Annotated in this window: 46 protein-coding genes (1 of these 46 running past the window's edge); 10 read left to right on the forward strand and 36 right to left on the reverse strand. The window is 42.1% G+C overall.

The window, feature by feature from the left end:
* Positions 1-184 precede the first annotated feature (184 nt).
* A complete protein-coding gene (locus tag BFP75_RS17275; protein ID WP_099546597.1) occupies positions 185-877 on the reverse strand; it encodes an NUDIX hydrolase in 693 nt (230 codons plus the stop codon).
* 452 nt (positions 878-1,329) lie between these two features.
* On the opposite strand from BFP75_RS17275, the gene BFP75_RS17280 reads away from it, so the two are divergent.
* Both BFP75_RS17280 and BFP75_RS17285 read left to right on the forward strand, forming a co-directional pair.
* On the forward strand, positions 1,330-2,478 hold the full coding sequence (locus tag BFP75_RS17280; protein WP_099546598.1) for an alpha-hydroxy acid oxidase: 1,149 nt from the start codon (positions 1,330-1,332) through the stop codon (positions 2,476-2,478).
* 313 nt (positions 2,479-2,791) lie between these two features.
* Positions 2,792-4,426 carry a carboxylesterase/lipase family protein gene (locus BFP75_RS17285; protein WP_099546599.1) on the forward strand — a complete coding sequence of 545 codons (1,635 nt, stop codon included), beginning with the start codon at positions 2,792-2,794 and terminating at the stop codon, positions 4,424-4,426.
* Between the two features lie 16 nt (positions 4,427-4,442).
* On the opposite strand, the gene BFP75_RS17290 is transcribed toward BFP75_RS17285, so the two are convergent.
* A complete protein-coding gene (locus BFP75_RS17290) occupies positions 4,443-6,599 on the reverse strand; it encodes an alpha-glucuronidase family glycosyl hydrolase (RefSeq protein WP_099546600.1) in 2,157 nt (718 codons plus the stop codon).
* Between the two features lie 343 nt (positions 6,600-6,942).
* Between BFP75_RS17290 and BFP75_RS17295 the strand changes: the two genes are divergently transcribed.
* The 3 genes from BFP75_RS17295 (at position 6,943) to BFP75_RS17305 (ending at position 9,011) form a co-directional block, all read left to right on the forward strand.
* Complete coding sequence (locus BFP75_RS17295) at positions 6,943-7,434, forward strand: vancomycin high temperature exclusion protein (protein WP_317044543.1); 492 nt, start codon at positions 6,943-6,945, stop codon at positions 7,432-7,434.
* Between the two features lie 39 nt (positions 7,435-7,473).
* Positions 7,474-8,724: an NRAMP family divalent metal transporter gene (locus tag BFP75_RS17300; protein ID WP_099546601.1), complete on the forward strand. Its 1,251-nt coding sequence runs from the start codon at positions 7,474-7,476 to the stop codon at positions 8,722-8,724.
* A gap of 95 nt (positions 8,725-8,819) precedes the next feature.
* The gene (locus BFP75_RS17305; RefSeq protein WP_099546602.1) at positions 8,820-9,011 is read left to right on the forward strand and encodes a hypothetical protein; all 192 of its coding nucleotides are present in this window, start codon (positions 8,820-8,822) and stop codon (positions 9,009-9,011) included.
* 3 nt (positions 9,012-9,014) lie between these two features.
* On the opposite strand, the gene BFP75_RS17310 is transcribed toward BFP75_RS17305, so the two are convergent.
* From BFP75_RS17310 to BFP75_RS17340, 7 genes are all read right to left on the reverse strand, one after another.
* On the reverse strand, positions 9,015-10,931 hold the full coding sequence (locus tag BFP75_RS17310) for an OmpA family protein (RefSeq protein WP_099546649.1): 1,917 nt from the start codon (positions 10,929-10,931) through the stop codon (positions 9,015-9,017).
* 10 nt (positions 10,932-10,941) lie between these two features.
* On the reverse strand, positions 10,942-11,928 hold the full coding sequence (locus BFP75_RS17315; RefSeq protein ID WP_099546603.1) for a type IX secretion system membrane protein PorP/SprF: 987 nt from the start codon (positions 11,926-11,928) through the stop codon (positions 10,942-10,944).
* Positions 11,929-11,934: 6 nt separating this feature from the next.
* Positions 11,935-16,386, reverse strand: coding sequence for a Calx-beta domain-containing protein (locus BFP75_RS17320; protein WP_099546604.1), 4,452 nt, complete (start codon positions 16,384-16,386; stop codon positions 11,935-11,937).
* 153 nt (positions 16,387-16,539) lie between these two features.
* Entirely contained in the window at positions 16,540-17,424 is an 885-nt protein-coding gene (fabD, locus tag BFP75_RS17325) for an ACP S-malonyltransferase (protein WP_099546605.1), read from the reverse strand.
* 68 nt (positions 17,425-17,492) lie between these two features.
* Complete coding sequence (locus BFP75_RS17330; RefSeq protein ID WP_099546606.1) at positions 17,493-18,011, reverse strand: gamma carbonic anhydrase family protein; 519 nt, start codon at positions 18,009-18,011, stop codon at positions 17,493-17,495.
* Positions 18,012-18,022: 11 nt separating this feature from the next.
* A complete protein-coding gene (locus tag BFP75_RS17335; RefSeq protein WP_099546607.1) occupies positions 18,023-18,754 on the reverse strand; it encodes a LytR/AlgR family response regulator transcription factor in 732 nt (243 codons plus the stop codon).
* On the reverse strand, positions 18,751-20,952 hold the full coding sequence (locus BFP75_RS17340) for a histidine kinase (RefSeq protein ID WP_099546608.1): 2,202 nt from the start codon (positions 20,950-20,952) through the stop codon (positions 18,751-18,753). The genes BFP75_RS17335 and BFP75_RS17340 overlap by 4 nt, the downstream gene beginning before the upstream one ends.
* 308 nt (positions 20,953-21,260) lie before the next feature.
* On the opposite strand from BFP75_RS17340, the gene BFP75_RS17345 reads away from it, so the two are divergent.
* A complete protein-coding gene (locus BFP75_RS17345) occupies positions 21,261-22,436 on the forward strand; it encodes a vWA domain-containing protein (protein ID WP_099546609.1) in 1,176 nt (391 codons plus the stop codon).
* A gap of 53 nt (positions 22,437-22,489) precedes the next feature.
* Here the strand turns inward: BFP75_RS17345 and BFP75_RS17350 are convergent, their stop codons facing one another.
* Positions 22,490-23,518 carry a type IX secretion system membrane protein PorP/SprF gene (locus tag BFP75_RS17350; protein ID WP_099546610.1) on the reverse strand — a complete coding sequence of 343 codons (1,029 nt, stop codon included), beginning with the start codon at positions 23,516-23,518 and terminating at the stop codon, positions 22,490-22,492.
* Positions 23,519-23,641: 123 nt separating this feature from the next.
* Here BFP75_RS17350 and BFP75_RS17355 point away from each other — a divergent pair, with 123 nt between their 5' ends.
* The 3 genes from BFP75_RS17355 (at position 23,642) to BFP75_RS17365 (ending at position 25,959) form a co-directional block, all read left to right on the forward strand.
* Positions 23,642-24,550 (forward strand): NifU family protein, encoded by a 909-nt coding sequence (locus BFP75_RS17355; protein ID WP_099546611.1) that lies wholly within the window; start codon positions 23,642-23,644, stop codon positions 24,548-24,550.
* A 72-nt stretch (positions 24,551-24,622) separates the two neighbouring features.
* Positions 24,623-24,823, forward strand: a complete 201-nt coding sequence (locus BFP75_RS17360) for a dodecin family protein (RefSeq protein ID WP_099546612.1) — start codon at positions 24,623-24,625, stop codon at positions 24,821-24,823.
* A 302-nt stretch (positions 24,824-25,125) separates the two neighbouring features.
* Positions 25,126-25,959, forward strand: coding sequence for a mechanosensitive ion channel family protein (locus tag BFP75_RS17365; protein ID WP_099546613.1), 834 nt, complete (start codon positions 25,126-25,128; stop codon positions 25,957-25,959).
* A 42-nt stretch (positions 25,960-26,001) separates the two neighbouring features.
* Here BFP75_RS17365 and tsaB read toward each other — a convergent pair whose 3' ends face one another.
* The 26 genes from tsaB to ruvB form a co-directional block, all read right to left on the reverse strand.
* Positions 26,002-26,676 carry a tRNA (adenosine(37)-N6)-threonylcarbamoyltransferase complex dimerization subunit type 1 TsaB gene (gene tsaB, locus BFP75_RS17370; protein WP_099546614.1) on the reverse strand — a complete coding sequence of 225 codons (675 nt, stop codon included), beginning with the start codon at positions 26,674-26,676 and terminating at the stop codon, positions 26,002-26,004.
* Positions 26,677-26,751: 75 nt separating this feature from the next.
* Positions 26,752-28,119 (reverse strand): TolC family protein, encoded by a 1,368-nt coding sequence (locus BFP75_RS17375; protein WP_099546615.1) that lies wholly within the window; start codon positions 28,117-28,119, stop codon positions 26,752-26,754.
* A 30-nt stretch (positions 28,120-28,149) separates the two neighbouring features.
* Complete coding sequence (locus BFP75_RS17380; RefSeq protein ID WP_099546616.1) at positions 28,150-29,286, reverse strand: efflux RND transporter periplasmic adaptor subunit; 1,137 nt, start codon at positions 29,284-29,286, stop codon at positions 28,150-28,152.
* Positions 29,287-29,326: 40 nt separating this feature from the next.
* Positions 29,327-30,589 carry an ABC transporter permease gene (locus BFP75_RS17385; protein ID WP_099546617.1) on the reverse strand — a complete coding sequence of 421 codons (1,263 nt, stop codon included), beginning with the start codon at positions 30,587-30,589 and terminating at the stop codon, positions 29,327-29,329.
* 1 nt (position 30,590) lies between these two features.
* Entirely contained in the window at positions 30,591-31,826 is a 1,236-nt protein-coding gene (locus BFP75_RS17390) for an ABC transporter permease (RefSeq protein ID WP_099546618.1), read from the reverse strand.
* Positions 31,819-32,520, reverse strand: a complete 702-nt coding sequence (locus tag BFP75_RS17395) for an ABC transporter ATP-binding protein (RefSeq protein WP_099546619.1) — start codon at positions 32,518-32,520, stop codon at positions 31,819-31,821. The genes BFP75_RS17390 and BFP75_RS17395 overlap by 8 nt, the downstream gene beginning before the upstream one ends.
* Positions 32,521-32,619: 99 nt before the next feature.
* The gene (locus BFP75_RS17400; RefSeq protein ID WP_099546620.1) at positions 32,620-33,735 is read right to left on the reverse strand and encodes an efflux RND transporter periplasmic adaptor subunit; all 1,116 of its coding nucleotides are present in this window, start codon (positions 33,733-33,735) and stop codon (positions 32,620-32,622) included.
* 42 nt (positions 33,736-33,777) lie between these two features.
* Positions 33,778-35,034 carry an ABC transporter permease gene (locus BFP75_RS17405; protein WP_099546621.1) on the reverse strand — a complete coding sequence of 419 codons (1,257 nt, stop codon included), beginning with the start codon at positions 35,032-35,034 and terminating at the stop codon, positions 33,778-33,780.
* A gap of 38 nt (positions 35,035-35,072) precedes the next feature.
* A complete protein-coding gene (locus BFP75_RS17410) occupies positions 35,073-36,323 on the reverse strand; it encodes an ABC transporter permease (protein WP_099546650.1) in 1,251 nt (416 codons plus the stop codon).
* Between the two features lie 117 nt (positions 36,324-36,440).
* On the reverse strand, positions 36,441-36,629 hold the full coding sequence (locus BFP75_RS17415; RefSeq protein ID WP_099546651.1) for a hypothetical protein: 189 nt from the start codon (positions 36,627-36,629) through the stop codon (positions 36,441-36,443).
* An 82-nt stretch (positions 36,630-36,711) separates the two neighbouring features.
* Positions 36,712-37,248 carry a DUF420 domain-containing protein gene (locus tag BFP75_RS17420; protein WP_099546622.1) on the reverse strand — a complete coding sequence of 179 codons (537 nt, stop codon included), beginning with the start codon at positions 37,246-37,248 and terminating at the stop codon, positions 36,712-36,714.
* A gap of 1 nt (position 37,249) precedes the next feature.
* Positions 37,250-37,975, reverse strand: coding sequence for an SCO family protein (locus BFP75_RS17425; protein WP_099546623.1), 726 nt, complete (start codon positions 37,973-37,975; stop codon positions 37,250-37,252).
* Entirely contained in the window at positions 37,972-38,607 is a 636-nt protein-coding gene (locus BFP75_RS17430) for a hypothetical protein (protein WP_099546624.1), read from the reverse strand. The genes BFP75_RS17425 and BFP75_RS17430 overlap by 4 nt, the downstream gene beginning before the upstream one ends.
* A 130-nt stretch (positions 38,608-38,737) precedes the next feature.
* Complete coding sequence (locus tag BFP75_RS17435; RefSeq protein ID WP_099546625.1) at positions 38,738-39,121, reverse strand: cytochrome C oxidase subunit IV family protein; 384 nt, start codon at positions 39,119-39,121, stop codon at positions 38,738-38,740.
* A gap of 33 nt (positions 39,122-39,154) precedes the next feature.
* Complete coding sequence (locus BFP75_RS17440; protein WP_099546626.1) at positions 39,155-40,129, reverse strand: cytochrome c oxidase subunit 3; 975 nt, start codon at positions 40,127-40,129, stop codon at positions 39,155-39,157.
* 98 nt (positions 40,130-40,227) lie between these two features.
* Positions 40,228-40,809: a heme-copper oxidase subunit III gene (locus tag BFP75_RS17445; RefSeq protein ID WP_099546627.1), complete on the reverse strand. Its 582-nt coding sequence runs from the start codon at positions 40,807-40,809 to the stop codon at positions 40,228-40,230.
* Positions 40,810-40,815: 6 nt separating this feature from the next.
* A complete protein-coding gene (cyoE, locus tag BFP75_RS17450; RefSeq protein WP_099546628.1) occupies positions 40,816-41,715 on the reverse strand; it encodes a heme o synthase in 900 nt (299 codons plus the stop codon).
* Positions 41,716-41,889: 174 nt separating this feature from the next.
* On the reverse strand, positions 41,890-42,594 hold the full coding sequence (locus BFP75_RS17455) for an energy transducer TonB (RefSeq protein WP_099546629.1): 705 nt from the start codon (positions 42,592-42,594) through the stop codon (positions 41,890-41,892).
* Positions 42,595-42,656: 62 nt separating this feature from the next.
* Entirely contained in the window at positions 42,657-43,055 is a 399-nt protein-coding gene (locus BFP75_RS17460) for a VanZ family protein (RefSeq protein WP_123803502.1), read from the reverse strand.
* On the reverse strand, positions 43,048-43,428 hold the full coding sequence (gcvH, locus tag BFP75_RS17465; protein ID WP_099546631.1) for a glycine cleavage system protein GcvH: 381 nt from the start codon (positions 43,426-43,428) through the stop codon (positions 43,048-43,050). The genes BFP75_RS17460 and gcvH overlap by 8 nt, the downstream gene beginning before the upstream one ends.
* 88 nt (positions 43,429-43,516) lie before the next feature.
* Positions 43,517-50,734, reverse strand: a complete 7,218-nt coding sequence (gene sprA / locus BFP75_RS17470; RefSeq protein WP_099546632.1) for a cell surface protein SprA — start codon at positions 50,732-50,734, stop codon at positions 43,517-43,519.
* A 5-nt stretch (positions 50,735-50,739) separates the two neighbouring features.
* Positions 50,740-51,321: a Holliday junction branch migration protein RuvA gene (gene ruvA, locus BFP75_RS17475; RefSeq protein WP_099546633.1), complete on the reverse strand. Its 582-nt coding sequence runs from the start codon at positions 51,319-51,321 to the stop codon at positions 50,740-50,742.
* Between the two features lie 51 nt (positions 51,322-51,372).
* Positions 51,373-53,667, reverse strand: coding sequence for an NADP-dependent malic enzyme (locus BFP75_RS17480; RefSeq protein ID WP_099546634.1), 2,295 nt, complete (start codon positions 53,665-53,667; stop codon positions 51,373-51,375).
* A gap of 103 nt (positions 53,668-53,770) precedes the next feature.
* Complete coding sequence (locus tag BFP75_RS17485; protein ID WP_099546652.1) at positions 53,771-55,090, reverse strand: MFS transporter; 1,320 nt, start codon at positions 55,088-55,090, stop codon at positions 53,771-53,773.
* A 172-nt stretch (positions 55,091-55,262) separates the two neighbouring features.
* Positions 55,263-56,165, reverse strand: coding sequence for a tRNA epoxyqueuosine(34) reductase QueG (gene queG, locus BFP75_RS17490; protein ID WP_410504097.1), 903 nt, complete (start codon positions 56,163-56,165; stop codon positions 55,263-55,265).
* A gap of 29 nt (positions 56,166-56,194) precedes the next feature.
* Positions 56,195-57,217, reverse strand: coding sequence for a Holliday junction branch migration DNA helicase RuvB (gene ruvB / locus BFP75_RS17495; protein WP_099546635.1), 1,023 nt, complete (start codon positions 57,215-57,217; stop codon positions 56,195-56,197).
* A 94-nt stretch (positions 57,218-57,311) separates the two neighbouring features.
* Between ruvB and BFP75_RS17500 the strand changes: the two genes are divergently transcribed.
* Positions 57,312-57,671, forward strand: partial view of an acyl-CoA dehydrogenase gene (locus BFP75_RS17500; RefSeq protein ID WP_099546654.1) — the 5' end (the start) only. The gene runs 1,905 nt beyond the window's last position; 360 of the gene's 2,265 nt are visible here — the first part of the coding sequence; its start codon is at positions 57,312-57,314; the stop codon falls past the right edge of the window.

Genomic DNA, 57,671 nt, shown 5'->3' on the forward strand with positions numbered 1-57,671 from the left:
CGGCCGTGGCATTCATAAAGGAACATATGAGAAAAAGGATAGAGACCTCGATAAGCCGGATCTGCGCCCTGATGCCAAGGCACATAAACGCTGTGACGGCGGACGGGTTCGTCATCAAACTGATCCTGTTCGTAATGGCATTTCAATTTGAAAAAACAATATTATAATAGGAAACTCGAGTTATTTATTTAAAACTATACAGGTATGGCGCCTTGTGGGCCTTTCCCTGGAATAGTTTTTCATGCCTCACCAAAATGTCCATGGAAAGCATTTTTCTTTGGAATGTTGTACGCCGGAGTTCTTCCCCCAGTATCGCTTCATATACCTGCTGTAATTGCTTCATCGTAAATTTAACGGGCAAGAGATTCATGCCTACCAGCTTTCTTTCCAAATTGTTCCGCAGGACTTCCAAGGCCCTTTCCACCATTTCCCTGTGGTCCATCATCAAGGGCGGAAGTTCATCAATAGAATACCAATTGATACTATCAGAAAGTTCGTCAGGTTTCAAACTGACCTCTTCGTAATTGATAAGGGCATAATACCCAATGGATAGAAACCTTCCCAGCATCCATCCATATTGCTCCAAATCCAGGTTGTTTTCGGTAAGAATTTTTTCCATGATTTTTGGATCAGATCGTTCCAGACTTCCAAAGGTGTAGAACTGCTCCAGATAAATATCCTGTAAACCGGTTCGTTGGCTGACCCCATTCTTAACGGCATCATCCAGACTTTCGTTCATTTTGACAAATCCACCGGGAAGGGCAAAATATCCGGTATTGTGATACTCCAAAACCAATATCTTAAGCTGACTTCCATTAAACCCAAATATGACGGAATCATATGATACATTCTGAATAAAATCCCGATTTTCTGTCATACTTTTCAATTTCAATAGCTTAAAAATCCCAAAGCATCAAATAACGAACAAAACAAACAGAAAACAAAGTATTATTGTAACAAAACGAGACAATAGTTTTGGGTTTCTGCGACCTCATTTTTCCATATTTCAAAAATTCCATTCCTTTATTACACACCCAATTATAAAAAAAGAAAAATACCCCATATACTTTTTGACTTCAAAAACAAAATTCATGATCAGTTCCAGTGGTGTTTAAGCGCGAAAAATCAACTCAAAGAAGCGAATTTATCAATAGGCACAACGGACTAAACGGACCGGTAGATAGAAAATAACTATTGGAAAACAGACTGCTTCCAAGGACAGGCTCAAGGGCAAAGCCCCAGTTATCCTGTCCAAAAAATACATTCTTAGCCCATGAAGAAAAGTTCTATTTAAAAAAACACGTACCTTTTATTCCCAAATAAAAAATTATGGCCAGAAATTTTGACTCCAACTATCCCTCCGTAGACGATTTAAGAAACAAGGCCAAGTCAAGAATTCCACGGTTCGCCTTCGAATATCTGGACGGAGGCTGTAACGAAGATGTGAGTTTGGCACGAAATACGAGTGATATCAGGAAGGTACAGTTAGAACCGAGATACCTTCAAAACTACGGCACAAGTTCCATTAAAACAAAGGTCCTGGGCATGGAATTTGATGCTCCCTTTGGTATTGCCCCTGTTGGATTGCAAGGGTTAATGTGGCCCAACTCCCCCGCAATACTTGCAAAAGCGGCATTTAAAAATAATATCCCCTTTATTTTAAGCACGGTCACCACCATGAATATTGAAAAGGCGAGTGAACTGACCGAAGGGAATGCCTGGTTTCAATTGTACAATCCGGTTGATGACGGCATCAGGGACGATATCATAAACAGGGCACAAGCTGCGGGATGTCCCGTTTTGGTGCTACTTTGTGATGTTCCTACATTTGGGTTCAGACCGCGGGATTTTAAGAACGGATTGGCCCTGCCCCCAAAAATGTCCGTAGCCAACATCCTTCAGATTTTGGGCAAGCCTACTTGGGCATTCAATACTTTAAAATATGGCCAACCTACGTTTGAAAACTTAAAAGCTTACACCCCCGAAGGACTGAACCTAAAGCAACTGGGGGCCTTTATGGACAAGACATTTTCGGGCCGCCTGTATGCCGAGCGAATTAAACCGATCCGGGACAAATGGAAAGGAAAACTGGTGTTGAAGGGTGTGGCCTCCGAGCAGGACACACAAGATGCCATTAAAATGGGGTTTGACGGCATCATCCTTTCCAATCACGGCGGAAGACAATTGGATGCCGCCCAATCCACTATCGGCACCTTACAGACCATTGCCGGTAAATACTGCGACCAAATAGAAATTATGTTGGATAGCGGGTTACGTTCTGGACCTGACATTGCCAGGGTTATGGCCAGTGGAGCCAAATTCACCTTTATGGGACGTTCCTTTATGTACGGTGTTGGTGCCCTTGGAGCCAAAGGAGGAGACCATACCATTGGCATGCTAAAAACCCAATTTCAACAGGTAATGGACCAACTCTGCTGCGAAAGGGTGGAGGATTTACCAAGGCACTTAATAAGATAAAGTATACATCCCATCCTATAAATAACCGGGTTCAGACTAAACCTTCATGTTAGGCGAAGTCGAGACCTTACTTTAAAATTAATATGGTTCCGTATCCCCTGCCTATGATGGGGGTGATGGTAGTCGGCTAGAACTAAAAAATCAGGTCATTAATTCTTATAAAAACAAGTTTACATGCTGGCATCTCATCATTTTAAACATATCTATGCTATTAAAAAACATCCTTTTAAACCGATATTTTTCAGGAATATCCTATGAGTTTAAGAGAATCGATGTATTATTGTAACAAATTGAGACAATAAAAACACTGAAAATGAAATTACATATCTTTCTACTTTTGACGGTAGTGACATCCATGCATCTGATTATGGCCCAAGAAACAAACTCTTTTCCTGTACAAGCAAGGATAGAAAACGGAATCATTGAGGGTAATTACGACACCCATACCGGAATTCAGCGGTTTTTTGGAATACCCTTTGCCAAACCTCCCGTGGGGGAATTGCGCTGGAAGGCTCCCCAACCCTTAGATAATTGGGATGGTATCAAAGAAACAAAGGCCTTTGGCCCTCGACCCTTGCAAACTATGGTCTTTGGGGATATGAAATCCAGATCCAGCGGCGTAAGCGAGGATTGTCTATACTTGAATGTTTGGACACCGGCCAAAAGGAACACCAAAGACCTTCCGGTACTGGTATATTTCTTTGGTGGCGGTAATGTAGCCGGGGATGCATCAGAACCAAGATATGACGGAGAGAGCATGGCAAAAAAAGGGATCGTGGTGGTCACTACAAATTATCGCTTGAATGTTTTTGGATTCCTGGCCCATCCTGAACTTAGTGCCGAAGCAGATTATATGGCCTCAGGAAATTATGGCCTTTTAGACCAAAACGCCGCATTAAAATGGGTACGGAAAAACATAGCGGCCTTTGGTGGAGACCCTAATCAAGTTACCATTGCTGGGGAATCTGCAGGTTCCATAGGGGTAAGCCAGCAAATGGCCTCTCCCCTATCCAAGGATTTGATTGCCGGTGCCATTGGTGAAAGCGGGGCTGGAATACACCCTACTATGGCCCCTGTCCCTTTGGAGGAAGCAGAAAAAATAGGTGCTGAATTTGCCGAAAAAATAGGTTACGCCACCTTGGCGGAATTAAGAAATCTAAGTACCCGAGAGGTTTATGAGTTATACAATGAAAGCCAAAGATTTGGTTTTCCGGCGGTACTTGATGGATATTTCCTTCCCAAAACACTGCCTGAGATATTCGAAAACAAAGAACAGGCCATGGTTCCCCTTCTGCTGGGTTGGAACTCCGCAGAGATTCCCGGAATGGCATTTACACAAGGGCCTTACACATCAGAAAACTATGCCAACAAAGTAAAGGAGGCGTATCCTAATGAACATAAAAAAGTAATGGAACTTTATCCTAGCGGTTCGGAAAAGGAAATCGAACTTTCTGCCACGGCTTTGGCTTCGGACCGATTTATTGCCTATAGCACCTGGAAGTGGTTCGATTTACATAGAAAAAATAGCGACCAACCTGTGTATCGCTATCTATACAGCAAGCTTAGACCTCCCTTGAAGGACAACACTCGAGCCAGTGGCTTGGCGGGCGGTACCATAGAAAAAAACGAGGATGCCCCTCCGGCCCCAAAACCTGTTGGAGCACCCCACGCCTGTGAAATTGAATATTGCATGGGCAATCTTCATTTGGTGGATGACTATGCTTGGACTGCAGATGATTATAAGGTTTCCGCCGATATGCAGAATTACTTCGCCAATTTTATAAAGACGGGCAATCCCAATGCAGAAGGTCTGCCACAATGGGATTCCGCCCGTGGAAAGGACAATACGCCACCGGTAATGGTCATTGATACGGAAAGTACATTGAAACAGGCTACCAACGAGGCACGTTACGAATTTTTGGATAAGGCCTACGGTAACAAAAGATAAGTAGATTCATAAATTTCTAATCCCATTGCGGCCGAATACCTGGAGCAAAAGGGAATTTTAAGGATTTATAATACTCCAGTTTCTTCTTGGGTCTGGGAACACCTTCCGGTATTTCCGTTCCAGAAAAGGTCTGAAAATATAATAGGGAGGCATCGCGCCACCATTGTGCCTCCTTTAACTGAATATCCATCAACATCTTCACTTCCTGATATTGGTCAGGGGTTATAAAGGGACGCGCCCTTTCCCAAGTGTTGATCATTTCAGAGACCTCGTCCACGCCTTCTTGGTATTTCAATGCAAGGCCATCCCAAAGTGAATTTCCATTGTTAAGGCTATAATCCCAAGGTAGATGATGGAACCAAAGCAAATAAGCCTCAGGACATGTTTTAAGGTTCCCAAATATGTCCGAAACTTCTTTGGAATATTGCTCAAGGGCATTACTGCCCGTTTTTGTTCTATCGAATCCAATGCCATTTTCATCCGCATTGTGATAATAGGTAGGGTTCCAATCCGGCCTACCCAGATTGTCCACCCAAGGCCCCGGTCCATAATGATGGCCGGTATCGAATAAATGATGTAGGCCCAATGGGTTCATATAGTTGACGACGGCTTCCCTGGACGTTATCATCATCGGTCTTAACAAGGAAACCAGTTCGCTATTATTGGAATACGTAAGCTTGATCCATTCTTCGGCAATATCAGTGGCCCTGGTTTCCGGGTTCCATGCCAAACGACCAAAACCAAACCAATTTGCCTGTGCAAAGGGATGACCGGTCCAATTCAAGTCAGTCCCTATATTGGAAACGCCCGCCATACCCGATAATTTTTTACGGTGCAAAGAACCATCCACGACCTTGGCAACGGTGGAGCCTTTTCCTTTCACATAGGTATCCGATTGTAGTACCTCTTCAAATAATTTTGGTAAAAAGACCAAATGGGAACTAAAGCCCAAATATTCCTGGGTAATCTGAAACTCCATCATCAAGGGTGTCTGGGGCATGGCACCGAACATGGGATGAAAGGGTTCCCGAGGTTGAAAATCTATAGGACCATTTTTGACCTGTACCAATACATTGTCCATAAATCGACCATCATAAGGAACAAATTCCGAATAGGCCTGTTTGGCCCTATCCGTTTCATCATCTTCGGAATATACAAAGGCCCTCCATATCACAACGCCCCCATGGGGCTGAACCGCTTCCGCCAGCATATTGGCACCATCCACATGGGTACGTCCATAATTCTGAGGACCGGGTTGGCCTTCAGAATTTGCCTTTACCAAAAATCCTCCAAAATCAGGGATGTAATCATATATCTCCCGGGTTTTCTGAGCCCACCAATTTCGAACCTCGGCATTCAATGGATCCGCAGTTTCAAGCTCACCGATTTCCATAGGTGCAGAAAACCTGGCAGTTAGATATACCTTGATACCATATTTTCTAAAAACATTGGCCAGGGCGGCCACTTTTTCCAGATACATGGGCGTAAGCACCAAAGCGTTTGCATTTACGTTTGTAAGTGCCGTTCCATTGATCCCAATGGAGGCATTGGCCCTTGCATAGTCAATATATCGTTGATCGATATATTCCGGTAATTTCTGCCAGTTCCATAAGGAGAATCCTGCATAGCCCCGCTCCACGGTCCTATCTAGATTGTCCCAATGGTTGAGCATTCGCAAGTCAACGGATGGCGCATCCACAAGGCTTAAACCCTCCAAATCTTGACCCGATTGAATCGTTTGCAACAATCTGAAAACACCGTATAACAGACCTATATCCGTATTTGCGGTAACCAAAATACCGCCATCGCTATTTCTGATATAAAAACCTTCATTGCCAAGCCTTTCAGAAGAAACATCCATGCTTTGTGACCAACTTCCCTTTAAACTGGAAACCTTGGAAACCACTAGGGAATTATCATTCTCCATCGTATCAGAAAAATTCAATTTTTCATTTAACAAACCGGAAAGGCCGATTTCAATTTCATTTTGAACCGATTTAAGAATATCACTACCCGCTTCCATGTAAATGGATTTTGCCAGGAACTTGAGATTTTTTCTGCTTTGGGAATTACTCCCGGCATAATCCATCCACAAATTATAGCCCTGTTGTGCATGCAGGACGTTCGCAAGACTATATAAAACGAATAAGGTAAAAAGTATCTTTTTTGACATCTGATGGTATATTGCTGGTATCCAAATAAAAATACATGCTTTAGTGTTGAATTTTGAACTTCTTCGAGTAAAATAGACATTTCTAACAATTTTAACCCAAAAGATTTAAATATGAAATCCTGCTTATACTAGCCCCGTTAAAAGATTGACTATTTTTGAACACAGGGAAGTCAATCGGTTTTCAACTAAAAATAGCAGGGTGGGCATAAAATTTTTAAAGTTCTTCATTGTAACACTTAGCTTGATTCTAATATTGCTACTAATAAGTAATGCAGTCATAAACTCATTTGCTACCGATAAAACATTTTCCTCCCTCTCAGAAATTCCAAATAATAAAGTGGGCATGATTTTAGGTACCGCCAAGAATATACGAGGTGGTGGTTCCAACCCCTATTACGAATACAGATTAAATGCGGTCGTATCTCTTTTCAAGGCGGGGAAAATTGAATTTATCTTGGTTAGCGGGGACAATGGAAGTATCTATTATAACGAGCCTACCACCATACAAAATGATTTGGTGGACGCAGGGGTACCGGCCGATAAAATATTCCTCGACTATGCGGGCTTTCGCACTTTGGATTCCATGGTAAGGGCCAAGGAGGTTTTTGGCCTTGAGCAAGTTACCGTAGTCTCACAAAAATTCCATAATGAACGGGCCATTTATTTGGCCCATAAAAACGGATTAAATGCCATTGGCTTCAATGCAGAAGACGTTTCCCTGGAATCTGGGTTCAAAATCCAAATAAGGGAATACTTTGCCCGGGTAAAGGTCTTTATCGATCTGGCCCTTAACACCCGACCTAAATTTTCCGGTGATAAAATTAAAATCGAATGATTACATTAGTCTCCAAATAATTTTGGTTTTAGTTCACCAATGGGCACATTAAGAGTATTGATCAAGAATCTTGGGCCAGGCTTGCTTTTTGCCAGCATGGCCATAGGCACCTCACATTTGGTACTTTCCACAAAGGCCGGGGCCCAATATGGTTGGGTCATGATTATCCCCATCGTTTTGGCGAACGTGCTCAAATATCCCTTCTTTGAGTTTGGCGTACGCTATACCAGCATTACCAACAAGACCCTTATAGAAGGGTATTTGAACCGCGGCAAGGGGTATTTATGGTTTTACGCGTTCATTACGCTCTTCTCCACATTTACCATATTGGCAGCACTTTATACGGTAACCGCGGGCCTTTTTATAAATCTTTTTAAAACACAGGGTGTTTCCATTAGCATGGTGGCCCTGGGCCTGTTTGTATTTATAAGTACGCTATTGATAGTGGGCAAATACAAATTTTTGGAAATAAGCCTGAAATTTGTGGTCAGTATTCTTTTTGTGGCCCTTATCGCTACCACGGCATTGGTGTTATTTAATGGAAGGACCGAAACCATCGATGGCTTTGAACCCACTCCTATTTTTAATGAAGTAGGGATTTTATTTTTAATAGGCCTGATGGGATGGATGCCTACCACGGTTGAAGCCTCAAGTTGGGTGAGCCTATGGAGTATCGAAAAATGGAAGACCCAAGAAAAACCGAGTCTAAAGGAATCGCTCCAAGAATTCAATCTCGGATATTTTTTCACGGGCCTGCTCGCAATTTTTTTTATGCTCATTGGTTGGTTCACCTTGTACGGTACAAATACTCTATTAAGTGACAATTCAGTACAATTTGCTGACCAAGTCGTCCAATTGTTCACCACCCATATTGGCCCTTGGGCCTATATTTTCATCGCCGTCTCCGCATTTGCCACGATGTTCAGTACGTGTATGACGGCCCATGATGCCGTAAGCCGTGTTAGTTTGGACATATTGGACCTGTTGTTTCCAAAGGAAACCACCCGCCAGACCAAACTGAATTTTGCGATAACGGTACTTGTCCTTGCCGTTGTAAATTATATGGTGATTTCGGTATTTTCGGCGAATATGGGGAATTTGGTGGCGCTTGCCACTTTTGTGTCCTTCGTGGTAGCTCCGATCATTGGGTATATGAATTTAAAAAATGTAATGAGCGAGGATATCGATTCCCATTTGAGACCTGGTCAAGCTTTGCGCTTTCTTACCTACATGGGCATCATATTTCTTTCGCTCTTTTCGCTTTTTTATTTCTGGGTGATAATTTTTTAAACCTTCTCAAGCCCTTTAACCACGGGCACTCCAAGCTTATTTGCGATTGGCCATTGATTTTTAGACCTTTGTAACCGATAAATGCATAAGAAATCATGAAGCTAATTTCCATCAGACGGAGAACAAAAAAAGAAAGAAGGTACACTAAAAAAATGGGTGTACTGTATACGGATGTAACTTACATCAAAAAATATGCCCTTGGGTTTCCCTTTAAGACCCTGCACAAATACAGAGGTACCTATTACGGTAAAATAAAGGGATGTGAGGATTGTGTACTGGCAAATTAGGCCTTAATTTATTACCACCTCGATTAATGTACGTTCGTTCTGTTTGTGAAGAAAATCCAAGCAATAAACCCCATTGGTACAATTGTTCTTGATGTTTTCCTCCCCATAACCAACGGATTCCAGAATAGCTTCTGAGGGTACGCCCTTGCTTACCAAATAATCACGTATAGCGTCCGATCTTTGCTGGGACAGTTTTTGATTACTCGCATTGCTTCCCCTACTGTCCGTATGGGTCTCTATACGTAGCTTTACATCTGGAAAGTTTTGGACCGCTTCCACCACTTTGTTCAATTCCATGGTAATCTCTGAGGTCAAATTGCTATTCCCCTTGGGAAAATAGAACTTTTTAAGTTTTATGACCTTTTTGCCCTCGGTCTCCTCCACCAAGTCTTCCAACTGGAGCAGCCTGATGGTATATGGGCTTTTTTGGATGTCTTCCAATTCCTTACCGGTATACGATCTTGCATATGCGGAAAACACTCCTTTGCCCGCTTGGACAACAATTTCATCCTGCCAAGGTATTTCCACAGTAAAATCACCATTATCGGCACTATATAATTCCTTTAACAGGTTCCCTTGATTGTCCAAAAGTCTGATCTGTGCCTTTGCGATGCCCAAGTTGGTGGAGGCATCCACAACACTTCCCCGTAAGGCAAAAGTCTTAAGTCCGGGCATACGTTCCATCCTGAACGCATAGATATCGTCACCACCCTTTCCACCGGGCCTATTGGAGGCCAAGTAGCCCACGTAAGTATCGTTCTCCTGTTTGATTATAAACCCAAAATCGTCTTCCTTGGAATTAATACCTTCACCTAGGTTGACTGGTACCCCGTATACATCCCGACTTTGAATTCGGGATTTATAAATGTCCATTCCACCAAGGCCGTAAAACACATCGGAAGAAAAATAGAGACTTCCTTCAAAAATAAAGGGAGCAATTTCGTTCCCTGGAGAGTTTATTCTTGGACCCAAATTAACGGGTGCGGACATTACCTGCCCATTGTAAGTGGACACATAATAAAGATCGGTACCTCCGTAACTATCATCAAAATTGGCCGCAAAATAGAGTCTGTCCGTACCTTCATCAAAAAAAGGATAATAAAAGGAGGTACTTAGGTTCTTTAACAAAAACCTGAATTGCCCAGAATTATACAGCATGGCCATGGCCAGGGAATTTTTTCCATTCTCGTCATAGGTCAACTCTCCTTCTTCGGAATTTGACAGAATATAGAAAAGTCTTTCATTTTCTTCAGAATAGAAAGGAGTGGATTTATGGAATTTGGAATCGGGCACTTGGTCGAACAGGGCAACGACTCCGGTTTTTCCATTTTCACTAATGGCAACCTCATAAATATCCAAATAGGACTCCCCGGACGGTTCGTACAAACCTTTTGACTTGAGGGGCCTACTGCTACTGAACAAAAGCTTGTTCTTATAAAAAGCGGGCGAAAAATCGGTTTGCGGAGAATTTATGGGCAGATTGATAAGGTTTGCACCATTGGCATTCCTGTCGCCCATTTCCAAAATTTGAAAATTGAACTCCGCATTGTCCATCAATTCGTTGGCCAACACGGGAGATTTTGAGCGTAAAAATGTTTGTACCCTTTCCTTATTGGATGTTTTGGACAAGCTCTGCAACAATTGATTGAATTGAAGCACGGTCATAATGGAGTCGTTCTTGTTTATCTCCTGATAGATTTCCGATGCATTTTTATAATTCCCTACCTTAAAATACGCATCGGCCAAATTCAACAATTGCGAATTGGTCAAGGACCCCTTTTGTTGTTCTTTTTGGTATTCCGCTATCGCCTTTTGGTATTCATATCCATAGAAATAATTATCGCCCTTGGAGCTTTTGCCCTGAGAAAACAAAAAGCCGGGTAGGGCAAATAACAAGAAAATATATGTTGTAACCTTCATATTCTTCATATTAGAAAAATCTTGGAGAATCAATTTGTTTGGGTTTGCCCTTGGCACCTTTCGATTCCTTATCGGCGGAGCCACCAGAACCTCTTCCCAGATAGAACTTAAGAATGACCTCGTGGGAACCGCTGTTGAACTCCCCCAAAGGATTGGTATTGTAATCGTACGAATATCCAATAAATGTACCATTGGAAATTTGGAAGCCTGCCAAGCCACTGAACGCATTGTCCACCCGATACGAAGCGCCCACGGTGAGTACATCACTTATTAGGAAATTGGTGGAAATATTGATGTTCACCGGAGCTCCGGACAAGGTATTGACCAAAAATGCCGGTTTAAATTTGAGTCCGTCCGAAAGGTCAAAAACATAGCCCCCAATAAAGTTGAACTGTAGCTTGTCCTCTACGATGGAGGCTACATCGTCATTATAAATGCCCTCCGTTAGAAAATTGGGCACCGATGCTCCCAAATACCATTGATCCGCATACATGAACAGACCGGCCCCAATGGTAGGATAAAATCTGGTTATTTGCTCCTGATTTAAAGGTTCACCGGGGTTTTCAAAGGTTCCTTTGGAAAAATCGACATTCAGAAAGGAGCCGCCCGCATCCATTCCAAAAGACAATTTTGTCTCGTCCGATAGATTTACCTGATAGGAATAGGATAGGTCCGCATAGGTCTGGGTCACTGGTCCGATCTGGTCATTGACCACGTTGAATCCCAGCCCCATCGTTTCGTTGCTCAATGGAAGGTTCGTACCAATCCTGATCGTTCGAGGTGCTCCGGGAATATCGATCCATTGTGCGCGATACAAGGCAGCTATTTCCGGTGTTTCAACGGTTCCCACATACGCAGGATTGAAACTCCCAATGTTATACATATACTGGGTGTATTGTGGTTCCTTTTGACCAAAAACCGTATTTGAAACGAGAAATACACCTAGGACGAACCCAAGGATACTACCGAATGTTGCTCTGTTCTTTAGGTATTCCATTGCAATCTATCTAATTAATTGGATCCAACCTTTGTCCGTCTGACTTTCCATGGGACCAAGGGCATCCATCAAAGTATATTCCAGTATGTAGAAATACGTCCCCTTGGGCACTTCCTTGCCCTTATAAGTTCCGTCCCATACATCCGCAACGGATTGGGTTCCATTTGGCACCGTATCCGCCCCCTCATAAACGGTATTTCCATACCGGTCCACAATCGAAATGGTATATTGGATTCCAAATTGCTCCTGTGTCTGCTGGTCTATTAAATTTATTCGTAATTTATCATTCGTATTATCCCCATTCGGTGAAAACTGATTGAATAGGAAACCGGGGTCAGCGGATGTCCGTTCGTTTATGGTGATTTCTATCGTACTTTGATTGTTGGTGGCATCCTTACTGTCCCTTGGCGACGAACGGTCTATGATGGCCGTATTCCTGAAACTTCCGACGGCAGTGACCCTTCCTATAATCTGCAGTTCAACCGCATTTTCCTCACCGGCCTGCAATGAAGGTATTACCCAAATACCAGTTTCTTCGGTATAGACACCGATGCTTGCAATACTGGATACATACTCGAAAAGTGGCTCTTTACCCGCTTCTATACTGTCCCTAACAATGATATTTTCAATTGCTTCCGCAAAGTCCGATGCATTGGTAAGATTGCTTACCTTGATGGTAAAAGTAATCTGTTCTCCCACTAAAGGTGTTGCCTTGTCCACTGTTTTCTCCACCACCAGCTCGATACCTTCCGGTACCTCTGTTTCTATGGTGACCGTGGCCGTATCATTGGCAGGGTTATCATCAAAGGGCGTTGATTCAAGCAATTCCGCCGTATTGGTATAGGTTCCATCTTCAAGGACTACCACGGTAATTTCCAATGTTGCAGATTCCAAAGCGGGTAGGTTTTCCAATGCCCACTGCCCCAAAATTTCATCATACGTGCCCAAAGACGCCGTATGGGAAATATACTCGAACCCTGTCTCGATAAAGTCTCCAATGACGGCTTGGTTTACCGGCTTATCCGTTAGGTTTCGTACCGTAACGGTAAACACGACCTCATCGCCGGGAGCGGCCTGTTCAGTATTGGCAGTTTTGGTAATTTCCAAATCTACAGGACAGTCTATACTGGAATTATTCGGTATACAGGCATTCTCATTGGCGGGATCTTGTTGGTCGTTGACATCATCGCCATCGGCATCATCCGTATTGGAATCCAGAGCATCGATAATACCATCGCCATCCTCATCCAAGGGATTTTGAACATCGGGACCAACTTCCTCTCCATCTAATATTCCATCGCCATCGGTATCGGGATTGTTTGGATCTAGATTCAGGGCATTTTCCTCTCCTGTCAACAATCCGTCGTTATCATCATCCACATTACAGTCGCTAACGGTAATTACCACATCTACTGAGATATCGGTACAGGGTGCCGTGGCTACATTGGTGGTATAAGTGAAAGTATATGGGCCGTTGGGTACCCCTTCAAAATCCACTTCATTATCGACATTTATGGTCAAGGTGTTGCCATTGGTGGACCATGTTCCGGTACTTGCCCCTATCAAACGGCTATCCAAATCTACGACCGTATTGCCAAAAGCGGCAATGCTACAGGCTACACCATTGATAACCGTACCAGTTGTAGGTTCGTTACCAATAGTTGCAATCACTTCTACTCGTTCAGATATACATCCATTGGAAATAGCTTCAACATAAAAACTTATGGTAGACGATATATTTGGAGTAGTGAAATTTTCACCTGCTCCTATAGAAGCACCTCCTGTGGGAGAAGTATACCAATTTAAAGATGCTCCTCCACTGGCCTCGGCCGAAAGTACAACCGTACCAGGACCGCAAGCTTCCCCATTGGTAACTTCTACAATTTCCGGAATTATATTTAGAGTAAGTTGTACTTCAATCGTTCCACTGGCACAGTCATCGGCAAAATTATTAGGTGTACCGTTATCGTCCAAAAAGAAACCAAAATAAGAACCTTCTAAGGTGGGATTGTCAACCTCGGCCGGCAACAAATACGCATTTTCGTTCAACGGATCGTTACTCGTACTCCAAACCAACCTCGTGGCACCTACGCGCCCTGCTGGAGGTGCAGTATTTGTATAGTCATTCAAGCTTGAAATGGTGGTATTCTGAAATATAGGTGTCGTACCTGTTGTCGATACCACGCCACAGAAGGTTGTTTCTAGGCTAGTATCCAATTCAGGAGCCGCTACACAATTATCGTCGTCATTGATGGTTCCTATCGCCGTACCCCCATTTGCACGCTGAACTCCATTAGTGGGCAAGCCCAATTGAACCGTAAAGGTTTCACTAACTTCCAATATTTGATCATTGACCAAGTCAACAGTAATCGTTTCCATTTCTCCAGCAGTACCCGTAAAGGTGAGGTTACCGACAGATCCCGTGTAATCAACTCCGCCCCCCGTTGCCGTACCGTCCGATATGGTATAGAAAACGTTAGTACCCCCAGCTACGGCAATATCCAGTTCTACTTCAAACACCATTTCACCCGATGCAACATTCTCATTGGCCGTTACATCAAAGATGGTAAGACTTGCTTGATCATTGTCGGCAATATTGACCGTAGCAGTAGCGGTTCCCAAATCATAGGCCGCACTGGGCTGAAGTGTTAGCACAACCGTTTCCGTTCCTTCCTGTATGGCATCATTGATGGGCGTTATAGCCACTGTGGCCGTTTGTTGATTATTAGGAATTGTAACACTATTTGGTATGCCGGTATAATCGCTACCTTCTGTACCGCTGCCGCCAATGGTGTAATTGACAACTATCCCCGCACCTGAATTATTTACTTGATTTAAGCTAATGGTAAATAAACCGCCATTGGAACCTGTATTGGTTTCGGCGGCCGCGTTGTCCGTAGCGGCTATGGAAGCTGTAAAGGTATCATCATCCAAGATGGTAACAATATCAGAACCAGGAGTGCCAATTGTATAAGCTGAACTACTTACACTGTTCAGGGTTAAAACCACCGTTTCATCCCCCTCCACTAAAATATCATCGACAGGTGTTATTAGGATGTTCTCCGTACCATCATTGACGGGAAAAGTTATAACTCCACTGGTGCCACTTACCGTATAATCCTGACCGGCACCTGATGCCGTGGCACTACCGGAAAGCGTGTAATTTACAGTAAGGGGTCCTCCAGTTGTATTTGGCGAACTTAAGGAAACCTCAAAGCGGCCCCTATTGCCCCCTCCTCCACCATCTTCATCCGTGGTTGGCTTACCTGTGATGACCGTGACTTGTCCTACATCGTCATTTAAAATTGTACCCACGGCGGTATCGGAATCATCCACAAGTCCCGTGGATGCAGATAATTCCACCGTAAAAGTCTCATCACCTTCCAGTATGTTATCGTTAAGGGAGGAAACATTAAAAAACCTTGTTTCACCTGCTGTCCCATTAAACTGTAATGCATTTATACCAGTTAATGGGGTATTGGCGTAGTCTTCAGGAAAAACTAATGGAGAATCACCTCCTTGGGCAGTACCGTCCACGAAATCTACATCTACCGTAAAAGGATTTAGAACTGCATTATTCAAGGTTACCGTGAACTGCATCGATAAACCTTCAGTTTGAGAAACATCGCTTATAGTCAAAATTGCGGCATCGTCATCATTATTTGTGGCATTTATTACCTGATTTGGAACGAGATCAAAATTATCATCACTTAAGCCGTCATTAACACTAATGGTAACAGTATAGGGTTGTGCACCATCCGTAATGGCATCGTTGGCTCCTGTTACGGTCACGTTTTGAGCCACATTATAATTTCCGGGAGAAAATGTCAAAGCTGCAGGCGAAACAGTAGCCTCGCCAGTATCGGAAGAGCTTATATTTAAAACGACATTGGAGGTTGGTTGTGCATTTAAAACCACGGAAAAACTATCGGCTACATTGGGTTCTGATGTAACTGTAGTTCCCCCTGTTTGATTTATGGTAAAGCCAGCAAAATCATCGTCAGCAATAATCAGGGTTGCTGTAGCGGCACCTGCATTAATCGTATAGTTCTGCCCAGCTCCTATATCGGCAGGTTCTATATCCACCTTCAAAGTCTCATCACCTTCAATTATGGCATCATCAAGTATTTCGATTGCGATATCCACAAAATTACTCAGGGCCGGAATTGTTACTACTCCTGGAACAGGTGTCCTATCAACGTTTGATTGTGCTGATGAATTGGGTTGGTCTACTATAAGGCTTACTTCTCTCGATGTTAAAGGAAGTATTGTTCCAGTAAGTGTTATTCGGAAAACGCCTATATTCCCTACATCACTACCATTGATTTCCGCTGCATCGGCATCGACTACAGTGATACTTGCAACATCCTGGGCGAATATTTGTGAGGAAAATAAAATGGAGAGGAGGAAAACAAAACCTTTCAGGTTAATCCACTTGAAGTTATTTTTCAATTTCATAGCGTTTCTTTTAAACACTAGGCAGTGTTCCAAAATGCCCAGTTCAACATAAAAACAGAAGCCAATATTACCAAAAAAATGAGCCTAAACCGTTAATTAACAGATTAAACAGCCATTTTCTTGATAAACTACCCTTTTATAAGAAATATATGGCTACTCCAATTCTGGACTTTGGGTTTCAACCGAACCATCAATTTTCTTGACCAAGCCCTGAAGCACCTTTCCCGGACCTATTTCCGTAAAGACCGTCGCACCATCTGCGATCATCTGTTGTACGCTTTGTGTCCACTTTACGGGAGCGGTCAACTGGGAAATGAGGTTTTTCTTGATTTCGTCAGCATTGGTTACCGCAGTGGTCGTTACGTTTTGATAGATGGGACAACTAGGGGCGGCAAAATTCGTACCTTCAATGGCACTGGCCAATTCTTCCCTGGCAGGTTCCATCAAAGGTGAATGGAAAGCCCCTCCCACGGGCAAAACAAGCGCTCTTCTAGCACCGGCCTCCTTTAATTTTTCACAGGCCAAATCTACAGCGGCCACTTCTCCTGAAATTACCAATTGTCCGGGACAATTATAATTTGCGGCAACCACAATACCTGGGGTTTCGGAACATATTTTTTCTACGATAACATCTTCCAGGCCTAATACCGCAGCCATGGTACTTTGTTGCATTTCACATGCCTTTTGCATGGCCAAAGCCCGCTTGGACACCAATTGAAGCCCGTCCTCAAAATTTAACGTACCATTGGCCACCAAGGCGCTAAACTCTCCAAGGGAATGGCCTGCTACCATATCGGGCTTAAAACTATCGCCCAGTACCTGGCTTAAAATAACGGAATGTAAAAAAATGGCGGGTTGGGTAATCTTGGTTTCCTTTAATCCTTCAGCAGTACCGTGAAACATCGTTTCTGTTATGGAAAAACCAAGAATTTCGTTGGCTTGCTCGAACAGTTTTTTGGCAACGGGATACTTTTCATACAAATCCAATCCAATACCCACAAACTGAGCACCCTGTCCGGGAAATATGTAAGCGTTCATCGTTTTAAATTTAGGTTCGGCAAAAGTAAGGATTATCACCGTAACGACCTTTTATTTAGTTCATCAAGTCAATCATTTTCCTTAAACCAACCGGAATACAGGATATAGGCCTCGGCAATTCTATTAATTTCCCCGGCACTCAATTCCGGACTAATATCCTTGATCTTCTTGGCAGGCATACCCGCAAAAACACTACCAGAGGGCACATGTGTGCCCTTAGTCACCACGGCCCCCGCGGCAATGATGCTGTTGCCTTCAACAACGCAATCGTCCATTACAATGCTTCCCATGCCAATAAGGACGTTATCCTTAATGGTACACCCATGTACAATGGCATTATGGCCTATGGAGACATTATTGCCAATGGTCGTAGGGGATTTTTGATACGTACAATGAATGACCGCACCATCCTGGATATTTACCTTGTTTCCAATTTTGATGTAATGTACATCGCCCCTGATGACTGCATTAAACCAAACACTGCATTGATTCCCTAGAGTGACATCGCCAACAATAGTAGCATTTTCGGCCAAAAAACAATCCTCCCCAATTATTGGATATTTTCCATTCACCTCTTTGATCATAATCTTCTTTTTATCTAATCAAAATATGACAATAAATCTTTCTTTTTGGAGGCCGAAACCAATAGTTCCTTTCCATTGGACAGTACCACGCTACCGCCCTTTCCCTTGCGGTATTTCACCACTTCGTTTACATTGACCAAATAGGACTTGTGGATTCGGGCGAAATGGAACTCCGTCAGGGCATCCTCAAAATATTTGAGCGTCTTACTTACCAAGATCTTCTTGTTTTCCAAATAAATTTCCGTATAGTTGTCATCTGCCTTACAATATAGGATTTCTTCCACATTGAGCACTTGAAAACCATCCTGTTGGGGTAGGGTCAATTTACCCTGAATACTTTTGGCATTGGTGTTCAAAACCTTTTCCTGTAGATGGTTTTCCTTGGACCGGACTTCCATAACATATTCCACGGCCTTTACCAATTCGTCTATGTTTATGGGCTTGGTAAGGTAATACGCCGCATGGTGGTTCAGGGCGTCTTTGGCATAATGGTCATAGGCCGTTACGAATACGGTTTCAAAATTGCGTTCCGGCAGTTGGTCCAAGAGATCGAAGGCATTGCCAAAAGGCATTTCAACATCCAAAAAAACCAGGTCCGGATCATTTTTTTCGATCAGTTCCAAACCTTCCTTTATGGAGGGGGCCATACCGACAAGGTCCACATCCGGACAATACTTTTTTATATAATTACTGAGGATTTCCCTACTATTGGCCTCGTCCTCTACTACAATTGCGTTTAAGGTCATCTATCTTTTTTTAAGGTAAACATTACTTGGGTGCCTTCCCCACTGGAGGTAAGATTAGAAATAGAAACCGACAAGGTATCCCCATACATATCGTTTAAAATGGCAATGCGCTGCTGTATGTTCCCCATTCCCTTGGATTTTTGTTTCCGCTGGTTCACCGTTTTCAGTTCGGCCGATTTTTTTCTTCCGATACCGTCATCGGTTACCAGAATTTCCAATTCCCTTTCATTTTTGGCGCTAACCCTAACTTCCAAACGCCCCTTTTCTTCCTTGTATCGAAGTCCATGCCAAATCGCATTTTCTATGTAGGGCTGCAATAACATGGGAGGAATCTGAAAGGTGGATACATCCAAGTCTTCATCCACCTGTAGTACATAATCGAATTTATCCGGAAAACGGGAATGCTCCAGTTTTATATAAAGTTCCAAGAGCTCCAACTCCTTCGACAAAGGAATAAAATCCTCCTCTGAATTCTCCAGTACGGAACGCATCAATTTGGAAAAATCGCTCAAGTACCTGTTCGCACTTCGTTCATCGCTCTTGGAAATATAATTGTTTACGGAGTTCAGAGCGTTGAATATAAAATGTGGATTCATCTGTGACCGTAAGGATTTTAGCGCCAACAGATTGTTGGCAAACTTTTGTTGCTGGTTGCTCCGGTAGAAAAAGAATGCCGCCAAACCCGTTAGAAATAGTCCAAACACCAGGGAATAAATGACCCAGCGCTGCCGTTTGTAACTTTCCTCCGCCAATTCCTGTTCCGTTAACGCCAATTCATATTTGCTTTGTGACAATTCCCGCTCCTGTTCCAGACCGGCAATCCTGCTCTGAGTAGTAGCGATTTCCCTGTTGAAACGTGCCGCCCTGGAAATTTCCTGCTCTTTTCTTATGTACAAGGTATCCACCAAGGCCACATAGTCTTGGTACGTATCCAAAGCCCTATTGTAATCGCCCTTGTATTCATAAACTTCGGATAGTTTTCTTGTGGCATCCTTTTGTACCACTAGGTCATTATCAAAATCTGCCTGAACGATACTTCGCTGTAAATAGGGAATGGCTTCTTCGTACTTATCCTGGGCGATATAGGCATTGGCTATCTTGTAGTTTATCCGCTGGCTTGTAATGGTATCGCCCAAATCGCTCGTTCTCTCCTCTTTGGGCGAGTTAAGCTTGCCCAGCGCCTCGAGGCTATTCTTTCGGATGGCAATTTCCTCCGTATACTCGTTTCGCTTATTGTAAAAATCGGCCACCTTTTCACGCTCCTGCAACACCCTTTTGGGTTCCATCTTGCTTGCCAGTTCTACCGAGTTCCCGTAGTATACTTCGGCCTCCCTAACTTGGTTGTCCTGTGCATAGGCATCGGCAATTTTTGAGTTCAAATCGGCCATCTTAGAGGTAATCTGATTTTGTTTGGCCACTTTTAATCCTTCGTTGTAATACTCTAGCGCCAATGGAATATTTCCGGTTCCTTTCTTGATATCCCCAAAAATCTCATAGAGTTCAACACGTTGGTAGGGCACCATAGTCTTCAGTTTCTCAAGTGGTTTCAACACTTCCTGCGCAGCATCAAACTCATTGGTAATTTCATACGTACTTGCCAGTAACAAGGACGTGGCTATAGTTTTATTGGCCTTTAAAGCGTCCTCAAAGTTATCGATGGCCAAGTCATATTGTTTATGATGCAGATAAATTTCACCCAGCTTGGTCAGGGATTTTGCCAGTTGGTCCTTATCGCCGTCTGGCCCCAAAACCTCCATACTTTGGGCCACAAAGTCAATACTTCTGGCAATATCGTTTTTTTTGTAAAACTCCGCAGAATCCAAAAGTGACTGGTTATTCAAAACCCTATTTCTGGAAACCGAAGCGTTATTCAAGGTATTCTCACGCTTATTTTCCTCAATTACTTGTAATTTGATATCATCCCTACTGGTTACTTTATGTCTTACGGTCTCAAAACTTGGATGTTCCAGGATCAGGTCCTCACCAAGGGAAACCGAAATCCTGAACTCGCCCAGACCATTGGTATAGGTTAACTGTCCGGTGCCCGTTGAAACTGTAACACCCTGAATTGGCGAATGGGAAGTTTGGGATTCTACCAGGCCCTTGAGCACAAACTTTGGGCCACCATTGGTCTGGGCAAACCCTAAAGAGCTCACGAGAAGAACTAATACTATACTATGTAATAAGGATACCCGCATCAATTATTCGCTTATGCAAAGAATGTAAACTTAGCGGATTTACATCATACTAAAAAATGCCATTTACAGGTACTAATGGGATTTTAGGGCCAATATATCGGCTTTGCTAAAGGAAAGGTATCGTTGACTGGCCCAAACGACCTCTTCCCTCAAAACAACTTTAATTCCAAAAAGTTTCATCATAGGTTTACGGCATAATCAAATCAATATAACGATGAAACCCTCATCGAGGGATTTGTTATGGTAAGTTAAATACCCTTACTAAAAGAAATGTTTAAAAATCAAGCTTTCAATTTAATTTAAAACGTATGAAAAAAATTCAAAAAGTATTGGCTATAGGTTTCATGGCAATAAGTATAACATTTGGCTATGGATGTGAAAATGAACCAAAAAATGGAAAACAAATCCTATTGGCACATAGGGTTGAATCTATCAAAAAACCGAATAAGAGGACGGTCAAGATCGCATTGTTATTGGATACGAGCAATAGTATGGATGGATTGATCAATCAGGCAAAATCCCAATTATGGGACATCGTCAATGAATTCACAAGGGCCAAATGCGGAAATGAAACGAGACCCGATCTTCAAATCGCCTTGTACCAATATGGCAATGACAATCTTTCCTACAGTGAGGGCTATATTCAACAAGTCCTGAATTTTAGTAGTGACCTTGACGAAATTTCTGAAAAACTTTTTTCATTGACCACCAACGGGGGCGAGGAATATTGTGGTGAGGTTATCCAAACTTCCCTAAGACAATTGGAATGGGGCAAAGACCCAGACAATCTGCGCATGATTTTTATCGCAGGCAACGAACCTTTTACGCAAGGCAGATTAAACTACAAAGATGCCGTCACCAACGCAAAGGAAAACGATGTCGTTGTAAACACCATATTTTGTGGCAATTATGAACAAGGTATTGAAACGGAATGGAAAAGAGGTGCCCAACTCACCGGTGGTGAATATATGGCCATAGACCACAATAGGGAAATAGTCCATATCACTACACCTTACGATGATATCATCATTCAATTGAATTCAAAGCTGAACAAAACCTATATATCTTATGGGGCTATGGCAAGCGAATATGAGGAAAACCAGGCTTCGCAAGATGAAAATGCCATGAGTATAGGATATGGCGTGGCCATAAAACGAGCCGTAAGTAAAAGCTCCCGACTCTACAATAACAAATCTTGGGATTTGGTCGATGCTTCGGCAGATGATGATTTTAGTTTGGAAAAAGTAGAGAAAGAAAGTCTGCCGGAAGAACTAAAAGGAAAATCAAACGAAGAAATAGAAAAATACATTGATAATAAACGTATGGAAAGGGAACGTATTCAGGCTGAAATCGCTGAAATAAATAAGAAACGGGAAATCTACATTGCCCAAAACCAGAAAGAAAACACCCAGGGCGAACTGGAAAGTGCGATGCTGAACGCCATAAAAAAACAAGCCGCCCAAAAGAAGTATCGTTGGGATTAATTAAACCCTTACATAACTGAAAACGGGCCTTTTACTTACTTGAAAGGCCCTTTTTAGTTCGCTGCGGGACAATAGCAATCATATCTTTTTTCTGGTTTACAGAAATCGAAGCCTAGGGTTATTTGGTGAAACCCTCCGTTGTCAAAACGTATATCACCCATTTGGTATGAATAATTATAGGAGATCATGAATTGCTTGAAATTTGCCCCTACAATTGGCGTAATCAATTGAAGGCGTTGTTCCCCAAAACTTGTTGCCGTTTGGAACTGTGCCCCATCAAAACTCCTTCTATAGGAAACACCACCCCAAATGCGACCAAAATCCACATCCTTATATAGCTTCGCATTAATGTCCACGGTCTTTTCCTTGGTGAAATCCGTCAATTGAAAAAGTACGGAAGGCTCAAATTGCCAATCGCTTCTACCAAATACATATCCAGCCGAAATGAGATACCTTCTTAGGTTGTCTACCCTAGGAACTGTAAGGTTATCCGGGTCATCGTTTCTATTGATCCGATATAGGTTCCTTCTAGTCGAAAGTGCATTTAAAACGGCAAAATGCGTATAAAATTCCTGATAGGCATAGGACATTCCAAAGTCCACATTAAAATAGGTCTCATTTAGCTTGATTCCCGAAATAGCAGGGTCAAAAGCCACGGAACGAAACTCCGTTTCATCCAAACTACTTTGAAGGACCGTAGCACTAAGTCCAAAAGACAGTTGGTTCAATACCCGCACATCGTCACCACCCATACGTAAATGATGGGCATAAGTTCCTTTAAAACCAGTCTGCGAATGATATCCGTTGGCATCGTTAAAAATAATGGCCCCTACTCCGCTGGGAGAGTCTCCCAACCTAAAATTCCCGTTGACCGTCTGTAAGTTTGGGGCGTCTTCCACATCAAACCACTGCTGTCTCGCAGTTGCCCTAATTTGACCACACTCTGTAAAACCCGCCATGGATGGAAATACCAGATAGTAGTTATCCGCTAAATAATCAAAATATACAGGTATTCCCTCTTGTGCTTTGGCTTTTAAACCAAAAAATAGAAGGAAGGACAATAGAAACAGCTTACATCTCATGTCAAGAATTTGGGGTAAAAGTGCACATAACACCAAATATAAAGGATAACGGTGCAAACAGTACATTATTATGTAGGGACAAACTTAGAATTCCTTTGTATTTTTGAAAAAAATTGAAACCAAATGAAGGAGTATAATATCACCGTTGTAAAAACAAAGAACCCGGCCATTTTGAAGTTTGAATCCAACCATATGTTGGTTAAGCGGAAAAACTATGAATTCAAAAATATAGATGAGGCCAAGAACTCGCCCCTCGCACAACAGCTTTTTTATCTGCCTTTCATTAAAACAGTCTACATATCAGGGAATTTCATAGGATTGGAACGGTATGATATTGTTGATTGGGAGGACGTAAAGGACGAAGTGGCACAGCAGTTGGTGGAATATCTAAATGCAGGGGAACCGGTAGTCATGGAAGAGGACACGGACAAACCTATTGCCGTAACGGTATATGCGGAGGTTACGCCCAACCCCGCCACTATGAAATTTGTGGCAAGCAAAAAGATTGTGGGATCCATGTTCGAATTTAAGAATATCGATGAAGCCAAAGACTCCCCTTTGGCCACTCAGTTGTTTCAATTTCCCTTCGTGAAACAAGTCTTTATCGATGACAACTATGTATCCGTGACCAAGTACGAAGTAGCCGAATGGGAAGACATTACCTTAGAGCTGAGGGAACTTATCAGAAACTTTATCGCCAATGGTAACGATGTGGTTACCGCACAGGCCGAACCTATAAAAGGAACACAATCAAATGCGTCGTCCAAACAGGTTACTCCAGAAAACTTGGATGATACCTCTTTGGAAATCATCGATATTTTGGAAGAATATGTAAAGCCTGCAGTTGCCAGTGACGGTGGTAATATTTTGTTCAAGTCCTACGAACCCGATAGCCGCACAGTAAACGTTATTCTTCAAGGTGCCTGTAGTGGATGCCCTTCGTCAACATTTACCCTGAAAAATGGAATCGAAACCATGTTAAAAAATATGATGGGTGACCGAGTAAACGAAGTTGTTGCCTTAAACGGATAAAAAACAGACCTAACGGTGGTCTTTCTACCTTAGATTCCTTAACTTTAAGGGAACATAAAAAAAACACTAATTATGGCAGTTTTAAAAGTAATAGAAGTATTGGCCAATTCCGATAAAAGTTGGGAAGATGCCGCAAAAAATGCAGTTGCACAAGCTGCAAAATCAGTAAAGAACATTCGTTCGGTGTATATCAACGAACAAAGTGCCACCGTAGAAGACGGTCAAATGGTAAACTATCGTGTAAATGTGAAGATTACCTTCGAAGTACAGTAATTTTTACATGTAAATCAGAAATATAAAGCGCCCTTGTGGCGCTTTTTTTATGGGATTCCTTATAAAACCGACGCCAAACAGTAATAAAAATCGAAATAAGCTAATTCTTAGCCTACCTAGCACCAACTTATCACCATATCATTTTATTAACAAAGCGGTATATCGACAGGCCATTTGACTCAAAAAAAACAAACTTTGACTCATCCATGTTCAATGGGTGTTCCTTAACATTAGTTTAAATAAATAAACTTGATTTACACTATTTATTTCTATATGTTGGCCAACAAAAGCATAAACGGACTATGGAACAATTCACCAATTATCAGGAACATATAGATAACGCCATAAAATGGTTTTGGGAGGCATTGCCAAATTTGGTGGCCGCCATAATTTTATTATTTTTGGGAATCTATATAATCAGGTTTATCAACAAAATGATTCGGAAATTCTTTTCCAAAAAGGACTACGATGAATCTCTGGAATCCTTCTTGCAAAGCCTGATTTCTATTTCCCTTAAAATACTCCTCTTCGTACTTGTTATAACCCAATTGGGCGTACAATCCTCTTCCCTTGTAGCCATAATCGGTGCAGCCGGTTTGGCCATTGGTTTGGCTTTACAGGGGTCACTGGCAAATTTTGCAGGTGGAGTTTTAATTTTACTCTTTAAACCATTTAAGGTGGGAGATTGGATATCCGCACAAGGGGTGGATGGATCGGTGAAAGAAATTTCGATTTTCACAACCAAACTAAAGACCTTTGGAAACCAAATTGCCATTATACCCAATGGACAGTTGTCCAACAACAATATAATAAACTACAATGCCGAAGACACTCGAAGGGATAAAATTGATGTGGGTATTGGGTATGGTTCCAATATTAAAAAGGCGAAGGATATCCTATTGGGCATATGCGTGGAAAATGAAAACATACTAAAAGACCCCATCCCGGAAGTCTATGTTGGGGAATTGGCAGACAGCTCCGTAAATCTTACGTTACGTTTTTGGGCCAATAACGAGGTTTTTTGGAAAGCACATTTCCATGTGATGGAAGAAATAAAGTATAGGTTCGATGCGGAAGGTATAGAAATACCATTCCCGCAAAGGGTTATTCACCAAGAACTTCTAGAAAGCAAGTAGCATCTAAAGGACCTTGCACTTATGCAAGGTCTAATTTTGATTTTAGGACCTTTTCTGGGTGATTAGGAAATCCTTCAAGTAATACGGTTCAAAATAAGCGACGTTTTCAAAATTGGTCTTTGTAAATTTCTCGAAGGAAAGGGATGCCATTTCCTTAGCTGATGGCACAGCTTCAGCATAATATTCCGCATTAGAATTTGTTAGTGTATCCTTTATTTTCTCTGCACCGGACCCTAGAAAATGTACCTTACTACCTTTTAAATATTCTTGAAAAGAAGATTCTCCTATTATTTGTGCCTGAGTTCCCCTTATCTCTTTCAAATGGGCATCGAATACTGACGAGTATACCTCCATACGCCTTGCATCCAAAACAGGTATTACAAAATCACCTTCCGCTATTTTTAGCTGACTGGCCAAACTTTTTAAGGTAGCGATGGATATGAGGGGAACATCCAATGCAAAACACAAACCCTTGGCTGCCGATACCCCTATTCTTAAACCAGTATACGAACCTGGCCCTTTGCTAACGGCTATGGCATCTAAATCCGTCATGGAAAAACCGGACTCATCCATACACTCTTTAATGAACACATGCAGCTGTTCCGCATGGGAATAATTTGGTGTATTGTTCTCCCTAATTGAAACCACTTCTCCTTTTAAGGACAAACATACGGAGCAGTTGGTGGTAGCTGTTTCAAGATTCAGTATTAAAGCCATGTTTCAAAGGTAGAGAATAAACACAAAAAAACCTGCAATCATTGATTGCAGGTTTATATTAAATTGACTCGATTTTTAGTCTAATGTAACGGGTAGTCCAAAATAAAATTCCAGTATTTTGATCCTGAAAATATAGTCGTACTTTGTTCGAATCACTTCCGCCTCCGCGTTATCTATGCGTGCCTGTGCTTGGCTATACTCAAAGGAGTTCATCAAACCTACTTCAAAACGTTCCTTCGCATACTCAAAGGCCAATTTTCTTGCTTCCAAGGTTTTTTCTGCTGCTTCATAAGACTTGGCAGAGGTTTTTACAGCCACATATGCCTGATTGACCGTATTTTCCAAATCCAACTTATCTTGTTCAAACTGTAACTTGGCGCGTTCGACATCTATTTTCGCCCTATCAATATTATTCCTCGTGCTAAATCCATTGAAAATTGGAACACTCAACTGTACTCCATAGGATACACCATCGAATATCCATAACTGGTCCGTGAAATTGGGCGTAAAGAATTCCGGTGGAGACCCGGGAGGCAGTCCTGCAACAGGTAATAGCGACACGTCAGAATACCTAGTCCTATAATTGGCAAATGCGTCAATGGTAGGCAAAAGAGCACCTTTACGTATTTGAAGGTCCTTTTCAGCTACCTCTACATTTGCTTTGGATAATTTTATATCATTCCTAAATTCAAGGGCTTTTGAAAAGATTGTACTTGGGGAATTCGATAATATTTCGGAAGGAGGTACTTCATACGATTCATCGGCCGTGTCAAAATTTTCATAATCCGTGATCTGCATCAACTGAGCTAGGGCAATTTTTGATAATAATACCTGTCCTTCGGCATTTATAATTTGTTGTTGCTGATTGGCTGCTGTAGCCTCTATATCCAAGAGATCGCCCATGGGTATTACGCCAGATTCCACCAATTCCTTGGTGCGTTTTAAATCCTGCTCCGTTACCGCATATTGGGCCTGGGCGACTTTAAGGCTTTCTTTATTGGAAATCACCTGTAGGTAATTATTGGCCACATTCAAGCGAATATCATCCTTTAAGTCTTCCAATCTATACTGATTGGCAATGGTATTCAATTTAGACCTGTTCATCTGATGCACGTCCCTCATACCGTTAAATAGATTTACACCCGTGGTGATACCCGCGTCTAAGTTATTTTGTGTACTATTCGTCGGCAAGTTGGTTGTTGGGTTAATAGAGAAACCCGTGTTACTGGATAAAGTAGTGTTCGCGTTAAGGTTTGGTAGAAAATTACCAAAAGCATCCTTCTCATTTATTTTGGCATTGTCTAGGTCCAATTCAAACTGCTCTACGGATAAGTTGTTTTCCACAGCATAGGTGACACACTCTTCCAAGGTCCATTTTTTATTTTGGGCCCATGTAGTCCCCACTACCAAGAACAGTAGTATTGTGGTTATCGTATACTTCATTTTTTGATTATTTATTTTGATTGATGATGATTATTCAGTCTCTGTTTCGTCTTCACCTTTTTTAATAGGCTCCGTCTTGTTCCATTGCTTAACCTTGTCCTCCTCTGTAAGACCGGACACAATTTCTACGTTGACCCCATCGGAAATACCGATTTCTATATCCCTTCGCTCAAATTTTTGATCGCTGACAGCGCCTACGGAAACTTCCACATATGGTTTATTGGTAGACTTGTCAAATTGTAACAAGGCTTCTGGGATTACCAGTATATTTTCCTTTTTCTCCAATACAATGGAGGCATTGGCACTGTAGCCGGCGCGGATAAAAACACTATCAGGTATAGCCACATCACATTCTATCTTAAACTGCACGGCCCCAGCCTCCTCTACGCCCTTGGGCGCAATGAATTTGAGCTTGGCATCGAGCTCCGTACCTTCTAGGGCACCTAAAGTAATCTTAAGCGTGCTGCCCTCGGATAGTTTGCCAACTTCGCCCTCGTCTACTTTTCCCTCAAAGATCATCTTGCCCAAATCGGCTACCGAGGCAATGGTTGTACCATCGTTAAAGTTGTTGCTCTGTATTACCTGGTCACCCTCCTTTACCGGAATTTCCAGAATGGTACCGGAAACAGTGGCCCTAATATTAGTGTTAGCCGCTGCAGATCCACCAATGGAGCCCCGTCGTATGATTTGGTAGTCCGCATCAGCGTTCTTTAGTTCCTGCTCTGCTTGCTCAAATACCAATTTCTGGTTAATGAAGTCTTGATTGGACACAACTCCCTTATCGTAAAGAGTCTTATTTCGCTCATATTCTATCTTGGCATTATTGAGGGCCAATTGGGCGTTGCGTACGCGGCCCTGAGCTTGGTACAACGCTTGTTCATTGGGTACCACTTTAATAACGGCTATAAGGTCGCCTGCCTTTATCTGGGCCCCTTCCTCAACCAAAATTTTATCTATGATACCTGTAATCTGAGGCTTTATCTCCACTTCATCCTCTGGGATGACCTTACCCGTAGCCACCGTCTTCTTTTCTATAGATGAAGTAAATGGCTGTTGTGTCTCGAAGGTTACGGCGGCCTTGCTATTGCTCTTTATGAAAAATACAGCGGCCCATAACGCTCCAAGGACCAAAACCCCGATAAGAATGTATTTTAAAATCTTGTTCATTTTAGTGTATTTATTAGTTGTATTGATTTTTAGTTGTTTTTTATTCTTCCCTAAGCGCGTCAATTGGCTTAATGCTTACCGCCCGTTGCGCAGGAATAAGCCCTATGAGAACGCCCAAGACCACCATGAGCAACAAGGAACCTATTACATAAGGCACCGGCACCGTTGGATTCGTATAGGGCATTTCCACATTTTGGGTAAGCATATCGATCAATTTCAAGGTAAGCGCACCCATGATAATGCCTATGATACCAGCCAACAAAGTCAAGAAAAGGGATTCAATAAGGATTTGGTTCCTCACGTTATTGGGGGTAGCACCCAAGGCCCTTCTAACCCCTAATTCCTTGGTCCGTTCCTTTACGGATATCAGTAGTATATTACCAATACCAATAACACCCGCAAGAATTGTGGCGATACCTACAATTAGCGATAAAAAAGTAAGACCATTGGAAAACCCAAAAATCTTTTTAAATACCTCACCCAAGTTAAAGGAACCTATGGCTTTTTCATCCGTAGGGTCTACTTTATGTATTCTTCTCAAAGTCGCTTTGATATCGGCCTCTACTTTTACCACGTCTGCATTATCAGCCGCAGCAACGGTGAACCACGCCACATTGTTGCCGGTATTGTACAATTTTTTGTAGGTGGTAAAGGGGATAAAAATATCACTGTCATTATCAAATGGCCCGCCACCGGCAAACTTGTGCACGCCCACCACCTGAAAATTGACCTCCTCTATCTCAATGAACTTTCCTATGGGGTCCTCATCCGTTTCAAAGAGTTCCTTTTGAGTTCGCTCACCAATGACACAGACCTTACGTTCCTTTTCTATGTCCTCATCATTGATAAAGCGGCCCCCATCATATATTTTTTTTGTGGCAATCTTGGTAAACTCGGGGAAGTCTCCAAAAACCGAATAATTGCCTGTACGGAGCCCTCTGGAAATCACCCCTGGACTGGACCCGAAGACCCCTCTGACATTTCTGGGGGCCAAGGCCACAATTTCCGGTATTTGGCGACGCAGCACCTCCGCATCCTCCAGTTTCAACTGAATCTGTCTTCCGGTTTTAAACCCCGCATAGGGCTTACTGGTACTCTGGGCCCATATAAACATACTGTTTCTTGCCACTGTTTCAAACTCCTTTTCAAAACCATTGTCCAACCCTTTGGATGCTCCAGATAGTCCAATATAAATATAGATTCCTATGAATACCCCCAACATGGTCAGGAAGGTGCGCAATCTATTCTTTTTGATAGATTGAAAAATCTCGCGCCAGGTATCTCCATCAAACAGCTGTTTCATCTTATTCGTCCCTTAGTGCTACAATCGGTTTTATCTTGGCCGCTCTTTTTGCGGGCAAATATGCGGCCACTGCACCGCAAAGTATCAAAAGGATGGTCACAAAAATTGCAGTTCCAGCATTAATGGACGGATTAGTGATAAAATAATCATCCTCCAATACCTTGCCCGCTATGGCGTTCAATGTCACAATGCCCAGGACCATCCCAATAAATCCAAAGATGGTGGTAATAAATATGGATTCCAACAAGATGGTGCCAGTAATGATCTTGGGCGTAGCCCCCATGGCCTTACGAATGCCAATTTCCTTGGTACGTTCCTTGACTACAAACACCATGATGTTGCTAATTCCCAAAATGCCCGATATAATTACTGCAAATGCAATACCGGAAATAATCATTTTCAGCACATTGGCAAATTGCTGGTTACGCTTTAGATTATCCGCCACGTTTTCTATCCGGATACCTCTAGGATCCTCAGGGCTAACTACCTTGTTCTTTCGTAAAAAGGTATCCAAATCTCTTTGGAATTTCATAGAACCGGAATATCCAATGGCCTCATTAAAGGCCAGGGTAATCTGGTCTATTTTGTCGTTATTACCCTCAATGAGCTGTCTGGTGGTAAAAGGAATAAAAATATACCGTTCCTCATTATCTCCCCCATCATCTTGAAAAACACCAATTACTTTGAAGGCACTACCTCCAATGTCTATATACGCCCCCAGGCTCTCTCGCCCTTGGAAGAGGTCCTTTTCCACCATTCTGCCAATGACAGCATACTTGGTCCGTTCCCTGATATCAGTGGCATTCAAGTAGCGACCCTTCATCATGATGGTCTTTTCCGCAAACTGCATTCCAGGCCCTACAGCACGGGTGGTATAGTTGTCCGATTTCTCCTTAAATGTAACGAAGGCACTGCGTTGAATCTGGGGGGTTACATAGTCTATCAAGGGTGCGAATTGATTAGTAATCTGCTCCAAATCATCATTTTTGAACTCGATTTGCCGTTTGGCCTTAAAACCGCCATAGGGCAGAGTGGTCTCAGAAGGATATATCCTAAAGATATTGGTGGCATCATCCCCAAAAAACTTCATGAAGGTATTGTTTAGGCCGTTGCCCATTCCATATAAGGAAACATAAATAAAAATACCCAAAGCTACGGTGAAGCCCGTAAGAAAAGTCCTCAACTTATTCTTTTGTATCGCTTTGAATATTTCCCACCAGGTATCTATACTAAACATATTGTGAAGCTCTAACCTGTTCCACTTTCTTATCCTCTACGATGACCCCATCCTTTAAATGCACTATACGTTTGCACATATGGGCAATATCCTCCTCATGGGTAACCACCAGTATGGTATTTCCTTGGTCATTGATTTTCTGAATAAGATCCATAACTTCGTAGGAAGTAGTACTGTCCAATGCCCCTGTAGGTTCATCCGCTAATAAAACTTTGGGTTCAGCAGCCATAGCTCGGGCGATGGCAACCCTCTGCTTCTGTCCACCTGAAAGCTCACTGGGCAAGTGTGTTGCCCATTGCTTGAGACCCACTTGCTCCAAATATTTTAGGGCCTTTTCTTGACGTTCCTTTCGTCCCACTTTTTGATAATATAATGGTAAGGCCACATTCTCCAAGGCACTTTTATAATTGATCAAATTGAAGGATTGAAATATAAAGCCCAAAAACTTATTTCTGTATTGGGCCGCTTTGGTCTCGTTCAAGTTCTTTATGGGCACACCATCCAAGGTGTAGCTTCCCTCGTCAAGTTCATCCAACATGCCCAGAATATTTAATAAAGTGGACTTCCCAGATCCCGAAGATCCCATGATGGCCACCAACTCGCCCTCTTCCACGGAAAAATTGATGCCCTTAAGAACATGTAAGGAGTTTTTGCCCATTTTGTAGGACTTATGAAGATTTTTTATTTCGATCATGTTGGTTATTGTTTTAGACTGTAGCTATATTCAAGTCTAATCGTTAGACTTACGTTCTTTATTTTTGTTACAAGAAAAAACAGAAAAATCCCTTCTATTCTAATTTTGGGCGAATTCATCCGCTTTAATCGCGTTCCAGACCTTTATTTTATCGCTTTTCGAAATACCGGATTTGACTTCTACATTAATACCGTCACTTATACCCAGTTCAATATCCCTACGTTCAAATTGTTGGTCACCGGTCTCCACTTCCACAAATGGTTTTTTGGTCTTACCATCAAACTGAACCAATGCTTCCTTAACGGCAAGAACACTATCGGCACGAGCTAGAATAATTGACGCATTGGCACTTAGTCCAGCGCGGATAAAAACGGAATCCTGTTTTTGTAATGTTCCCTTGATCTCAAATTGTATCGCTCCATTTTCAGCCTTACCCTTTGGGGCAATGTAATCCAATACAGCTTTGAAAACAGCGTTTTCAATGGCTCCAACGGTGATTTCCAATGGTAGGTCTTCCTTTATTTTCCCAACTTCGGATTCGTCTACCTTACCTTCAAAAATCATTTTGTCCACATCGGCTATGGCAGCAATGGTCGTTCCTTCATTAAAGGTATTGCTCTCGATAACCTGATTCCCAACCTCTACGGGAACTTCCAATACCATACCGCTTACTGTAGCCCTTATTTGGGTATTTGCGGCATTTCCATAACCTTGGGTCGTTCCGGTCTTTACAATATCAAACCTCTTATTTGCAGCACCATAAGCCTGCTTGGCCTGGTCATAGGCAACTTGGGCCCTTTCCAAATCCACTTGGGAAATGACACCTTTTGAAAATAGATTTTTTTGACGCTCCAAATTACGTAGTTGATCGTCCAAGCCTATTTTAGCCTCATCGATGGCGTTTCTGGCATCGTTCAAAGCATTTAAATTTGGGACAACCTTAATAAGACAAATTAAATCCCCGGATTTTACATAATCCCCACCTTCCACATAAATTTCCTCTATAACCCCTGAAATATTGGGCTTGATCAAAACTTCTTCCAATGGTAAGATACTGCCGGTTGCCACGGTCTTTTTCACAATAGTCTCCGTTGTGGGTGTCTCTGTCTCATAAACTACGGGGTCCTCCGCATTTTTTTGATATAAATAGTACATCGCTCCACCAAAGGCGACTACAATGAACAGTAAAATAAAAATGGTTACTTTTTTCTTCATTTTTTAGTTGGATTGATTGATCAATATTTTAAATTCCTTCTATCATTCGTTTCTTAACGCTTCTATCGGTCTAATTTTGATAGCACTATTGGCCGGTAAAAAACCTGCCAGTAATCCCGATACCACCAATATCAACAATGCACTGACCACCACGCCTAAACTAACACTTGGGTTTAGGAACATATCCACGGGTCCCACCGCGTTCAACAGGGTATTTATGCCATAAATACTAAGAGCTCCAAATATAATTCCTATCATACCGGACATTATGGTCAAAAAGACGGATTCCATCAATACTTGCAAACGTATAGACCATGGATCCTCCCCTAATGCCCGCCTGATTCCTATTTCCTTTGTCCGTTCCTTTATTACAATCAACATGATATTGCTCACCCCTATGATTCCCGAAATCAATACCAAAATTCCTACGAAATACGCCACAAATCGCAAGGCCCCAAATAAGCTTTGCACCCGATTGAACTGTTCGTACAAATCAAAATAACCAATGGCCCGTTCATCCTTGGGATGTATTTTTCGGCTTTGCTTTACGGTATTTACAATTTTCTCCGTCAGATTACTGATGGAACTGCCATCTTTGGCCGTAATAGCCATCCAGCCAACATTGTCCGCACGATTAAAGGCCTGTGAAAAAGTCGTAAATGGCATAAAAATCTGGCGCTCACTATTTTCTCCTCCACCATTGCTTGTTTTTTCCTTGTAAATACCAACGACCATAAAATTTATACCACTGATCTTAAGGTATGTACCCAATACCTCCTCGTCGTCGTTATAAAGTTCGTCCCGAATACGATTTCCGATCACAACGACTTTTCGCTTTTCCTTGATATCATTATGGTTAAAGAAACGTCCATGGGTAACGTACATTGGATTTTGCTCTATTATTTCTGGGTAGTCGCCAAAGACCCTATACCTACCGGTCTCGGTCCCCCTGACTACATTATCTCCTTCCTCCAAGCGAATACTATTTCGAGGGGATAAGATTCTTAGTTCCGGAATGTTCTGTCGTAAGAGCTCCACATCCTCCAGTTTAAAATTGAAATTGCGCCCTTCCGGCAATCCCTCAAAGGCCATGGATGTAGTTTCGGTCCACATGAAAATTGTATTGGTGGCCACACCATTAAAATCCTGCCTAATGCCATTTTCCAGTCCTTTACCCGCCGCCAATAAAATGATTAGGATAAAGATGCCCCATCCCACCCCGAAAGCCGTTGCAATGGTCCGCACCACGTTGCTAGACATTACTTCCACAATTTCCTTCCAACGATCTTTATTGAACATGGGTTACTACTCTATCATTATTTGATTTTATCTTCATGCTAATCATCCCGTAATGCTTCAATCACCTGCACTTTCACCGCCTTCCACGCGGGAAAAAAACCCGCAAGTGAACCAGCACATATCAAAAGAAATACCGTTGACATTGCAACATTAAAGTCCACCGAAGGATTCAAAATATAATCAACTTCAATTTCAGGTCCTACAAACTCCAGCAATGCCATACTAAAGATTAGCCCCGTAAATCCGGCCACGGCCGTCACAAATATGGCCTCGTGCATAATCATCCCTACAATGGACCATGGCTTGGCCCCCAAAGCCTTTCGAATCCCGATCTCCCGGGTGCGTTCCTTGACAACGATCAACATAATATTGCTTACGCTGACCACACCTGCGATCAAGGTCAAAAAACCTACGGCCCAAAAGAAAAGCTCAATGGCCTTGCCCAAGGAATAAAATCGTTTGGCCTCCTGAATTGGGTTATACAGCCTTATGGCACGATCGTCCTCCGGTGCCACGCCGTGATACAACTTTAGATATTCCAATAACTTGGCCGTAAACCGGTCGTTCAAGGCAACGGTCTCCTCAAAAGAGCCCATTTCCGGAAGCATGAAATTTAGGTTATTGATTTTATCAGCGCCATTAAAGGCCAATTGGGCTGTTGTAATGGGAATAAATATTCGTTCCTCCTCGCTTTCATCCCTGCCATACTCGCCATAAACTCCCACAATTTTAAAGCCAGCTCCTGAAATCATCAAGTATTCCCCAATAGGGGTTTCCAAATTGGAAAAGACTTCCCTTTTAATTTTATTGCTGATTACAGCGACTTTGGCATTTTCCCTGACATCCTTTTCATTGATATATCTTCCTTCCGATATAAATTCGTTTTCGATGACTTGAAGATTTCCATTGGTACCCGCTACATTGTAGACCAAAAGATCATTATTGTATACTACTTGGACGTCAATGGGAAAATACAGTACAGAAGCTTTTTTAATATCTTCATCAAATATTTTGGAAACCGTCTCGTAATTTTCATTTCGAAGTTGCACCCGCCGTCCTGGATTGAGTCCTTTATACTCTAGGGTAGTGCGTTGCGGCCAAACCCAGATACTGGTTGCCGCATCTCCCTTGAACTCATTGTCAATGCCGTTTTGCATGCCCTGACCAAAACCCAATAAAATTACCAGGATGAAAATTCCGGAAGCTACCGAGATACCCGTTAAGACAGTCCGTAATTTATTTTTACGGATAGTATCGAAAATCTCTTGCCATCTTTCGATGTCGAACATTGATTGGTTTTTGATGATTGATGAATGCAATACACGTATCGCACATACATCAGACTAAAAAGTCCAAGCAATGTTACAGATAAAGAATAAAAAAAGTGTTAAAGTTTTAAAACTGTGTTAAGATCGCATTTTGCGGTACACAAAATAGAAGACACCCGCTACCAGCACATAGGGTATGGCCATTAGGTATACTATACCATTATTGATACCTTCCGCAGTAGTACCCGATGCCTCGCTTTCCAGTACCGCCCTGCACATGGCACATTGCGCTTCTGTTGCCGAAGGAAACAACAAAAAACCAATCATGAAAACAACAAGGAAGCCTTTGTGGTTACTTCTGGCAAATATTGAAAAACGATGCGGTTTCATACAATGACTTTTTTATTCATTATGAGGCATAATATGGCGAAATCATTAAATAAACTATAACACCCGTAACCGCAACATATAGCCAAATGGGAAATGTGTATCTGGCCAATAGCCTATGATCTTCAAAACGCCCTAAGTAGGCTTTAGCGTAGGTTCTTAGGACCAAGGGAATCAAGGCAATCGACAAAACGATATGTGTAATCAATATAAAATAGTACAAATAAGAAACAAAACCTTCCCCTCCATATGGAGTTGAATCCGATGTCATATGATAAAGTATATACATTACCAAAAAAATGAGCGAAAGGCCAATATTGATTGTCATTAAATTTTGGTGTAGCGCCTCCTTTTGATTCTTGATAGCCCAAACTGCTACAGCGAGTAGCACAGCGGTAAGGCCATTGATCGTCGCATAAATAGGTGGCAAAAAAGTCAAAGGTTCCACATTTGGAATTTTTATTCCAAAAAGCAAGGCCACCACGATAGGAATTACCACAGAGACAACAGTAATCATCCTATTGAACTTTTTCTCCTTAAGTGCGATATTATTCTCCATATTACTCCTCTAATAGTCTTTTTATGTCTTCCTTTAAGATACCAATTTGCTCCTTTTCCCCTTCACTATTCTCACCCATCTCTTCTGTAATTGCACCCCTATAATAAACGATAGGATTTCCAAAGGCGTCCTTTCTCGAACGAATATAACCGTTCTTATCTACCAAGGCGAACAGGCCGGAATGTTCGAACCCCCCAGGGGCATCGGGCATTTCAGCGGCAAAAATATTGAAACCACTATTCGCCAAATCATAAATTTCCTCCTTTTTACCGGTCATCAAATGCCAATCCATATCGGTAATCCCATATTTTTCAGCATATTCCTTTAGCACTTGCGGTGTGTCAAAATCCGGCGTAATGCTGAATGAAGCAATTCCAAAGCTTTCATCATTTACAAATTCATTCTGCAAAGCCACTAAGTTTTTGGTCATAATAGGGCAAATACTAGGGCATCGGGTAAAAAAGAACTCCACAACAAATACTTTGCCCAAGTAATCCTTATCCGAAATTACCAAGCTATCTTGATTGATGAATTGAAATGATGGAACCTTCCGTTTTTTACCATTAAGTAGGACATAGCTTAAACCCCCATCGGATGAAGTCGTATTCATACGGTCGATTTCTACAACATCATCAGTCTTTAGTCGCTCTACGATTCTTGGTATAAAAATTATCCCGAATATGAGTATGACCAAAGAAACCCAAACGTATGTATACTTTTTATTCAATCGGTTTTTCTATTAAGATTATTTTCCTTTCTAGCCATTCTATATTCCGCCAGTATAATTTTCACATCATCGACCATCTTATTGTTCAAGTCCGCCACGGAAGCCGTATTATAACCGTATTTAATGCCTTCATCCTCATCCTGGTCCCTACCTCTCAATTTTAAGTTTTTATCCACGATAAAAACATAAGGGGAACTTAGGTCCCTTTGCAGATCCAAATTGGTTCCTAGGCTTTCAAATAGATTTAAAATAGCAGCTTCTTCCAAAAAGGCAAAATTCCATTTAGTAGTTTCATCAAGACTGGAAAGCTCCTTATTCAAATCCGTTACGTCAGCTTCCGTACCCTTGGGTACTACCATCAAAAATTGGAAGTCATCAAACTCATGAAAGCGCTTATAAATCTTTTGATTCAAGTTAAAGGCATTGCCTTTTCTCCCTTCCACATCCCTTCCTAGAAATCCCAAAACGGTGATACTATTGGAAAACATGGTATTCCCCGCATTTTTCGGGATTTCCATTACACCATCATTTAAAACAGGCAACCTTCCAAAATTGGTAACTCCAGACGCAAAGAATAAATATGCCACTATGGGTAAAACGAACAAAACAATCAGTACAAAGTTTTTTTTCATATAACCGGAATCCAAATTTTTGATTTCAAGAAATTCATCTTTTAGGAATTACTTTAAAAACCATACAAAAATAAAAAAGACGGTTCGTTAACCGTCTTTCTATTTTGTTAATTATGTTCTTTTAAAACACTTAGAAATTCCATTTCACGAAACCATCCTTATATATTTCAAAAATATAATTGGCCTCTACCAAAAGAATAAATACCAAATAAAGGACCAAGAAGATAGGTGTCCAAACGATGGCCCTCCTCAAAGCACTTTTCTCATCCCTTAGGTGCATAAAGTCCCATGAAATATAATAAGCTTTTACTAATGTCAAAATGATAAAGATCCAGTTCAATAACTTCATGCCCAACACATAAGTCCCAGTAAGCACTGCAGGTTTGTAAATACCCAAAACAACCTCAACAGCCGTTACCAAAGTCAAAAAGGCCAAAACGCCCCAAATCTTTTGGGTGTTGGATTTAAACTTCCACAATCCTCTAAAAATCTCTAATTTATGTTCGTGTGCCATACTATATTAAATAATCTTTTCTACAACCAATTTTTACACCAAATAGAAGAAAGTAAATACAAATACCCAAACCAAATCCACAAAGTGCCAATAGAGTCCTACCTTTTCAACCATTTCATAATGTCCTCTTCGTTCATAAGTACCCAAAACGACATTAAAAAATATAATGAGGTTGATAACTACCCCAGAGAAAACGTGAAAACCGTGAAAACCTGTAATAAAGAAGAAAAAATCCGCAAAAAGTCTACTTCCGTATTCGTTGTGAATAAGATTAGCACCTTCAACCACCTGGGAGGCATCTGCCAATTTTGAAAGCGATTCCTGTCTACTTAGTACTACTTTTTCGCCCTCTTCATTAATTGTCTCCGTTTTTATGGCCAAACTAGGATTTGCCTTGAATCCTTCGATTACCTCGTTCACGGTAAAACTAGTACGGGTGCCTTCTCCATAAAACCAAATACCATTATTTTCCTTATGTGCAACGCGTTCGCTTGGAATCGTTTTTGCAAAATCTGCCAAAGCAACCCTATTGCCCGTCTCAGCATCTACAAACTGAAGAATCCTGCCTCCTTTGGTCTCCACAGCGCCGTAATCCCCTCGAATAAACGTTGCCCACTCCCAAGCTTGGGAACCAACGAAAATGGCACCACCAATAATAGTGGCGAACATGTACCATATAACCGCATTTTTCTTCATTTTATGACCTGCATCCACCGCCAAAACCATCGTTACGGAAGACATGATCAATATAAAGGTCATAAAGGCAACATAAATCATGGGGTAGTTACCATGAAAGAATGGTACGTGCGTAAAAACCTCATCGGCGATGGGCCAAGTTTCCATAAATTTGAAGCGTGAAAAACCGTATGCGGCCAAAAAACCAGAAAAGGTAAGCGCATCCGAAACCAAGAAAAACCACATCATCAACTTACCATAGCTAGCACCTAAAGGCCTATTACCTCCCCCCCATGCATTTTCCTTAATCTCCGTTGTAACCGTCGTATCCATAGATTTATGTATCGATTTAATAAAACTTTAGCAAATTTACATTTTTTTCAACTATATAAAAGCTGAATTTGATTCAAAACTTTTTTTGTTTCAAATTATTATTTTACAAATGTCATAAATAACAATAGGTAGACCCAAAGCAAGTCCAAAAAGTGCCAAAAGGTCGCTCCCAGAGATATTCCCAGGTATTCGTCCTTTGTATACTTTCCTTTATATTGATTATATAAAACAACCAGTAGGGAAATTAGCCCTGCAACTACGTGGACAATGTGCACCATGGCAATCAAAAACACATAGGATAGCTTTATGGTACTAGTGGGTCCCGTAAAATAATAACCCCTAGCCACCATTTGGGAAAAGCCATTAAACTGCATTAGAATAAAAGCGATTCCAAGGGCCAAGGTTACCAACAACCAGGTGGCACCCATTTTATCATTACCTTCCTTGACCGCCTTTTTTGCCAGTATGTAGGTAATACTACTGGTAATAATGATGACCGTACTTATATAGAATGAGGTTGGTAGAGCCAAGCTGCTTACCCAGTCTTCACGGGAACTACTTACTATATAGGCACTGGTCCATCCAGCAAAGCCCATTAACAAGCTTACCATTCCAAACCAAAGAATCATCTTCTTTGACCTATCCCTTTTCTCCTTTTCAGTTCCCTTGGTTAAATCCATACTATCTTAAATAAACTTGTCCAATACATAGATAATCTGCATAAGTGTAATATAGCTTACACTGGCCAACATCAATTTCCTTGCCGTGACCGAATCCCTCTTTGCATATAACTTAAGGGCAAAAAATAACATAACCCCTCCAAGCAACAAAATTAGTATCGCAGCTGGAATGGAAAGCATCAACCTCCCGGTAATCCCAAACGCAGGAATTACGGATATGGCCATCATCCAAATTGTGTACATGATAATTTGTAGCGCAGTACCCGTATCCTTTTTACCGGTAGGAAGCATCTTAAAACCCCCTCTTTGGTAATCTTCATGCAGCATCCAACCCAATGCCCAAAAATGGGGAAATTGCCAAAAAAACTGAATCATGAACAAGGTGCCCGGCTCAATACCAAAATCGTTGGTGGCCGCAACCCAGCCCAACATAAAAGGGATGGCACCTGGAAAAGCGCCAACAAAAACCGATAGTGGCGTTTTCGTTTTTAGCGGAGTATATACACTTGTATATAAAAATATGGAGATAGCCCCAAACATGGCCGTTTTAGGATTAAGAAGGTATAGACTAATGATCCCGAGCAAAGTTAGGCCAATGGCTATGGACATTGCCATAAAAACGGACATTCTCCCAGCGGGAATGGGCCTATTTTTTGTTCGCTTCATTAAAGCGTCCAAATCCTTTTCTATTACTTGATTATAGGCGTTACTTGCCCCCACCATGCAATAGCCGCCAAAAGCCAACAACAAAATAGATGATACACTTATTTCATAAGCACCCAAAAGATATCCCGCAATAGAGGAAAAGACCACACTGATCGCTAGTCTTACTTTGGTAATTTCCTTGAAATCAGCAAAAATCAATGGAAATGTCATGTCTTTTGCCATACGGACCGCGGTCTTCATCCTTACACAAAATTGGACTGCAAAGATACTCTGACTAACCTTGTTCTGCAAACCCAAGTTCCTATTTTAAATAAATCTTAAGCTTCTTCCAAGGATTGATATCAGGATTTGGAATAGTTCCATAAAAAAAGGTCCGAACTATAGTTCGGACCTTTAAAAATTTATGTAATACGATTATTGTAATTTAAAGTTAATAGGAATACTAAATGGTACACGTACGGCTCGTCCTCTTTGCTTCCCAGGCGTCATTTTTGGCAACTTACCAATAATTCTAGCAGCCTCGGCTTCCAAATTTTTATCCGGTCCACGCATTCTAATATTTCCAATACTACCATCCTTTTGAATCACGAACATAACACTTACCCTTCCTTGGATACCCATTTCCTGCGCAATTTCTGGATAGCGGAAGTTTTTACTGATATGTTTTTGAATCATGGAATTGAAACATGCCCTTTTATCACTTTCCTTTTCACAACCTGGAAAAACGGGCACATCCTCGATTACGGCAAAAGGAACGTCCACATCATCCATTTCTTCCTCAACAACAACATCATCTACTTCAATGATTTCTTCCTCTTGGCTAGTCTCTGTAGACTCAATTACCGTTTCCTCAACTTCTTCCTCGTCTTCAACAACCTCAATGATTTCAGGTGCAGCCGGTGGCGGAGGTGGTGGTGGTGTTTTAATCTGTTCCGTCATTGGAACTTCTTCATCCAACAAATCATCCACGTTCATGGAGATGTCATAGTTATTCACTTCATCATACGTTTTCCATTCAAAGGCTATATAGGTAAGCAACATAACAGCAAAAAGGCCTACAACAAAATATAAGCTGCTATTCTTGGTCAAATCCGCCTTTGGATTCTTTTTAGGTTCCATATATCATCATTTTAGTGTTTGCTAATTTAATTAATTAATCCTTAAACATGCAATTAAAATTTTCATTTTAACTGCTCTCCTTTATAAAAAAGGCTTCTTGTAAGGAACATACCGGTAATCGCCCCCAAGGAGTTGGCCAATGCGTCCAAAATATCCCCTTGTCTGTTCGAGGTAACACTATACTGTAAAACTTCAATAATCATGCCGTACATTATAGAAAATACTACCATGCCCAAAAGTATGGCAGATGCTTTATACCGATGCACAAGATAATCCTTTATGGCAAAAAATCCCGTAACCACCATCACCAAGTAAAAGATAAAATGGACCATTTTATCCAGGTGAGGAATCCTAAAGGCAAAGGATCCCATTTGCATGCCTTCAAAAGAAAATAAGCTGGAAAAAGTGACGAACACCATCCAGCTTATAAAAAGTATGTTATAAAAGAGCTTTTTAAGCACCAATCAATTCCTTATACTCCACGTCACTTAAAAGCGATTCTATTTCTGAACTATCGGATAATTTAATCTTCACCATCCAACCTGCACCATAGGGATCTTTGTTGACCATTTCCGGTTCGTCTTCCAAGGCGGTATTGAACTCGATAATTTCTCCCGATACAGGTGAAAAAAGATCTGATACCGTCTTTACGGCCTCAACGGTTCCAAAAATTGCCTCCTTATCCAAAGTTTCATCCAACGTGTCCACTTCTACATAAACAATATCACCCAATTCTCCCTGGGCAAAATCCGTGATACCTACCGTGGCGACATCGCCTTCAATTTTAACCCATTCATGGTCTTTGGTATACTTTAATTCAGCGGGTATATTCATAGTCCTTATTTTTGATAGGGGACAAATGTAAATTATTCCCTAAAGGAATTCAAAAAATACTTTTACTTCTTTAAGAAATAGGTCTTACTTAATTCCCAAAATTGTACCTGAGCGTAAAGCCGGCGTTGACCGTAGTTTGCGGGAAGGCAGTGGATACGGCAAACTGGGAGAAATTATGATCATAGAAGAACAACACGTTTAATTGCTTGCTCAAGGCATAGTCCGCACCAAATTTTATGGACAATAGATTCTGTCCCGAAGTAATCTGGTTGTTGTTGATGTCCAAATTCCGAATAATGGTAATGTTGTCCCTAAGACTTACATCGGCCTTTAAATTCAAATCCCCCTTCAACCGAGTTTTGTTACCACCTATATTCGTGACAAATTGTACATCCTTTATCCTGTAACCCAATCCTACCGTGTATTCTTGACCGTTTATTTCCGTCATCAGGTTATTATCAAAACTCAAGGAGAGTGTACGGTCCGTACGCACTTCCGCAAGTACACTTACAGAATTCTGCATTTCAAAATCGACCCTGACCAAGGGATTGAACTGGTCCGTTAAAACTATATTGTTCAGAATCAGATCCGGAAGCAAATCTCCATTTTCAGTATCTACCGCTTGAATACCATCATTTATCAATTGCTGTTTCTCTAAATTGGTCTGAAAGGAATTGATACTGTACGAGGCCCTATATCCATGCTGAATTGAAAAACGCTTGAACTTTTTCTTGAACCACTTGTTCTGCATAAGTCCGGTATACTTAATGTTCCAGTTGGGAATTGGAATTTGTCTGAACACATCTAGATTCACCCTTTCTGCATCCTGACCGGTATAAGCCGCGAAGAATGCAGGTAATAATACGTCTTGTTGGGTCTTTCCATACCGCTCCGGGAAACCATCCTCATCCAAAGTTCCAGGTGTTTGCCCGCGATCGGAAACTAATCTATTTGCTATGGTAATCCTGTTTTCCTTAAACTGCTCAAAAGTATCCGAATCAAACTCGTCGCTCTTGCCAAAGGCCGTACCGATCATCATGGTAGAAATACTAAAGCTGCCCAATTGGTTTTGAAGACCGGTCCTATTGTCCAATAAAGCCTCCAAATCATAATTCTCCTGTATGCTGCTGGAGTACTGTCTATCGGCTACCAAATCGATGGTGATATCCCTAGTTGGCTGTGCCGTGGCGGTGATGTTCAATTGTTTGTTCGTTCTTCTGATAAACTGATCGTTAAAATCAGGGAAAGTGGTCAACCAACCATTTCTGGCGGCCTCGAATCGAACATCGGACTGACTACCCAATACAAAACCAAGGGTAGGCCTGGTGGTACCTATAAAACCTATGGACTGGGTGTATCCCGGCAGTACGGTTCCGTTGTTTTCATTATAGTTAATGTTCAAACGTTTTACCATGGTCACCACATCCACCATTGTATTAAAAAGGCCACTGGTTTTTGGTTTTACCTTTTCCTCTTCCGTTCTACCCTGGTTCAAAATATTGGGGCGAGCACCTGCTCTCTTTTGCGCCGTGGGGGCCTCCCTCTTTTTTAATCCGATAAGATCATAGAACTTTTGCATGGTCAAGGAAGCGGTCAACGTATGCGTATTGGCATTTTGAACCGTATTGATGCGTGCATTTGGGTCATTCAATGCTTCCTGGGCGACCTCCGCTAGGGCGTCCCCGCCACGTTGCCAATCAAAGTTACTGGTATAGCTGTACTGCGCATTGATAAAATCCAAAGCAGGGATTTTGGAAAAGGGCACTTCATAATTCAATTGAATCTGTTGGGAATGCCTATTGGGCTCGCCCAAATCAAAAAAGCCGTCCCACAGTTCCAAGGTCTTATCTATTTCAGACCTTGGGTTACCATCCTCTTCAAAATAGTTACGGACGATATTGTTGTTGGAAGCCGTCATGTTGAAGCGCAAGGACTTGGTCAGGTTATAATTGACAGCATATTGCCAATTGAACAGATAATTCCTTTGTTGCAACTCCGGTAACGGCAAACGGTCCACACCTTCTTCCCGCACATCTCTAAAGCGCTGTGCATTGAATTGTCTGTTGATGTTGGAATTGACCGATACACTGGCGGGCAACAAATTCAAATTCAAGTCCTTTAACCATTTCCAGTATTTACCCGTGAAAAGGGAATCCTTTTTGGCGAAGGGTGCCACTTCTACAGGATCAAAACTGTGGTTATATACAAAACCTGTATTGACCGATTGATCCCTAAGTTCCGCTATTTCAAAATCCCTGTGTTGGGTTTCGTTGTAGGAATAGTTAAAGGTGAAATTCTCCACATCATAGAAATTGGCATCCGCCTCTTCGCTACGGTCCTTTCGTACTCCAATAAAGTTGATGCTGGTACGTTTTGTATAATCCTCTGCCTGTTCCCGTATTTCTTCAGCTGTCTGTTGATCTGGTGCAGCATCAATCAAATCGTTCAACTTTAAATCGTCGTACACAGGATCAAATTCAGGGGTAATCAACTGTTCGGAAATACCATAGTTGAAAGGCAACTGAATACCCCATTTCTTGGGAAGTAGCTGCCCCACGTTCACATTGGTGACCACGTCATAACTAGTCGCATCTTCCCGCGCCCTTTCGTTTGGCATTTGGTCAATGGACCCAAACCCCGAGGTACTCTTGCTACCCGTGGCGGTCACGTTCGCAAAATCTGCAACATTGGCGTCCACCGCCGCAATGGCCGCCCAACCTCCGTTATTGTCCAATCCCGCCAAACGAAGTTCGTTGAACCATACTTCGCCCCTTGCCGGTAAAATATCCTGGTTTTTTATACCTACCATCATACTACGGATACTTCCTAAAGAAGGATTTCCTTTAATACCGATTCGCAACCTTCCTGCGGCCCTATCGTCAAACTCGTTTACCGGAATAACTTCCCCATTTTCCACCTCAAAAAATCGTACTTCGCTCAAATCGCCCCCTTGTATCCATGCCGATTTCACCTTGTTCAAATCGCTTAAAGCTATGTCCATTTCGTTGACATCGGGCCATATCTCACTTTCCGATGCCGCGGTAAAAGGCGTAAACTGCAACGGTAGTTCTATTTGATAATAATTCTGCGTAAAGTCCGTACCAATTCGTAAGAAACCTACCAGCGGCGTGGAACTATCGGCATAGTCGCTATCCACAATTTTCTCCGCATGCATGAACATCTTTATCTTTTGATACTGACGGATGTCCACGTTCAAATTCTTAAAAACGGCCCTAGAATCCCTGGATTCAAGCCCCTCCACTACCAGGGACAAGGATTGCTCGTTCTGCCTAATGATCGTGTTGTTATTGTTCAACTGCTCCCTGGCAACGCCCGGAGGCAGGACATAGGGTATGGGAATCCTTCCGCTGTTCTCTTCAATGTTCACGGTATTCACGTCCAAGGTAGTACCGTCATCCGCCGGGTTGTTGTCGATATCAGGGTCCTGCAGTGTTTTTACATAGGTTCTCCAATCGCCACGGACCAAATCCAAGGTAGCAAAACGAAGTACCGTTGATCCAGAAAAACCGGTCATGTACATACGCATAAAACTGATGGACCTAAAATCTGTAATGCCGCCTACGGCATCGGTAAAATCGCTAAGGGGAATTTTATACTGAATCCACCTTCTATTCAATTGGTCTCCATTGGGCAATTCCGGAGTAACACCTTCCTTGATATCGGTAACGTATTTATCGTTTATCGTGGTCCCTGGTTTAATTTGAATCCGATATTCGTAGTAGCTATTTACGGTATTCATCGTCAGGTCCCTGTCCACATCCTCCACATCGGGCAGGGTGGTAGAACCCCTATTGGTATTGGTCACCTGTACGGGCGAGTTGCCATCGGGATTATTAAAATCGAGATACCGCTCTAAAATCCCTCCTTCCCTATTTAAGTAATACTGGTAGTTGTCCAAGGCAGGGTCCGGTCCCGGGTTAGCACCGTAGATGGCCGCTTCGGCTTCATCGTTCAAACCATCAAAACCTATATCCTGCAAAGTCCTATTGGGTTCGCTGGCATCAAAGGCATAGACCAAGGACTGGGTGGCCGGCACCTCTCCCCAACTGGTAGGGGCCACAAATTCGTTACTATCCACACCGGGCAATCCATTTTCATATTGTTTTTTACCATCGCGCAGAATATCTTCGGATATATTCCCTAAGTTCAAGACCAGCTCCCCCGGGCTTGTTGCCTCGCCATCAACGTAAGGGTCAAGTACCCAAAACTGAACGAATTCCACGTTGGCCTGCTCAAAATTGGTACTGCTCAAAGACCGCATGATACCGCCCCACTTTTGATCAGGCTGGGTATTTTGAAAATCGGGATTATTATTATAGGGACCTTTAAGGTTTGGGTAATAGGCAATATCCAAAGTTCCCTGAACGGTTGTCTGACCTTGGGCAATATCCACCTGAGGAAAAACCTCATCTATAAAAACCCTACGGGTGGGGTTTGTGGAAATATCATTGTCCGTAATGGCCGTTGGCCTTTGATTGGTGTAAAAGATCGGGTCTATGGTGTACCAGGCCATTTTGGCTCGGCCAAATCCGTTTTCAAGGTTGGCAGGATCTTCGGGAGAAGTACCCGTCAACTGTCCGCCGGGAGCAAACTCCAATGGTGTACTGGCCAAGGTCCATCCCAAGGAACCGCGGATATCAATCAAGGCCTGGGCGCCTTCAAAATCATCCAAATAGGTGGTAGTTTCCCCTTGGAAATCGGCATTCTTGGGTGAATTGGGTTTTAGCCAGGCAACCTCGGCACGAACCGAAAGATTAGAAGGTACATCCGTATCAATATTGGGAAGTTTGTTCACCATTCGCGTCAACCAAGGTACCTCCGTGGAGAAATTTCCGTTAAGACCATAAATGGTATTATTGACGGGTTCTATCCCAAAATTCGATTTTTGGGTCAATGGACGTTCATTTAGATTCAACAAAGTTCCCCCAAGCACGAAGTTCTTATTAAACTGATGTTCCAGGTTTACTCCTGTAAACCTTCTGGTCTGCTGACCAAAAACGGCATTGTTCTCTACGGAAATATTGATGGGCGTATTGGAAGCTTCCAAACTAGGATCCAAAATTTGTACGGTCCCGGCCTGATAGTTCACCGTATAGTCTATTCCTTCCTGTAGCTGTCTACCGCCAGCGGTAACGGTCACCGAACCTCTGGGCACATTAAAAGCACCTATGGGAATACCGTTGTTTCCTTCGGACTTGTATCGTCCTTTTAAAAGGAACTTATTCTTTTCAGGATCTTGTAGGGCCGCCGCCTTGGTGGATTCGTACATATCCCTAAAGACATATTTTTCCTGATTTTCATTAAAGGAAGCGGCATTTTCGTAATCTCCCGTACCATCGTCCAAGGTTTCGAATAGGTATTGCCCAAAAGGCTCCACTTTGGTAAAAATGATACGCCCTCCTTGAATATCTACCGTAATACCGGGATAGAAATCAAAAAAACCATCCCCACCAGGCTGCACATCGTTGTAAACATTCAATCGGTCCAAATTAAAAACGTCCAAAAGGATACGGTCCTGTAATCCTTCTGGCCAACCAGTCCCAGGACCTTCTACGACAGGGGTAATATAATTTCTAGGCGTTGGATCGGAATAAAGGATATTCATGTTAAAGTCATCTTCGCTCAAGCGAAAGGCGCCCGTGGCATAAATATTCTTCATCATCAAATCCCATATAGGATCGCTGACGTTCGTAATATTACTTTTCAAAAGTTTTAGAACTAATGTATTGTTCTCGATTACCGGAGCGGCCCCTCCGGAAATCGTGGTGGCATCCAAACCTCCATTGGCAAATTCACCCACTTGGTATACGTTCCCATCAAAGGTATACTGGTAGGCGACGGCCAATACCTCATCATTGCTCAAACGTTGGTTCAAGGATATATATCCCAATTGGGTATTGAAATCGAAGTCCCGTCCTTGTTCAAGTTTACGGGCATTTTCCAGGATGGCATAATCAAATCCCTGATTGGCCTGATATCCAGGCACTATTGGATTAAAACCTTGTTCAACAGTTGCAATTTCTCGGATATTGTCATTTAACGCCCCACCACCACTACTGATCAATGCAGGGTCATAGGCATTTGCTCCATTTCTTGGCAAACCGTTCAAAGTTGATGGAAAAAATCCACTGGCCACATCCCCAGCGATTAAACCTATCCTCGTTTTTTCCTCATCCGTTGCCCCTGAAATGGGGTCTCCATATCTAGTTTCCCCCAAATCCTGCAAAGCCACTACATTACGAACATTGAGTGTTTGTTGGCTTCTGTTGGTGACCCAAACCTCCAAACGGGTTATCTGGACCTTACTTTGAATGAAGGGATATTTTTCCAAGGCCCTGTCATAATTGTCCCGAAAGTATTGGGCCAAAAAGAAATGCCTATCCTCGTCATAATCGAGTGCCGTTAAATTAAATTCATTGATGGTTCCCCCACCTTGGGCCACAACCGTGTTATTCTGGGAACGCTGCTCAGAAAAAACAGCGGTTACCGTTGTTTTTCCAAACTGTAATTGTGTTTTCACACCAAAAAGGCTCTGCGCCCCTTGAATCAAGGAACTGTTCAAGGGCATGTTGACATTACCTACCTCTATCTTTCTTAAAATATCATCTTCGGTGGGCGTATAGTCCAACTTCACAATATTCTGAAAATCAAAAGTCGCCTCCGTATCGTAGTTGGCGTTTACTTGCAAGCGCTCCCCGATCTTGCCCAACATACTTAGACTGATTCGCTGATCAAAGTCAAAAGAAAGATTGGTCCTGTTACGGGGCGATAGGGAAGGATTGTCGTTCTTTTGCCAGATAACGCCCAAATCCATGGCGACAGATCCCTGCGGGATGACCTCTATGGTATTTCCGCCAAATACCGATTGAAAAAAATCGTTATTGATGTAAAAGTTGGGCAACAGATTTCGTCGGGCTTCCTCACTCCCGGCCTTCTTACCGGAATAGGCATCGGATTTTTCCTTGAAGTAGCTCTTTATTCCCTCCCTGCGAACTAGTTCATAGTACGCATCCGGTGTTAGTATAATGGGGTAGCCAATGTTGAAATCACCAATACTCTCATTATAAATATATCGGTCCAGATTGGGATCGTAAATATATTTGGAAACAATACTATCCGGATTTTCCAGTACGATCCGTCCAAGATCATACCCCGTCTTTACCGAATCTATCTCTTGTCCATCTGTTTCCTGGGCCTTGGATTGTTCCACAAAGCCAATAAAAACAATGAATAGGATAGTATGCTTAAAAGAATCTTTAAGTTTTTTAAATGCCCCTTGTTTCAAACTTGCTACAAATTTTTCAGCGCCAGTTTTATAATGTTCTCTACGCTTAAAGAGGGGTCTTGGGAAATCACCTTATCTACTACCTTTTCAGCCTGTTTTCTAGCGAAACCCAGTACCTCTAAAGCAGATAACGCTTCATCCCTATTTGTATTGTTTGGAAATGTTGAAACTTCGTCTATATCGTACACTTTTAAAATCTTGTCCCGAAGGTCCAAAATGACCCGCTGCGCAGTCTTCGCACCGATGCCCTTTATTGCCTGAATGGAAGGGACATTTCCATTGGCTATTGCTTCCCTAATCTCTACCGGGGACATGGAGGATAACATGGTTCGTGCAGTACTTGAACCAATCCCGGAAACTGATAAGAGTAACCTGAATATTTCCCGTTCCGATCTTTCCGAAAAACCAAATAGGGTGTGGGAGTCCTCCTTTACTTGCAAGTGGGTATAAATATTCACCAATTCATTATCTGGGAGTTTGGAAAAGGTATGTAAGGATATATTCACAAAGTATCCTACCCCATTACATTCTACGATAAGATGCGTTGGGTTTTTCTCAATCAATTTTCCCTTTAAATGATGGATCATGGAATTTGGCTAATGGTTGTTGGTTGTTGGTTGTTGGTAAAAAAACAAACTTTATTGTCCCTTTTTGATATTTCTTCTTTTCTCACGTTCTTGGGCATCAATAACGGCAACGGCCGCCATATTGACTATTTCCTCTACACTGGCCCCCAATTGCATAATGTGAACGGATTTTCTAAGACCTACCATGATAGGGCCTATGGAATCTGACTTGTTCAATTCCTTTAGTAGCTTATAGGTGATATTTGCCGATTCCAGATTTGGAAAAACCAAGGTATTTACCTTTCTACCTGCCAATTTAGAGAAAGGGAATTTGCTTTCATGAAGCTCCTTGTTCAAGGCAAAATCCATTTGTATTTCCCCATCTACCACCAACTCCGGACTGGTCTCATGCAACAATTTTACCGCTTCCCTAACCTTTATGGCATTATTGTGTGCCGAAGAACCAAAATTGGCATAACTCAACAAAGCAATTACCGGGTCAAAACCAAAAGTTGTGGCAACGTTCGCCGTCATTTGGGTAATGTCCGCTATTTCCTCTGCATTTGGGTCAATATTGATAGAGGTATCCGCCAAGAACAAAGGCCCTCTTTCGGTAATCATAATATTTACCGTAGCTACTTTCTTCACACCCGATGCTCTTCCTATCACCTCCAAAATAGGTTTGACCACTGTTGGATATGCCCTGGAATATCCAGATATCATGCCATCGGCATCCCCTTCGAGCACCATCATGGCACCAAAATAATTGCGTTCCCGCATTTTGATCTTGGCACTATACAGCGTCGTACCCTTTCTTTTTCTACTTTCCCAATATTTGGTAGCATACCTAATATGTCGTTCATCAAATTCATCCGACAACGGGTCCACGATAGGGATATCGGCATCAAATTCAAGTTCTTTCTTTAGCTCAAGAATGACATCCTTTCTACCTAAGAGTATAGGTTCTGCAAGTCCTTCTTCATATACGATCTGGGCTGCCTTGAGAACATCCAAATGGTCCGCTTCCGCAAATACAATTCGCTTTGGGTTGGTTCTTGCCCTTCCATGAAGCAATCGTACCACCTTATTATCGTTCCCTGAACGAAGCATCAATTCCTCCTTATACTTATCCCAATCCTCTATAGGGGCTTTTGCAACTCCGCTTTCCATGGCCGCCCTTGCAACCGCAGGTGGAATTTCATGAATCAATCGTTGGTCAAAGGGTTTTGGGATTATATAGTCCTTACCAAAGGTGAGTCGGGTTTCCCCATATGCTATATTCACCTGTTCCGGCACCGGTTGTTTGGTTAGTTGGGCCAATGCCTTAACGGCTGCCATCTTCATTTCTTCATTAATGGAAGTTGCCCTAACGTCCAACGCCCCCCTGAAAATAAATGGAAAACCAAGTACGTTATTCACCTGATTGGGATGGTCCGACCTACCTGTTGCCATGATAATATCCTTTCTGGTTTTTACGGCAAGATCATAGTTAACCTCCGGATTGGGATTTGCCATGGCAAAGACTATAGGGTTGTCCGCCATGGAATTGAGCATTGCTGGAGTAACGATATCGGCAATGGACAAACCAATAAATACATCTGCATTTACCATAGCTTCTTCCAAGGTGTCAATTTTTCTATCCGTAGCAAACTCACGTTTTGAATCCGATAGGTTATCGGCATCCTTTCGTATAACCCCCTTACTATCCAACATTACAATATTTTCTGCCCTTGCCCCAAATGCTTTGTACAATTTTGTGCAGGATACGGCTGCAGCGCCTGCACCGCTAACCACTATGGTCACATCCTCTATTTTCTTTTTCGCCAATTCCAAGGCGTTCAATAAGGCCGCGGCCGATATTATAGCGGTCCCATGCTGATCATCGTGCATGACCGGAATATCCAACTCCTCCTTTAACCTCCTTTCGATTTCAAAAGCTTCCGGCGCTTTGATATCTTCTAGATTGATACCGCCAAAAGTGGGGGCTATCATTTTTACGGTTTCTATAAATTTTTCCACATCCTCCGTATCCACTTCTATATCGATTCCATCGATATCGGCAAAAATTTTAAAGAGCAGGCCTTTACCTTCCATTACTGGCTTAGAAGCTTCCGGCCCAATGTTACCCAAGCCCAAGACGGCCGTACCGTTGGAAATAATGGCCACTAAATTTCCTTTTGAGGTGTATTTATAAACGTTTTCCTTGTTCTTTGCAATTTCCAGACAGGGTTCTGCCACTCCGGGGGAATAGGCAAGAGCAAGATCGCGCTGGGTACTATAAGGTTTTGTGGGAACGATTTTAATCTTACCGGGTTGAGGTTTGGCATGGTACACCAAGGCCTCCCTACGTTGTTTCTCCTTGCTCATGTTTTGGGAATTTGAACCACAAATGTAACGGTATTCCTGTAAACCCGATAAAAAGTTATTGGTTTTAAATCAACAAAAAACGGCTATAAAACGAAATCATTAGTTATAAATCAATATCGGTTTTACCTCTGCCAACATTCAATCGCATGGCCAATACAGCTGCAATTACAAAAAATAAACCTGCAAACAACATAGCATTAACTGCATTACCGCCCAAAAGATACTTGTAGATAGGACCAAAGGTCAAGGTTTCGATACCCATGGGAATCACAATCATCATATTTAAAATACCCATATACACCCCTCTTCTTTCTTGGGGCACCACTTTGGAAACCATAGTATAAGGGATTCCCATCATGGCGGCCCAACCAACCCCAAACAAAACCATAGGAGCCAGAACCAATAAAGGATCTTCAATAAATGGGATGGTAAATAATGCAATGGCAGTACCTACCAAACTGATGGCATAGACTTTTTTACCCCCAAACCTAAGGGTCAAAGGTACAAGCCCCAATGCCACGACCATAGTAACAATGTTATAAGTTAAACTCATCTGTGCCGATTGTGAAGCTGCTTCCGATGTTGAATACCCCAACGTATTCATGAACAAAGGGGTTATGTATTGCCAATAGACGAAGAGAGCATACCATTGAAATAAATATACCGCGCCTAGCTTCCATAAGAATGTAGGCATTTTTTGAATGGCCTCCTTTATTTCAGTGAAAGGTTTTGCCATTCTAGTTCCCAATGGTTTGCTTTTAGCTTCGTTAATTTCCTGTAATTCTCCATCCGTTGGTGGAATTTCAGGAGTTCTTAAAACCGACCATAATATTGTAGTTATGGAGAGGATACCTCCAATATAGAACGAGTAATATAACCATGTAGGAATTGACCCTGCAACCTCTACAGTTTCATCCCCAAATAAATATTGGAAAAGGACAATAGAGCCATTTGCCAACAATATCCCTGCTCCCACGAACAGACTTTGCATTTGATATCCTAAACTAAATTGCTTCTCAGGAAGTTTATCCCCCACAAAAGCCCTGTAAGGTTCCATAGCCATATTGTTACCTACGTCCAAAATCCATAGTAATCCAACTGCAAACCAAAGTGCCGGACTAGAAGGAAACATAAAAAGACAAATACTCCCAATCAATGCGCCGATCAAGAAATAAGGCTTTCTCCTACCCCAGCGTGGAGACCAAGTTTTATCTGACATAGCCCCAATGATAGGTTGCACGACCAAGCCGGTGACAGGCCCTGCAATGTTCAAAATGGGTAACATATCCTCTGGGGCGCCCAGATATAAAAATATTGGGTTAATAGCCGTTTGTTGCAGTCCAAAGCTATACTGAATGCCCAAAAACCCGACATTCATGTTGAAAATTTGCCAGAAGCTCAGACTTGGTTTCGTTAGTTGCATACTAATTGGTTCTTTGGTTTGAGCGACTCTCATTACGGGATAGTCAAAAAATATCAGTTCTTTTTCCAGAATCCCTATAAAAAGTCGCCTAGCAATATAGTATAATTAATGAAAAGTAAATATAAAAGAGTACGGAATTAGGCAACACATTGAAACTACAACGTTGTAGTTGCTAGGAGTTATTTCGCAAAAATTCTATGTTTCTTTTTAAACCAGAAAATTTGGTCCGCTTCACTGCTGATTTTTTAAAAATCCCTTGAAAAACGCCCTCAGTTATCTCCTCCCAATCTTTTTTGGACATGGACAATAATTCAGGATGTGGGTCGAACAATGGTTCGTTATGGGATTTGGAGAATCGATTCCAAGGACATACGTCTTGGCATATGTCGCATCCGAACATCCATTCATCCATTTTACCCTGGAATTCTTTAGGTATTTCATTCTTCAACTCAATAGTAAGATAGGAAATGCATTTACTGCCATCAACCACATAAGGTCCAACAATGGCTTGGGTTGGGCAGGCATCTATACAGGCCGTACAAGTACCGCAATGGTCGGTCACAGGTATATCATACTCCAATTCCAGGTCAATGATCAATTCGGCAATAAAGTAAAAAGAACCTACTTCCTTGGTCAAAAGATTACTGTTTTTTCCAATCCACCCAAGACCGCTTTTTGCCGCCCAAGCTTTATCCAATACAGGAGCGGAATCCACAAAGGCCCTACCATTTACCTCTCCAATTTCTTCCGATATAAACTCATTCAATTGTCTTAATTTGGACTTTATTACATGATGATAGTCTTGCCCATATGCGTATTTAGAGATTTTATAGGCGTCATCCCTTTGTTCTTGAGAGGGATAGTAGTTTAGCAATAATGAGATTACGGATTTTGCACCATCAACCAGTAACCGCGGGTCCAATCTTTTATCAAAATGATTGGCCATATACCCCATTTTCCCATGCATATTATTATGCAACCAATTCTCCAATCTTGGTGCTTCCTGCTCAAGAAAATCTGCCTTGGATATACCACAGGACAAAAAACCGAGGCGCTTGGCTTCGGTTTTAATCATGTTAGAATATTTTGTTTGATTGCAAATACTCAAAACAATCCCGGTTGAATACCACCCTTTATCCTACCCAGGTGCTTATAAGCCAACTCGGTTACTTCACGACCACGGGGCGTACGCATAATAAACCCTTGCTGGATCAAAAAAGGTTCGTAAACTTCCTCTATAGTTTCCGCACTTTCAGAAACGGCAGTGGCCAAGGTAGTGATACCCACAGGGCCGCCCTTGAATTTATCGATAATGGTCGTCAATATCTTATTGTCCATTTCGTCCAGTCCATGGGCATCTACATTTAAAGCTTTGAGACCAAATTTAGAAATCTCGATGTCTATATTTCCATTACCCTTTATTTGGGCAAAATCACGCACCCTTCGTAGCAATGCGTTGCAGATTCTTGGTGTTCCCCTACTCCTGCCAGCAATTTCAATGGCCGCCTCATTGGTAATGGGTACTTTTAATATTTCAGCACTTCTTTGCACAATAGTAGAAAGCAACTCAGTATCGTAATATTGCAACCGACTTTGTATACCGAAACGCGCCCTCATAGGAGCAGTCAACAGTCCCGATCTTGTGGTAGCACCGATTAAGGTAAACGGGTTTAGGTTTATCTGGACCGAACGGGCATTGGGCCCCGTTTCTATCATGATATCAATTTTATAGTCTTCCATGGCGGAATAGAGGTACTCTTCCACGATGGGACTCAACCGATGGATCTCATCAATAAACAGCACGTCCCTTTCATCCAGGTTGGTCAATAGACCTGCCAAATCTCCTGGTTTGTCCAAAACTGGACCCGAAGTAATTTTGATTCCAACGCCCAATTCATTGGCCAGAATATTTGCTAAGGTAGTCTTTCCAAGTCCTGGAGGTCCATGAAATAACGTATGATCCAAAGCTTCGCCCCTGCGATTGGCCGCCTCAACAAAAACCTTAAGGTTTTCCAAAACCTGCTCCTGCCCTGTAAAGTCATCAAAGCTTACAGGCCTTAATGCCCTTTCAATGTCGAGCTCCGCATCGGAAAAACCGTTGGTGGATGGATCTAAATATTCATTCATGCCTAACAAAGATAGGCAAACACTTGTAATATATTTTCAAGGTGTCTTCTCTTTATTCCGTAGAATTTCAGGGATAAATTTGTATTTTCAAATTATGGAAAAGAAAATATATACCCCTGGGATACTTCAATACATCCCATTTTTTTATGTAATCTGGTCAGATGACCTTGTTTCGGATTCGGAAGTCAATGTTGTAGAAAAGGCCATTGAGAATGACCCCACTTTGTTGGATACAGAAAAAGTACTTTTACATTCTTGGTTACAGGTGAGGAACCCTCCCAAGAACAAGGAATTCAAGAATTGGAAACAGACGATTTCCAATTCGGGCATCAAGTTATTGGAAGGGGAAACCTACCCGTTGACAACCTTCAGCCAAAAAGTGGTGTGCCATTATCATGAAACATGTCCCTTCAATGAGAACTTAAAAAGTATCGAGGTCAATCTGGGAATCCAA

This window comes from Maribacter sp. 4G9 (assembly GCF_002742265.1).
GTDB lineage: Bacteria > Bacteroidota > Bacteroidia > Flavobacteriales > Flavobacteriaceae > Maribacter.

Coding starts and splice junctions, on each gene's coding strand:
- BFP75_RS17275 (WP_099546597.1), bottom strand. CDS start 877: ATGACAGAAAATCGGGATTTTATTCAGAATGTATCATATGATTCCGTC.
- BFP75_RS17280 (WP_099546598.1), top strand. CDS start 1,330: ATGGCCAGAAATTTTGACTCCAACTATCCCTCCGTAGACGATTTAAGA.
- BFP75_RS17285 (WP_099546599.1), top strand. CDS start 2,792: ATGAAATTACATATCTTTCTACTTTTGACGGTAGTGACATCCATGCAT.
- BFP75_RS17290 (WP_099546600.1), bottom strand. CDS start 6,599: ATGTCAAAAAAGATACTTTTTACCTTATTCGTTTTATATAGTCTTGCG.
- BFP75_RS17295 (WP_317044543.1), top strand. CDS start 6,943: ATGATTTTAGGTACCGCCAAGAATATACGAGGTGGTGGTTCCAACCCC.
- BFP75_RS17300 (WP_099546601.1), top strand. CDS start 7,474: ATGGGCACATTAAGAGTATTGATCAAGAATCTTGGGCCAGGCTTGCTT.
- BFP75_RS17305 (WP_099546602.1), top strand. CDS start 8,820: ATGAAGCTAATTTCCATCAGACGGAGAACAAAAAAAGAAAGAAGGTAC.
- BFP75_RS17310 (WP_099546649.1), bottom strand. CDS start 10,931: ATGAAGGTTACAACATATATTTTCTTGTTATTTGCCCTACCCGGCTTT.
- BFP75_RS17315 (WP_099546603.1), bottom strand. CDS start 11,928: ATGGAATACCTAAAGAACAGAGCAACATTCGGTAGTATCCTTGGGTTC.
- BFP75_RS17320 (WP_099546604.1), bottom strand. CDS start 16,386: ATGAAATTGAAAAATAACTTCAAGTGGATTAACCTGAAAGGTTTTGTT.
- fabD (WP_099546605.1), bottom strand. CDS start 17,424: ATGAACGCTTACATATTTCCCGGACAGGGTGCTCAGTTTGTGGGTATT.
- BFP75_RS17335 (WP_099546607.1), bottom strand. CDS start 18,754: ATGACCTTAAACGCAATTGTAGTAGAGGACGAGGCCAATAGTAGGGAA.
- BFP75_RS17340 (WP_099546608.1), bottom strand. CDS start 20,952: ATGCGGGTATCCTTATTACATAGTATAGTATTAGTTCTTCTCGTGAGC.
- BFP75_RS17345 (WP_099546609.1), top strand. CDS start 21,261: ATGAAAAAAATTCAAAAAGTATTGGCTATAGGTTTCATGGCAATAAGT.
- BFP75_RS17350 (WP_099546610.1), bottom strand. CDS start 23,518: ATGAGATGTAAGCTGTTTCTATTGTCCTTCCTTCTATTTTTTGGTTTA.
- BFP75_RS17355 (WP_099546611.1), top strand. CDS start 23,642: ATGAAGGAGTATAATATCACCGTTGTAAAAACAAAGAACCCGGCCATT.
- BFP75_RS17360 (WP_099546612.1), top strand. CDS start 24,623: ATGGCAGTTTTAAAAGTAATAGAAGTATTGGCCAATTCCGATAAAAGT.
- BFP75_RS17365 (WP_099546613.1), top strand. CDS start 25,126: ATGGAACAATTCACCAATTATCAGGAACATATAGATAACGCCATAAAA.
- tsaB (WP_099546614.1), bottom strand. CDS start 26,676: ATGGCTTTAATACTGAATCTTGAAACAGCTACCACCAACTGCTCCGTA.
- BFP75_RS17375 (WP_099546615.1), bottom strand. CDS start 28,119: ATGAAGTATACGATAACCACAATACTACTGTTCTTGGTAGTGGGGACT.
- BFP75_RS17380 (WP_099546616.1), bottom strand. CDS start 29,286: ATGAACAAGATTTTAAAATACATTCTTATCGGGGTTTTGGTCCTTGGA.
- BFP75_RS17385 (WP_099546617.1), bottom strand. CDS start 30,589: ATGAAACAGCTGTTTGATGGAGATACCTGGCGCGAGATTTTTCAATCT.
- BFP75_RS17390 (WP_099546618.1), bottom strand. CDS start 31,826: ATGTTTAGTATAGATACCTGGTGGGAAATATTCAAAGCGATACAAAAG.
- BFP75_RS17395 (WP_099546619.1), bottom strand. CDS start 32,520: ATGATCGAAATAAAAAATCTTCATAAGTCCTACAAAATGGGCAAAAAC.
- BFP75_RS17400 (WP_099546620.1), bottom strand. CDS start 33,735: ATGAAGAAAAAAGTAACCATTTTTATTTTACTGTTCATTGTAGTCGCC.
- BFP75_RS17405 (WP_099546621.1), bottom strand. CDS start 35,034: ATGTTCAATAAAGATCGTTGGAAGGAAATTGTGGAAGTAATGTCTAGC.
- BFP75_RS17410 (WP_099546650.1), bottom strand. CDS start 36,323: ATGTTCGACATCGAAAGATGGCAAGAGATTTTCGATACTATCCGTAAA.
- BFP75_RS17415 (WP_099546651.1), bottom strand. CDS start 36,629: ATGATTGGTTTTTTGTTGTTTCCTTCGGCAACAGAAGCGCAATGTGCC.
- BFP75_RS17420 (WP_099546622.1), bottom strand. CDS start 37,248: ATGGAGAATAATATCGCACTTAAGGAGAAAAAGTTCAATAGGATGATT.
- BFP75_RS17430 (WP_099546624.1), bottom strand. CDS start 38,607: ATGAAAAAAAACTTTGTACTGATTGTTTTGTTCGTTTTACCCATAGTG.
- BFP75_RS17435 (WP_099546625.1), bottom strand. CDS start 39,121: ATGGCACACGAACATAAATTAGAGATTTTTAGAGGATTGTGGAAGTTT.
- BFP75_RS17440 (WP_099546626.1), bottom strand. CDS start 40,129: ATGGATACGACGGTTACAACGGAGATTAAGGAAAATGCATGGGGGGGA.
- BFP75_RS17445 (WP_099546627.1), bottom strand. CDS start 40,809: ATGGATTTAACCAAGGGAACTGAAAAGGAGAAAAGGGATAGGTCAAAG.
- cyoE (WP_099546628.1), bottom strand. CDS start 41,715: ATGAAGACCGCGGTCCGTATGGCAAAAGACATGACATTTCCATTGATT.
- BFP75_RS17455 (WP_099546629.1), bottom strand. CDS start 42,594: ATGGAACCTAAAAAGAATCCAAAGGCGGATTTGACCAAGAATAGCAGC.
- gcvH (WP_099546631.1), bottom strand. CDS start 43,428: ATGAATATACCCGCTGAATTAAAGTATACCAAAGACCATGAATGGGTT.
- ruvA (WP_099546633.1), bottom strand. CDS start 51,321: ATGATCCATCATTTAAAGGGAAAATTGATTGAGAAAAACCCAACGCAT.
- BFP75_RS17480 (WP_099546634.1), bottom strand. CDS start 53,667: ATGAGCAAGGAGAAACAACGTAGGGAGGCCTTGGTGTACCATGCCAAA.
- BFP75_RS17485 (WP_099546652.1), bottom strand. CDS start 55,090: ATGCAACTAACGAAACCAAGTCTGAGCTTCTGGCAAATTTTCAACATG.
- queG (WP_410504097.1), bottom strand. CDS start 56,165: ATGATTAAAACCGAAGCCAAGCGCCTCGGTTTTTTGTCCTGTGGTATA.
- ruvB (WP_099546635.1), bottom strand. CDS start 57,217: ATGAATGAATATTTAGATCCATCCACCAACGGTTTTTCCGATGCGGAG.